Raw genomic sequence first — 42243 nt, forward strand, 5'->3', positions numbered from 1 at the left:
TTCACGGACTGCCCAGCAAAATGCTCAGACACGCTTGCAGCGCCTGAATGCACTGCTACAGTGTTCGCAGCGCCATCTGGGTGACGCCCCGGTGCTCATGCGCTTGCGTTGGCGTCAGGCCAGCGATCTGCATCAGCTCACGCTGCACATGCTCAAGACGGCCTGCATCCTGCCCATGCATGCCCAGCCCACGACGGCTGCTGCATCTGAATCTCTTGTCTGGAGCCATTGACTGCCATGTACACCGCCAAAGGCCAACTCGACCGCGACGCGCTGATTCGTCAGCATGTGCCGCTTGTGCGTCGAATTGCCTTGCACATGATCGCCAAACTGCCACCGAACGTCGAGCTGGATGATCTGATTCAGGTCGGCATGATCGGTCTGGCCGAAGCGCTGTCGCGCTTCGAGAGCGAGCAAGGCGTGCAATTCGACACTTTCGCCAGCCAGCGCATCCGTGGCGCCATGCTGGACGAACTGCGCGAAGGCGACTGGATGAGCCGTAGCTCGCGCAAAAGCCAGAAGGAAATCGAGCAGGCGCTCAACCGCCTGGAACAGCGCCTGGGCCGGCCCCCGCTGGAGTCGGAGATTGCGGCCGAGCTGGGCATGGCCCTGGACGACTATCAGTCCCTGCTGGGCAAGGTGCGCGGAACGCAGCTGGTCTATCTCGAGGACATCGGCGGCGGTGACGGCGACGATGGCGACGACTATCTGGAGCGGCATGTGGCCGACTCCGGTGCCGACCCCTTTGCCTTGCTGCGTGACCAGCGCATGCGCTCCGCATTGGTCGAGGCCATCAAGGCCCTGCCGGAACGTGAGCAGTACGTGATGGGCATGTACTACGAGCACGACATGAACCTCAAGGAAATCGCCGCCGTGCTCGGCGTGACCGAATCGCGGGTTTGCCAGCTGCACAGCCAGGCCATCGCCCGTCTGCGCACCAAGATGCGCTCGCATTGATCACCTGAAACGGTCGGCCAGGAGCGGGCCGTTCACCACAACAAAAGCCGCTGCTTGGGCAGATCCCCTCTGCCAAAGCGGCGGCTTTGTTTTTGCAAACGCATCGACATGGCTGCGTTTTCTGCTTCACTATCGATAGCGTTTGGCGTTCTGTGGCATCGGGTTCATGGATGTCTTGATCGTGCAAGCAAAAAGCCCTGTTGCATCGCTGCAGCAGGGCTTTGCTTGAGTGGCTTTGCAATCAGTGCATCACATGCGGCTGGCCGTCAAACATATGCTCGAAGCTGGCCAGCCAGGGCTCGGCAAGCACGCGAATCTGGGCATCGTTGCGCAAGATGCGTTGCATGATGCGCGCCTTTTCCTTGCGCAGTTCGGGCGCCAGCTTTTCGTCACGTGAACGAAAGCGCAGCTGCTCGATCAGCACGGCACAAGTGCCCTCATAACGCGCAACACCGTCCCAGTCCTTGGCCTGGGCGGCCTGCAGCATCTTGGCGCTGCTTTCCTCAATGGCGCGGTAGAAGTCGATCAATGTGTGCTCCATATATGCATTGTTTTATTGCCCGGCTGCAGCAGCGGGAACGGAACCGATTTCTTGCCAGCCTTGGGCGACAGGCTCCACCAGCGAAACCACCTCTTCCACGGCCTGCACGTCATTGCGCAGATTGGCGTGAGTCAGGCGCTGAATGCAATAGTCGTATAAGGCACCCAGGTTGGCGGCAAGCTCTCCGCCCTGTTCGCGGTTGAGGCTGCCCTTGAGGCCTTCTTCCAGGATGCGCACCGCACGACCCAGTTGAGTGCCCTTGATCTCCACCTCGCCGCGCTCAATCGCGCCGCGTGCAGCATTCAGGTTCTGCAACAGCCCTTCAAACAGCATCTGGATCAGGCGATGTGGCGATGCGCTTTCCACGCCAGACTGAGCACCTACCTGGCGATAGGCGCTCGCAGCGCGGGAAAAAGAGGGGGTATACATGGCAGGCTTCCTTGTCAACGACTTACCTCGGATATCGGCAGTCGCTTTCCAAAATCAAGTTTTTTTTGGCCCCGTGCAGAACTGAGCCGCTTTACGCAAAGCGCGAATCCTCAGCTGCTCTTGTTCCAGGCAGCAATCTGGTTCTGCATGTAGGTGCTGAGCGCCGAGATGGAGGACATCTGCGAGTCCAAAGCCGAGTATTGACGCGTCAGCTTGGCCTCCAGCGTCGTCGCTCCCGCGTTGATCTTGTCCTGGTCCTTCAGATTGCTCTTTTTGCGCAATTCGAGTGAGTCGGTCTTGCTGTTCAGCGTTCCGTCATAGGCCAGCAGTTCATCCGTGAATTTCTTCATGCTCACGGCAATGCCGCCACCGGTTCCATCGTTGGAAGACTTGGCTGCGAAAAGCGACTTGAGGGCGTCGGGTGAGTCCAGTGCCTTGTCCAGCTTTTCGGACTTGGTGATGCTCAAGGTGCCATCCTTGTACTCGATACCGATATCCGACAGACGCTTGAGATCGCCTGTGGCATTGCTGGCCGAGCCGCTAAGCAGGGAGCGCAGGCTGCTTTGCAGACTGATCGTGGCCGAATCGCCCTGGAACAGTCCAGAAGGGTCGTTCTCGTCGGCCAAGGATGTCTGTTTGCCGCTCTCGTCCCGCATGCCCTTGGTGGTCTTGGTCAGCAAGTCGTTCAGGGCATTGAAAGCGTCTATAAAGTCCTGGATGTTTTTCTTGGTGGCGGTCTTGTCGGCCGTCACGGAGACGCGCGCAGGCTTGTCCACATTGGTCGCCTGATCGACCGTCACCTGGTTGACCGTGATCTTCAAGCCCGGCAACACATTGTCGAAATTGTCCGTGCTGGAGGCTTGCGTCACGCCATTGATGGTGATCTTGGCATCCTGCGCCCCTTGGTTGGCAGGGATGGAGAAACTGCCCACAGCGGAGCCGCTATCCGTCACGCTGAATGCAGCATCTGCCCCCGTCGCCTTGGAGCGCAGCATCAATTGCTCGTTGCCCGCGCCATCGCGCATCACCAGGGCCTGCATGCCGGAGGCCTTTTCATTGATTTTCGCGGCCAGCGTGGTCAGTGTGTCGCTGCTGGTGTAGTCGACATTCACCGGCACACCGGTCTTGGTGTTCTGGATGCTCAACGTGCCTGTCGACCCCATCTTCTGATCCACGACACGTGCAGTGCTCACCGATGTCTGTGATCGCGCGAGCTGGGTCACCGACACGTCATACGTCGCGGCGCTGGTGATACCCGATACCGTCATCGACACTGCCGAGTTGCTGGAGTTGATGGTCATCGAATTCCAGCCGCTATCGCGTGTGAGCTTGGCATTCGCATCGGCCAGCGTGCTCGACAGCGACTTGATCTGAGCATAGGTCGAAATCTGAGTCTGGATGGTCTGCTGTTTGACCTGCAGTCCTTCCAAGGGCTGCTTTTGCAGAGACACCATCTTGCTGATGATGTCCGAAACGTTCAGGCCACTGCCAATACCCACAGAGGAAACTGCCATTTTCTACTCCTTGCGGCCGTGGACTCCCGCAGTCCATGCCTATCACTGCCGCCCATTCTGGGGCAAGAAGAAAAAATCAAAAGCATGAAAAGCAGCATGAGGCCTTGTCTATCGCGGCTTTGGACCCGGGACTCACAGCTTTTCCCGCCTCTTTCTCGGCTTTTTCGAGGAGAACTTGAGTGCTTTTTGCAGACTCACGCAAAAAAGGCGGTCCTGCATGCGCAAGACCGCCATCAAAAAGCAAACTTTCACGAAAGCTTGCCTGCGATGCCTTTCATCAAGACGACGCAGGCAACTACCGTCATCAGCGCAGCAGGCTCAGGACCTGCTGGGGCAGCTGGTTGGCCTGGGCCACCATCGCCGTGCCGGCCTGCTGCAGGATCTGCGTGCGGCTCAGGTTGGCGGTTTCCTTGGCGAAGTCGGCATCGGTGATGCGGCCGCGGGCTGCAGTGATGTTCTCGCTCTGGATGTCGATGTTCTCAACCGATTTCTCGAAGCGGGTCTGGATGGCACCCAGGTCACCTCGGGAAGAGTTCACCTTGTCGATGGCCTTGTCGATACGCTGCAGAGCTTCCCAGGCACCGGACTGGGTGCTGATGTCGACCTTGTCGATGCCCTTGCCACCGCCTGTGGTGGCGGCACCGGCCGCAACATCCACTGCAGCAATGCTGCCGCCGGTATCGATCTTGATGTTGGCAATGGCTTCACCATTGGCCTGGTTCTCGGTGGCGCGCAGCTCGATCTTGGTCTTGTCGTCGCTCAGGAAGGCTGTCACGCCGGTGTCGGCGGTCTTGGAGTTGATGGCCGCAACCACCTTGCCCAGGGCCTCATCCCCGGTCACATTGGCATCCTTGGCAATCTTGACCGAAGTCTCGGTGCCATTGGAGCCCGTGATCTTGATTGTCACATCGCCAGCCGAGATCGAGGCCTGAGCCTGTGTCTTGACCGTTGCCGCAGTGACATCCGCTGCCTTGCCATAGGTCGAGTTGCCCAGCTCATCGACCTTGGTGTTGGCCAGAGCGCCCACGGTGATGTTGTCGCCGGAGTTTGCGCCCACCTGGAAAACCGCACCGGTGAAGCCGCCGTCGAGCAGCTTGGCACCGTTGAAGCTGGTGGTCTTGGCCACGCGGTCCACTTCGTCGCGCAGCTGGGACAGTTCGGACTGCAAGGCTTCGCGGTCGGACTTGCTGTTGGTGGCATTGCCCGACTGCACAGCCAGTTCGCGCATACGCTGCAGCATGTCGCCGACCTTGCCCAGTGCGCCTTCAGCTGTCTGGGCCAGGGAAATACCGTCATTGGCATTGCGCGATGCCACGGACAGGCCGCGGACCTGAGTGCTCATGCGCTCGGCAATGGCCAGACCGGCCGCGTCATCTTTGGCACTGTTGACACGCAGGCCCGAAGACAAGCGTTGCATGGAGGTCGCCAGCGAGTTGCCAGACAGCCCCAGATTGCGTTGTGCATTGATGGACACAACATTGGTGTTAATGGTCATTGCCATTTGAGTTTCCCCTTTTTCTAACGCTCACTCGGTGATATGGAATCCGATGGTTGGGAGCACACGAAAAACATGCGCATTTCCATCGACTCCTTTTTTTCAGGCAGTCTGGCTACCCGTTCTTGCCAAAGCCCTGCACTGAAGCTGGGGAGTTGCAGTGCAGGGCTTTGTGTTCATGTCAGGCCTTGCTGTAAGAGCGCATCGTCAAGGCCTGAGTTCTTTACTTCAGCAGGCTCAGCACTTGCTGAGGCAGCTGGTTGGCCTGAGCCACCATGGCCGTGCCTGCTTGCTGCAGAATCTGCGTGCGGCTCAGGTTGGCGGTTTCCTTGGCAAAGTCGGCATCAGTGATGCGGCCACGCGCTGCCGAGAGGTTCTCGCTCTGGATGTCGATGTTCTCGATAGACTTCTCGAAGCGAGTCTGGATGGCGCCCAGATCGGCACGCGCAGAGTTCACCTTGTCGATGGCCTGATCGATACGCTGCAGGGCTTCCCAGGCACCGGATTGGGTGCTGATGTTTACTTTGTCAATTCCCTTGCCGCCAGCTTCGGTGAAGCTGGCCGCGTCCACGGAGGCAATGCTGCTGCTGATCGAAATATTGGAGAGCGCATCGCCATTGGCGGGGTTTTCGGTTGCACGCAGCTCGATCTTCGTCTTGTCGTCGCTCAGGAAAGCTGTCACGCCTGTGTCTGCAGTCCGGGTATTGATGGCTGCGATCACCTTGCCCAGGGCCTCGTCCTCGGTCACGTTGGCATCCTTGGCAATCGTGACATCGGCTGCTGCCTTGCCATTGGCGCCGGTGATCGTGATCGTCACATCGCCAGCCGAAATCGCCGCCTGCGCTTCAGATTTGACCGTTGCTGCGGCCAAACCACCCGTTACTTCGCCATAGGCAGACTTGCCCAACTCATCCACCTTGGTATTAGCCAAAGCGCCCACCGTGATGTTGTCGCCCGAGTTCGCACCCACCTGGAACACACCACCGGTGAAGCTGCCGTCCAGCACCTTCTGGCCGTTGAAGGTGGTGGTCTTGGCCACGCGATCCACTTCGTCGCGCAGTTGCGAGAGTTCCGCCTGCAGGGCTTCGCGGTCAGACTTGCTATTGGTGGCATTGCCCGACTGCACAGCCAGTTCACGCATGCGTTGCAGCATGTCGCCGACCTTGCCCAGTGCACCTTCGGCCGTCTGGGCCAGAGAAATCCCATCGTTGGCATTGCGAGAAGCCACGGACAGGCCACGCACCTGGGTGCTCATGCGCTCGGCAATGGCCAGGCCGGCCGCATCATCCTTGGCGCTGTTGACACGCAGGCCCGAGGACAGGCGTTGCATGGAGGTCGCCAGCGAGCTGCCCGACAGGCCCAGGTTGCGCTGGGCATTGATCGAAACAACGTTGGTGTTGATGGTCATGGCCATGATGGAATTCCTTTATGCAGACGGTATTGATGAATGGTTTGCTTGGTTGCCGGAGCCTTGCATTGCGGGCCTCTTTGGGCTTTGCTTGCCGCTTTTGCGGCTTGCCTGCTCCGTACAATGCAGTTATCGGGCTGTATTTTTTTTTCTTTAGCGTTTTTTCATCTCGCTCGCAGCAAGTCGCCCAAGGGCTTGCTGCACCGCGCAGATTCTTTACAAAAGCTTCCGTATCAACAGCAGCATGCGGAACAGGATTTCTGGCGTGAGTCCGCTCCATGGCTGAGAACCAGCCGGTGATGTCGGGGCTTGCCGCAAAGCCTGGGAAAGCAGCAAGAAGGCGGGGAATTGGCGCTTTATTCGGTCGTATGCAGGTCAGCGGTTCATAGAAAAATCCTCTCATCGCTAGGTTTGCCAATCGCTTAACCAATGTCTTTGGTCACTGCAGCGATGCTCCAAGCCCTAATTCCGGAGGTTTCTAGACATGGCTGCTACCATCAACACCAACATCATCTCGATCAACGCCCAGCGCAATCTAGCCCTCTCAGGCACGTCCCTGGCGACCTCCATGCAACGCCTGTCCTCGGGCCTGCGTGTCAACAGCGCCAAGGATGACGCAGCCGGCCTGGCCATTGCCGAACGCATGAATACCCAGGTGCGCGGCCTGCAGGTCGCATCGCGCAATGCCAACGACGGAATTTCCCTGGCCCAGACGGCAGAAGGTGCGTTGGGCAAGGTCGGCGACATGTTGCAACGCATGCGTGAACTGGCTGTGCAAGCCGGCAATGCGACCAATAGCAAGAGCGACCGCGAAGCGCTTCAGGCCGAAGTCAAGCAGCTGTCCTCGGAAATCGATCGGGTCGCCAAGCAGACCAATTTCAACGGCCAGAAGCTGCTGGAAGGCAGCTTTGCGGGCGCAGTGTTCCAGGTGGGCGCCAACTCGGGCGACAACATCACGCTGGGCGCTTTGGCCGATACACGAGCTTCGCAGCTGTCCTCGGTGTCCTATGGACAGTCGACAGTCTCTTCTGTCGCAACTGCCCAGCCCATTGCTGCAGGCCAGCCCCTTGCCGATTTCAGCGCGGCGGCAGCCGATGTGACCATCACCGTTGGCGGTGGTGCTGCGATCAACCTGGGGCCACTGGCCGCAGCAGGCAGCCCCCAGGAGCGTCTGGGCCAGATCGTGGAAGCCATCAACAACAAGACCGGCGATACCGGCGTGACCGCCTATCTGACCAAGATTGATGGTTCCGAGAACTACCAGGTGGACATTCTGTCCAACAAGCTTGACGGCAGCGGCAACCCCGTATCCGTGACCTTTGGCGGTGCGGACTTCAGTGCGGCAAGCGTGGGCCTCAACCCAGCCGCCAATCCTGCAGGCATCAGCTTGACCGGCGGTGCAGCTCCTGCAGCAGGTTCGATCAGCAAGGCGCAGGGCATCGAAAACATCGATGTATCCACCCAAGCCGGAGCCTGGGTTGCCTTGCAGAAGATCGACAGCGCCGTGGACCAGATCAATAGCGCACGAGCCACGCTGGGCGCCATGCAGAGCCGTTTCGAGAACGCAGTCAACAATATCGACATCCAGTCCGAAAACCTCTCGGCCGCACGAGGACGCATCGTCGATGCCGACTTTGCCAAGGAAACCGCCAACCTGAGCCGCACGCAGATCCTGCAGCAGGCCGGCACAGCCATGGTGGCCCAGGCCAACCAGATTCCCCAGCAAGTGCTGCAACTGCTGCAAAAATAATGTCTCTGGGTGGTGCTTCGACGCCGCCCAAGCTCTCAACTTTAAAAAGTAAGCTGTTATCGCTTGCCAGTCTTGGCTTTCAGATAGAAATCTATTTGAAATCGAGGCATAGCAAGCAGTAGCAGCTATTTTTTTTATCATTTCTTGCTGTTCGGTACTTGCACCACCGCTGATAACATCAGCTATCCGCCACACAGGCTCAAAGACGGAAATCCAGCGGTGGCAAGCGCATGGCCATCGCCCCTTGTCGAAGGGGGAGTCTGGTATTTCATCATCTATCTGCATTAAAAATGAAAAATCTGACTATCATTAAAAATAATGATAATCCTCCCCCGCTGGTTTCCATATTGATGGCAACATATAATCATGCGCCATATATAGAGCAAGCACTAAAAAGTATTCTTGAGCAAAAAACAAGTTTTGATTTTGAGCTGGTTGTTTGCGACGATGCCTCAACCGATAAAACAGCGGACATCGTAAAAGAATTTCAGAAGAAATATAAGAATCTTACATTGCTGGAGCAGCCGAGCAATAGTCGCGGTATCAACAATCATTTTGACGGCTATCAATATATCAGCAGTAAATATATTGCCTTCTGTGAAGGAGATGATTACTGGGTTTCGGATACAAAACTGGAAAAGCAAATAAATTTTCTAGAAGAAAATCCTGATTTCTCTGTGTGTGTCCACAAAGTGGAAATGCAGTTCGAGAAAGCCACATCTAACCAAAAGCAATACGTTTACAAAGATTTAACCTCCAGCGACGAAAGAATTCGAGAAGGGGTTTTCTACGCCGACGAACTGATTTCCAACTACTTCCTGCATACAAGTTCATTTGTTTTCCGATATAGATTCAGTGAAGGCCTCCCAAAGTGGTTTAGAAAGTGGATGACGTTTGATCATGCCATACTGATGCTGCACGCGGTCGAAGGAAAAACAAAATACTTTGATGAGGTGATGAGTGTCTGGCGAAGAAATGAAACCGGGTTCTCATGGCTGCAAAATGTAGACAAAGGCACCTTCTTCCAAAAGGAGGGCCATGGCTGGATAAATATTTATCAGGAGATGGATAGATTTTTTGCAGGTAGATTTCATTATCAGATCCGAGAGAGGATTTTGCTTTCCATACGCAATATGGTGAGCAATCATCTTGAGACGGGGAACCTTCCTGCAGCTCAAAGAATACTGGAAAAGTATGAAGAATGGTGCAGCAAATTCTTTAAGGAGAATGCTCCAATATTCCATGCCATGGAACTGGCCTTTCCAGACAATAAAAATTACGCCCCTCCATGGCAGACAATAAAGAGCTCTCAGCCAAAAAATAAAAAAGTTGGCGGTATGAAGAAGCTGGATGTGGAAATTATTTCCGAGGTCGAAGACAGCATTTGGCAAAGCTGGACAAAGGATAAAGAGTTCTCGACATTTTCGTCATTCAATTCGGCTTTGATAAGTTGGGCATACAATCAGAGAATAAAAACCTTATGGCTGCCAAGCACTATTGCTTCTACATTGATAGAGCAATTGGATACATTGAAAATACCCTATTACATATATTGTGTTAACGGTGATTTTTCTCCAAATATAGATTTCATAGAGCAGGCAAAATCTGGCGACGCGATTCTGATTCAGTCCTGGCTGGGTCAACCATTCCCGGCGAATATAAATAACGCCATTGCAACGCGTAAGAATATTTACTGGATCGAGGATCGCTCGCAAACAAGCACTCCATCTCATAGTAATGAAGCGGATGTCACCATCTACACGCCGGCCCAAGTGCTGGGCGTTCCAGATGGGTGCATATTAGTTGGAGATGGCTTATCCAGTTTGCAGGAAATTGCTCCTGAAGCAATCACCGATGAAAATTCATGGATTGAGCAACGCCAGAAATTGCTGGTGCAGCAATTAGATTGCAATTCTCAGGATTATTCAGAAGTCCTCGGTCAGGCTATTACTATAAAAAATCCCATGCCAGTGGGTGCCATGAGCTCCTTGAGCATGGCCATGCTCAAAAGAATTTCTGCTCCATCTGTTATTTCTCGAACGCAACGCAATTTCAACTTCTTGAATGAAAAGTTGGGAAATTATTCATTCCTCAAAAAAAATAAGAATATAAATTTTGCCCCCAATTTCTTTCCATTTGTATTGCCAGATCACATTCCTGCACCTTTCTTCATAACGGCATTGCATCATCACGGAATTTTGTGTGAGGCTGTTTCCAATCAGCTTAAGGAAGTCGGGGCATTGACTTTGTTGGTGAGCAAGATAGTTCTTCTGCCATGCAATCATCAACTAAATCCAGAAGATGTTGAACTCATTTCCAATGAGGTATTGAAAATACTTGGTGGGAACTCAAGATTTGGAACTCCTGGGACACGACCAGCTTAGTTGATGAAAGAAAATCATGGCATTCCTCACGCAAGACCAGATAAATGATATCGGCTTTAAATATGTAGGGAAAAATGTAAAAATAAGCGAGAAAGCCTCTATTTACAACCCTGATAGGATTCAGATTGGAGACAACTCCCGTATTGATGATTTTTGCATCATTTCCGGGACCTTGATAATTGGGCGCAATGTACACATTGCGACTTTCTGCAATGTGGTTGGCGGGGAACCTGGAATCACACTGGAAGATTTTTCTGGCCTTGCTTTCGGATGTCATGTTTTCACGCAAAGCGATAGTTATGCAGGCGATGCCTTGACCAACCCAACAGTTCCTGAGCGCTACAGAAAAGAAACTAAAAAACCAATCCTGATCAAGAAGCATTCGATTGTTGGAACCAACTCCATTATTTTCCCCGGTGTCATTCTGGCAGAAGGAACATCTGTGGGGGCCAACTCAATGGTTACAAAGTCCACAAAAGAATGGACTATCTATTTCGGCAATCCTGCGAAAATAATAAGATCAAGAAAGCAGGATGCACTAAGACTAGAAAAAGAATATCTTGAATCAGAAGAAAAATAGATAGCTAGAAATGAAATTTAACGTAATTGAGTTTATTGGGCCCAGCGGGATTGGCAAAACCACATTCTTCAATCATTTAAAAGGTGTAGTTGACCCTGCTTGGTTGGGCATGGATGATGTCAGAGAAATCGCAAAGACTCAAAATATCAGTGAGCCTGATGACATTGTCAGAACGATAATTTCTCGTAAAAGAGAGAATGTAGAGAAACTCAATCGATCGGAGTTTCAGAAAAAGTTCATTGGTGACTATTTTGAAGAAATCATCACATTGGATCAGCATGTTTCAAGCTCAAAGAACTTGAAACTAATAAATGATGATGGCATATTTCACAATTTTGCAAAAGAAATATTAAGCGCATCAAAAGAGAAATATAACGAAGTTCAGAAACTTCTTCTTAACAGGAAAATTATTTACTTCAAGGCATCTCCAGAAAAGATATTGGATAACCTGAAGGAGCGTCATCAGAAAACCCCCGGTGCTTCTAATGATTGGTATGGGTATACACAAAAAAACTCAACATCAATCCAGAAGATGATAGAAATTTCTGTGAATGAGAGTGAAGAGATTTACAATTTGGTTAAATCGATGGGTGCTGCAGTAATGTGCATCAATTTTGAAGAGGACAATATGGAAAATATAGAGAAAGCCCGGAATTTTATCGATGAGCATACATGCTCAGTTGACTTCATAACTAAAGAAGATTTTATTCGTACCGCTGAGCTTAATAACAGCAAGCATTGGAAGACTCAGCCGTTGGAGAACCGGTGGGAGTACCATGAAAAATCGATTCAGATACTGAAATCACTGCAGATCAGCAATCCCGATGAAGTGCTGGAAATTGGTACAGTGGGCATGCAGCTGCTACCGGGCAGCGAAACCATGGATATCGAGGGTTATTGGAACTATGAAGGGAAAAATCCAACGTATCTACACGATGCCAGAAAAACGCCATGGCCTCCTGAGAAGAAATACAAAGCGATTGTGGCCTTGCGCGTTTTCCAGTATCTGGCCCCTTTTCAAGATATCGCATTCAATGAAGCCAAAAAACTAGGCGAGAATCTGATAATCGTAACTCCTAGGGGTAGGGAATATATTCCAAAAGGTATGGAGGAAACAAAAGGAATAACATACGAAGAATTCCTGGAATGGAATGATGGAATCCCTCCCGATTTCCACCAGGAAATGAAGCTTGGTGATTTTTATTACTGGAATTTCAAGAAGTAATGACGAAATGCATTGATTGCACCTGTTTCATGTGTGCAATCAATGCATCTTTAATGAAGCATCATTAAAATGAAAATAAGCATAATGCAGCCGTATTTTTTTCCATACATTGGATATTATCAGCTGGCCTATTCAGTGGATGAGTTTATTTTCTTTGATGATGTCAACTTCATAAAGAAGGGTTATATTAACAGGAACGAAATTCTCTTGAATAAAGAGCGTTTTAGGTTCACTCTACCTATTCATGGTATCAGTCAGTTTAAGAAGATAAACGAACACTTTTATATTGATGATTTCAGGAAATTCAAGAATCATCTCACTTTGGCTTATAGGGATGCCCCATTCTTTACGCCAGTGATGAGTATGCTAGAGAAAATTCTTCAGTCGGAGGAATTTAACGTTGCAGAGATAAATTCAAAAACACTGATATATGTTTTTGAATATTTGAAGATCCCGCGCTCATTCTCCTTTTCATCCGATCTGAATATTTCTGACTCCTGCAGCGGAGAAGATAGAATTATCGAGATCTGCAAATTGAAGAAATGTAGCAGCTATCACAATGCTGCGGGAGGCAGAGATTTATACAAAAAAGAAAGTTTCGCCAAAAATAATATAGATATTGGATTTGTGAAGAATGAAGCTCAGGATTACATGCAAGGTAATTCAAGATTTATTTTTGAAAGAAATCTTTCCATGCTTGATGTTCTTATGTGGTGTCCTCCACAGAAAATTGTGGAGTTGCTCAAGCAGCATAAGATTGAAAGCTAGAAAATTTCAGTTCTGGAACAAATCCTCGAATATCTTGATGACTCTATTCTTCTGCGACGAGTTCATTTCCAGAAAAAATGGCAGTCCCAGCAGAGTTTTGTCCAGCAACTGCGCGTGAGGAGCATCCAGGCATAGAGTACGGGGTGGATGCAATGCAGGCATATTCGATAGCAATGGCTGATACCAACGCCTCGTCATAATATTCGCTGACTTGCAGTTTTTTTCTAACTGATTACGCATTCCCTGATCAGGAAGACGGGCACACAACAACGTGGGTGCCATCAAGGAGCCGCCAGTACCACTTTTTTGCCATGTTAAATGGTAGGCGCTTGCTTTATCCAATTCCTGGATCATCTCAGCCTGCAAATCCCGGCGTTGCCTTGCTCGCTGCTCCCATTTTTGTAAAGACACCAGGCAAATGGCCGCATGATACTCGCTCATTTTGGCATTGGTGCCGCATTGACTGAGTGCGCCTATAGGTAAACCAGCAGCCGGATTCAGATTGATTCCAAAATTTGAAAGTTGCCGCACATGCTCAGCCAGACCTGGCCGTGTAGAAACGACCACCCCACCTTCAACGGCAGGCAGGCTTTTGGTTGCATGCAGACTGAATACCAAAGTCCCCTTCTTGCCTTGCAACCATTGACTACCATACGCAGCAGCGGCATCGATGACAACAGGGATTCCGGTCTCTTTCTCAAACAGCTCCCACGCCCCCATGTCATGCGGCATGCCGAATGTTGCAACAGGCATCACGGCATCGATCCGCGTCTGGGCGCAGGCTGTCCGAGCTATTTCCGGGGTCAGCATCCATGTATCTGCATCCACGTCAGCCAGCACCGCCTGATACCCTGCTCGCAATACCGCTGTAGCTGTGGCAACAAAAGTAAAGGCCGGCACCAGAATACGTGCATCCTTGGGTAAATTCAAGGCTTGAAGCACCAGCTCCAGACCCAGAGTTGCATTTGCGACTGTCGTGATGAATTCATTACTCAGGTCAAATTTTTCAGAGAATCTGGTTTCTAGTTCCTTTACCAAGGGGCCAAAATTCGTGTAACTTCTGGATGCATGTATACGCTCCCAGAATGGCAGTATTTCTTGAGGCTCAGGAATATCTGGAACCAACAAAGGCAGTACGTCTATCTTTTTTTTATCGTCCATTGTGCTCTCCAATTAGATAAAATTCTCTATTTTTTCATTCACATGAAGAAATTCTTTTTTATCATTAATGAAGTTGATCCACATTAGACGATATGCTTTCTCCAACCCTTTAACCATTCTAGGGAAATTCATTAAGAAACTATTCCTTAATAACTCCCTCGCTTCATGACGCTGCCGCTGCATTCTCGAAGGATCATCTATTATTTTCAAGACGCAATCTATGTAGTCGTCCTCATTCTCTGCAATTTCACCGCCAAGCTTCAAGCTGCGCAAGGCGCGACTGGTCGTTGCGCCAATATCCTCTTTTACATCCAAGGCAACAATTAGTAGCCCCATCCATAAAGCGTGCAGGGTGGTCGTGCCCCCGGAAACAGGCGAGGTATCCAGTGCTATATCCGCGATGTGACCAAGCTCCATGAACCTGTCCAACGGTTGCTGGTGCAGCACCGAGACGCGATCCAGCGGTAAATTCGCGGCTTCTACTCTGGGCTGCATATGTGCTTGTGCGGCCTCTGGATTTTCCTCTTTTACCATGATGATCAGGCGAATATCTGCTCTTTTATGCAGAATGCGTGCCCACAGGCGAAGCATCTCATCGGTTATCTTTGAGGAGTTATTCAGCGATATTAAGGTAGGGTACCCGTTTCGAAGCATGGGGGGCTCTTCACATAACGGTGCATAAAATGGTGGCGTATAGCAAAATGGGAAATCTAGACGAAACAATGTCTCGAAATAATTTTTCTCAACACTTGCAGGACCTCCCAAGCGGTAGTCCATAGCTTTCATGCCCAGCGTCTGCATATAGCCCAGCCAGGTCACCTGCACAGGGGCGGCACGGCGCGCGAAAACGCCCAGGCGGTGGCCCTGTGTAAATCCGGACAAGTCCACCAGCACGTCAATTTCGTCCTGACGGATTCTTTCGCACAGCGCTTCATCGTCCATCTCCATCACATCCAGCCAATGCGGCACCAGGGAGCGCATGTGTTCAGTGGTGCTGTCGCTGGGGCCATTGGAGTAGACATGCACCTCGACGTTGTCCGAATTGTGGTGGGCCAGCACGGGCTGCATGAAAAAGGCCACCGAGTGCTGGCGGAAGTCCGCCGTCACGTAACCCACCCTGAGCTTCCTGCGCGGGCTGCGGTCTGCCACCTTCAAGGGTTTGGCCTTGCGCGTCAGCGGATCGGCAAAGCGCCTGCCCCAGTCGCGTGCCGCTTGCAGTGCCAGCATGGGATCGCGACTGGTGTGTGCGTGGATGTAAGCGCGCATCATCCATTGCGGGCCAAGATTGCCTTTCTTGACAACCTTGTCTATCAGGTCACAGGCTTCCTGTTTGCGCCCCGTGCTGAACAGGGCCATGGCCATCAGATGCTCGGCCTGGACTTCCCTGGGATCAAGCTCCAGCACCGTCTGCAGCGCCTCGATTGCAGGCTTCCAGTCCGACATGCGCGTATAGGCCAGGCCGATCAGCAGCCACAGTTTCGGATTGCGAACGTCCTGCGCCACCTGCTGCATCAAGGCGGTGAGCGCAGGCACAAACTGATTGGTCTTGATCAGCTGATGGATCTCTTCAAGCTCCGATGGCGTGGCTTGCTGCGGTATTGAGTTCGCGGTGGTGGAGGGGGAAGACATTGGTACTCAGAGAAATGCAAAAAGTGCACTGGCATGCTGTGCGTAGAGAGCCCGATATGGTGCCACCTCAATATACCTGTCGCACTCTTGGTCATCGGCGAGTTAAGACCCCCAATGGCAGCCCATGAACAGGTACGTCTTTACCTTTCAATTCGGCTGCCGCCCTACAAAAGAGCCTGAAGCTGCCGATCTAGAGAGCAATCACCCGGCTTTTTCCGTTAACAATCACGGCCCGCCCCCTCACAATCACTTCCCATGCTTGTTCTCATCGGTTATATCGTCGCCTTCGGCTGCATCTTCGGCATGTATGTGCTGCACGGCGGCAGCGTGGGCGTTCTTGTCAAGGCGCTGCCGTTCGAGATGGTGACCATTGGCGGTGGCGCCCTGGGCGCTTTTATTGTCAGCAACCAGCCCAAGGTGCTCAAGGCCACGGCCAAGGCGATCCCTTCGGCGCTCAAGCCCTCGCGCTATAACAAGGCGCGCTATATGGAAGTGATGGCGCTTCTGTATGAGCTGCTTCAGAAGGCGCGCAAGGAAGGCCTGATGTCGATCGAGTCCGATGTGGAAGATCCGCAGTCCTCGACGGTGTTTCAGAACTATCCACAGCTGATGGCCGACCACCATGTCGTCGAGTTTCTGACCGACTATCTGCGCATGATGGTGTCGGGCAATCTCAACTCGCATGAGATCGAGGCGCTGATGGACAGCGAAATCGAAGCCCATCATGCCGAGGCCCATGCGCCGGTGATGGCACTGAATCGTCTGGCGGGCGCGTTGCCGGCCTTCGGCATTATTGCTGCCGTGCTGGGTGTGGTGAACACCATGGCTTTCGTGGGGCAGCCCCCGGCGGTGCTGGGCGGCATGATTGCCTCGGCGCTGGTGGGTACCTTCCTCGGGATCTTGCTGGCCTATGCGCTGGTGGAGCCCATGGCTGCGCTGCTCGAGCAGCGTGCGCAGGATGCGGCCAAGGAGTTCGAGTGCATCAAGGCGACGCTGCTGGCCAGCATGCAGGGCTACAACCCGGGCACGGCCATCGAGTTCGGCCGCAAGGTGCTGTTCTCCACCGAGCGCCCAGGCTTTCTGGAGCTGGAGTCGCACGTCAAGGGCAAGAAGTGATGAGTGCGCCCTCTCGTCAGGATGTTGTGATGGAGCGTTGTTATGGCTGACAAGAAGCTGCAGCCCATCATCATCAAGCGCGTCAAGAAGACCGCCCATGCCCACCATGGTGGTGCCTGGAAGATCGCCTATGCCGACTTCGTGACGGCGATGATGGCCTTCTTCTTGCTGATGTGGCTGCTGGGCTCGACCGCTCAGGGCGAGCTGCAGGGGATTGCCGCGTATTTCAATTCGCCGCTGAAGGTGGCGATGTCGGGCGGCAGCGGTGCGGGCAACAGCTCCAGCATCGTGCCGGGCGGCGGCAACGACCTCTCGAAGGTGCACGGCCAGGTGCGTCGTTCCGAGTCTGAGGACAATGCCAACCGCCGCTCCAGCCAGACCATGGGGCGGGCCGATGAGTCTGCGCGCGACGCCCAGCGTCTGCATGCGCTCAAGGCCAAGGTGGACACCATGATTGCCAACAATGCGCGCCTGAACGAATTTCGCTCGCAGATTCGCACGGAGATCACGCATGACGGCCTGATGATCCAGATCGTCGATGACCAGAATCGCCCCATGTTCGACAGCGGCAGTGCCGTGGTCAAGCCCTATATGCGCGATATCCTGCGCGAGATCGGTGCGGCCATGGGCAATGCCGAAAATCGCATCAGTCTCTCGGGTCACACTGATGCCGCACCCTACGGCAATGCCGATCGCGGCTACAGCAACTGGGAGCTGTCGGCCGATCGCGCCAACGCATCGCGCCGGGAACTGGTGACGGCCGGCATGCCGCTGGACAAGCTGGCGCGCGTGGTGGGCATGTCCAGCAGTGACCTGCTGCTGCCCGAGGAGCCGCGTGCCGCACAGAACCGCCGCATTACGATTACCGTGCTGACCAAGGAAGCCGAACGCCGCGTGCTGGGCAACGACAAGGAGCGCAGCATGGAGCGCGTGGCCAGTGCCGAAGAGGCTGCCAGCACGATCAACCAACCCAAGGCCCGTCGCGCAGCCCCCAGCGCTGTCGACAGGCAGTCTCTGGATGCCAAGGAAGAGTTTGTTGTAACAAACCCTGAAGTTGCTACCGAGGCTGTCGAAAAGCCTGACAATGCACGTCCAGCGCCATGAGGTTGACAAATTGTTACCATCACGGCGTGAAAACTTGTTCCCACGCACCTATTCCGACCGAAAGGGCCTCTCGTGGCTAATGCCCTGCGATTTTTGATTGTTGACGACTTCTCCACCATGCGCCGCATCGTGCGCAATCTGCTCAAGGAGAGTGGCTTTGCCGATGCCGATGAGGCCGAAGATGGTGTGGTGGCCATTACCAAGCTGCGTGCTAGCAAGTTCGACTTTGTGGTGACCGACATCAATATGCCGAACATGAACGGCTTTCAGCTGCTGACCGAAATCAAGCAGGATGAAAAGCTCAAGCATTTGCCGGTGCTGATGGTGACCGCCGAAGCCCGCAAGGAAGATATCGTGGCCGCCGCCCAGGGTGGCGCGGCCGGCTATATCGTCAAGCCCTTCACCAAGGCCACGCTGGAAGAGAAGGTCAATCTCATCATCAAGAAACTCGACCTCTGAGCCATGAGTAGCGACCAGGCTTCCGCCAACGTCCACTACAAGATTGGCGTGCTCACGCGCCAGTTGCATAACTCGCTCAACGAGTTGGGCTATGCGGATCGTTTGCGCGGCAGTGCAGGGGAGCTGCCCGATGCGCAAAGCCGTCTGTCCTATATCGCCCGCCTGACGGGCGAAGCTGCCAACAAGGTGCTGGGCCAGGTCGAGGTGACGCAGAACCGTCAGGATGCGCTGGCCGAGCGCACCCGCGCCATGCGTGCAGAACTCATCAAGGATCCCGTGGCCGCAGTGGCCAAGGGTCGCGTGATGAATTACCTGCAGGAGGTGGAAGAGGGGACGGAGCAGACCAATAGCCATCTGACCGAGATCATGATGGCGCAGGACTTTCATGACCTCACCGGCCAGGTGATCGCGCGCGTGGTGGCACTGGCGGCCGATCTGGAATCGCAGCTGCTGGAGCTGCTGATCCAGACCTCGCCGGATGTTGCGCAGGCACCGGTCCTGGCGCCTGTGGAAGCCTTGCAGCCCAAGCTGGCAGGCCCGGTGGTGGATCCGGAGAAGACGGCAGACGTGGTGACCTCGCAGTCCCAGGTGGATGACCTGCTGGCCAGTCTTGGCTTTTAAATATATAGCTGCCTGCGCTTTGCAGATAAGCGCTTGAGCCCGAAAAGCCTGATCTTTTGAATGGATCGGGCTTTTTTATTGGGCGCTGCCAGGCGGGCAGGGTGGGTAGGGCGCAAAAAGCCCGCATGTCATCACAACATGCGGGCAAGCCTTGGAGGGCAATCTGCCTTTTGAGCGATGTGCGGCGTTGCGCCGATCACACCTGCATATTCATCACGTCTGAGTAGGCCTGCACCAGGCGGTTGCGCACATGCAGCGTGGCCTGAAAGCCGATCTGCGACTTTTGCATGGCCACCATGGTCTGCTCCAGGCTGACCGCGGGGTTTTCCAGCTGTACTTCGCGCTGCAGCTGGCTGGAATGGTTCTGAGCCGAGCTCACCGATTGCAGTGCATTTTGCAAAGCCTGGCCAAAGCCGCCGGCCACGGGCGCGGTGCCGGCGCTGCCGACCTTGGTGAGCTGGTTGCCCAGTTGGGCGGGATTGATTGCTGGGATCTTCAGGTCCATATCTTTATCCAACAGGCTTGGTGAGTTGGAGGTGATCGTAGGTTTTTCGCTAGATCGCAGACGGGCAATAAGTGGGTGAATCGGCTCGCTTATCGGAGGAACGCCACCGGCCCGAGTCCGAATAATCCACTGGACGCTAGACCTCGTGTGGGGTCTGACACCATGGAATCAAGATGTCTGCTGTAGCTGAAGTACCTGTCCCCAATGCCGCGCCCGGTGCCACGTATGCGCCCCGCCCTGCGCTTGCGCAGCGCTGGAATGCGCTCGACCGAGGCCAACGTCTTCGCTGGGGCGCGCTGGCGGCCCTGGTCGCCGTCGGTCTGGTGGCGGCGGCGGTGTTCTATCGCCAGCCCGACTACAAGATGCTGTTCTCAAACGTCAGCGACAAGGATGGCGGCGCCATCGTGGCGCAGCTGACGCAGATGAACGTGCCCTATAAGTACAGCGAGGGCGGCGGCGCCATCCTCATCCCCGCAGACCGTGTGCACGATGTGCGCCTGAAGCTGGCCACGCAAGGTCTGCCCAAGGGCTCGGTGACGGGCTTCGAGCTGATGGAGAACAGCAAGTTCGGCATCACCCAGTTTCAGGAACGCCTCAACTTCCAGCGTGGCCTGGAAGGTGAGCTGACCCGCTCCATCCTGGCGCTCAATGCCGTGCAAAGTGCCCGCGTGCACCTGGCCCTGCCCAATCAGAACGGATTCTTTCGCGAGCAGCAGAAGCCTTCGGCTTCCGTGCTGCTGAGCTTGCACCCCGGCCGCATGCTGGACCGTGCGCAGATCGCGGGCATCGTGCATCTGGTCGCATCCAGCGTGCCCGAGATGGAGCCTTCGGCCGTGAGCGTGGTGGACGACACCGGCAAGCTGCTGTCGCAGTCGCCTGACGGCAATGCCGGCGGCGTGGACATGCAGCAGTTTCTCTACACCCAGCAGGTGGAGCAGCAATATGTGCGCCGCATTCTGGACATTCTGGAGCCCGTGGTCGGCAAGAACAATGTGAAGGCCCAGGTTTCGGCCGAACTGGACTTCAGCCAGACCGAATCGACGTCCGAGCAACATCGTCCCAATCAGTCCTCCGACGGCGGGGCTGTGCGCAGCCAGCAGGTGATGGAAACCAATGGCGAGAAGACGGCCACTCCACCTACCGGCGTGCCTGGCGCGACCAGCAACCAGCCACCTCAGAACTCTACGGCGCCCATCAACGGCGCCAATCCTGCGCCGCAGGCCGCTGGTGCAGGCCAGGGCAACGCCCAGGGCAACAAGCGCGAGTCCATCACCAATTACGAAGTCGACAAGACCGTCAAGGTCACACGTGGCAGCACCGGCACCGTCAAGCGCCTGACAGCTGCGGTGGTGGTCAATGCACCGCTGGCCGCTGCGGCTGGCACCGATGCGGCGACCGCGGCAACGGCAGCTGCAGTCAGCTCCGGCCTGCGTCCCCTGACGGCCCAGCAGCAGGAGCAACTGCTCACGCTGGTGCGTGAGACCGTGGGCTATAGCGCCGATCGCGGCGACTCGGTGAATCTGGTCAGCGCGCCTTTCATGGACAGCGGTGCCGCACCTGCCGAGCTGCCGATGTGGAAGGACCCCGAAATTCAGGCCATGGCCAAGAGCCTGGGTGTACCGATTGCGCTGGCGCTGTTTGGTGCCCTGGTGCTGCTGGGCCTGGTGCGCCCCTTGCTCAAGGGACGCAATACCAGCCCCGGCGGCCAGCTCAATGCCATTGAAGCCGAGGCGCTGGATCGCCCCGCTCTGCCAGCCCCTGCGAAGGAGCTGTCTCCGACCAAGGAGCAGGAGCGACTGGATCAGGCCCGTCATCTGGCCAAGCAGAACCCGATCGCGGTGGCGAACATCGTGAAGACATGGATTAACGGAGAGAGCGCGTAAGCGCTCCCCCTGAGGCGCGATGCGCCTTCCCCCTCTCTCGCTTCGCGGGAGGGGGACGATGCCCTCGCTGCGGGGGCGGCCCTTGCTCGGCATCTCTGGCACGGGGTGGTTGCATAACTAGTAGAGAGTTTGAATATGGACGATAGAGGTCTGAACGACGCTGCCATCTTGCTGGTCTCCCTCGGTGAGGAAGAGGCGGCCGAGGTGTTCAAGCACCTCACGCCCAAGGAAGTGCAGAAGCTGGGCGAGACGATTGCCCGCATGCGTGGCGTGACGCGTGAAAAGGTGGATTTCGTGATCGACCGCTTCACCAGCGATGCTGCGTCGCAGAGTCTGCTGGTGGACGATGCCAGCGACTATGTGCGCTCGGTGCTCAAGCGTGCCCTGGGCGATGACAAGGCGGCGCTGCTGATCGACCGCATCATGCAGGGCGGCGATATTTCGGGCATTGAAAGCCTGAAGTGGATGGACCCGCTGTCGGTGGCCGAGCTGCTGCGCGGCGAGCATCCGCAGATCGTGGCTGCGATTCTGGTGCACCTGGAGTATGAGCAGGCTGCTGCCGTGCTTATGCAGTTCCCCGACCGGGCACGCAGCGAGGTCATGCTGCGCGTGGCCACGCTGGAAGGCATTCAGCCCACGGCACTCAAGGACTTGAACGAAGTGCTGTTCAAGGTGCTGGCGGGTGGCGACAAGGTGCGCAAGACCTCGCTGGGCGGCGTCAAGACCGCAGCCGAAATGCTCAATCAGATGGGCGGCAATGCCGATGTGGCGGTGCTCGATACCATTCGCAACTACGACCCCGAGCTGGCGCAGAAGATCATGGACAAGATGTTCGTTTTCGACGACCTGGTCAAGCTCGACGACCGCTCGGTGCAGCTGGTGCTGCGCGAGGTGGTATCCGAGACGCTGATCGTGGCGCTCAAGGGCGGTTCCATGGAGGTGCGCGACAAGATTCTGGCCAACATGTCCATGCGTGCGGCCGAATCGCTGCGCGAGGACCTGGAAGGCCGCGGGCCCATGCGTCTGTCCGAAGTGGAAGCACAGCAGAAGGAAATCCTCAAGGTCGTGCGTCGTCTGGTCGAGGAAGGCCAGGTAACCATCGGCAGCGGCCCGGAGGACAGCTATGTCTAAGGGCCAGCCTCCGCGCTCGCACTCGCGCTTTATCCCGCAGGAAGAGATCGACGACAGCACCGTGGTGCAATGGCGCTTCGGTGCGGTGGACGCGCAAAGCGGTGGTGTCTTTGCGCCCGCCCAGCCGGCGGCCTTCATCCCGGCGGGGACAGAGCACTTCAACGGCTTTTCCCCTTCTATCTCTCATCAGCCGCAGCCACAGCCAGAAGCGCAGGCTGTGGAGCCGGTGGAGCCAGTCGCCCCGGCTTTCGACGAGGAGCAGCTGCAGCAGATGCTGGAGCAGGCACGCGCCGAGGGCCATGCACAGGGCCTGGCCGAAGGCCGAACCCAGACCCAGCAGCAATGGCAGCAGCACCTGGACGACCATATCAATGGAGCGGGCCGCGAGAGCGTGCAACGTGTCGACGGCGTGTTGCAAGGTCTGGACGACAGCTTCAAGCAGCTGCAGTCGGGCATGGCCCAGGAGCTGCTGAACCTGGCTTGCGACATCGCACGTCAGGTGGTGCGCCAGGAGCTGCGCAGCCAGCCCCAGGCCTTGCTGCCCGTGATTCGCGAAGCACTGGACATGCTGGTCGAGGAGAGCCGCCCGGTGACCGTGCGTCTGAACCCTGCCGATTTCGAGCTGCTCGACGAAGCCCTGCGTGCCGAGCATGGTGCGCATAGCCGCATCCAGTGGCTGGGCGATGCCTCGATTGCCCAGGGCGATGTCAAGGTGGAATCGGGCGGTGCCGAGATCGACGCCGGCCTGGACAAGCGCTGGCGCCGTGCCGTGGCGGCTCTGGGCCTGGTCTCCACCTGGTATGACGGAGACAAGGCATGAACCCCTGGCAGCAGTTCATGAGCCAGGCACGTGCACGCTATGCCGAGCCGGTGCCGCTGGAATGCCAGGGCCATCTCACACGCCTGACCGGCATGGTGCTGGAGGCCTCGGGCCTGCGCGTGCCCGTGGGGGCGCAGTGCCATATTCATCAGCATGGGCAGGAGCCCGTGCTGGCCGAGGTGGTCGGCTTTGCCGGCGAGCGCGCCTTTCTGATGCCTGCGGGTGATATTCAGGGGCTGTCCAGCGGTGCCATGGTGACGCCGGCAGCTCCCTTTGTTTCCGTACCCCAGCTGGGCGTGGTGGAGACCGAGAAGGTCAGCCAGACCGTGGGCGTGCTGCGCCTGCCCATGGGGGATGGCTTGCTGGGGCGGGTGGTGGATTCGCAAGGCATTCCGCTGGACCATGGGGGCGAGCTGGGTAGCGTGGTGCCCGAGGTGCTGGATCGAAACCCCATCAACGCCATGGACCGGGACCCCGTACGCGAGTCGCTGGATACCGGTGTCAAGGCGCTGAATTCGCTGCTGACCGTGGGGCGCGGCCAGCGTCTGGGCCTGTTTGCGGGCTCGGGTGTGGGCAAGTCCGTGCTGCTGGGCATGATGGCGCGCTACACCCAGGCCGATGTGATCGTGGTGGGCCTGATCGGCGAGCGTGGCCGCGAGGTCAAGGAGTTCGTCGAAGACATCCTGGGCGCCCAGGACCGCAGTCGTGCCGTGGTCGTGGCCGCCCCCGCCGATGCGCCGCCGCTGCTGCGCATGCAGGGCGCCAGCTACGCCACGGCGATTGCCGAGCACTTCCGCGACAAGGGCAAGCATGTGCTGCTGCTCATGGATTCGCTGACCCGCTATGCCATGGCCCAGCGCGAAATTGCCCTGGCTATCGGCGAGCCGCCGGCCACCAAGGGCTACCCGCCATCCTGTTTTGCCAAGCTGCCTGCGCTAGTGGAGCGCAGCGGCAACGGCCTGCACGGCGTGGGCTCGATCACGGCCTTCTACACCGTGCTGTCCGAAGGTGACGATCAGCAGGATCCGATTGCCGATGCGGCCCGCGCCATTCTCGATGGCCACGTCGTGCTCTCGCGGGCGCTGGCCGAGACCGGACATTACCCGGCCATCGACATCGAACAGTCGGCTTCGCGCGTCATGCACAACGTGGTCTCGCGCGAGCATTTCGAGCTGGCACGTCGCTTTCGCGCCGTCTATTCGCGCTATCAGAAGGGGCGCGATCTGGTGCAGGTCGGCGCCTATGTCCCAGGCTCCGATCCGCAGTTGGACGAGGCGATTGCGCTGCAGCCCGCCATGACCGGGTTTCTGCAGCAAAGCATGTTTGAAAGCTCCAGCATGGAGCAAAGCCTGGCCGGCATGGCGCAAGCCATGCAGCGGGGCTGAGACTAAACGGGTTAGCCAGAGGGAGAGTCGCAGATGTCGTCCTTGAATGCCTTGAACGTCGCCATTGAAGCCGCAGAACGCAAGCGCGATGCGGCCCGCACCGCCCTGCAGGAGCGCCAGCGCGCTCAGCAGGCGGCGCAGGCCCAGATGGATCAGCTGCAGGGCTATGTCCTGGAGATGCAGGCGCGCTGGGGGGCCCAGGAAGGGCTGGCCGTGCAGCCAGAATTCATGCATCACCAGTACCAGTTCATGGAGCGCCTGCAGCACGCCATCGGCTTGCAGACCCGTGTGGTGGCCGATCAGGACATTCGGCTGGAGACCGCTCGTCAGGCCCTGCTGGCCGCCGAGCTGCGCGTGACCAGTCTGCAGAAAGTGGTGCAGGCCCGCCGCCGTGATGTGGCACTGGCCCAGATGCGCCGCGAGCAAAAAGATACCGACGAACGCGCCACCATGGCCTTTTTTCGACGCAGCTTCGGCCTGCAACTTCAGGAGGCCTGAGCATGGCGGAAACCAGAATTGATGGCCCGCGCGGCGGCGAAGCGCGCACCGGCAAGGCCATGGCACAGTCCATGAGCTCGGCCAAAAGCGCTACGGCCGCGGCAGGTGAGCCTGGCCAGGGCTTTTCATCGCTGCTGGCATCGCTGGACGGATTCGTGGCTGCCGGTCTGCCGCAGACAGCGCTGCAGCCTGCCGAAGTGCCCGACGTGAAGCTGGCACCAGGCGAGCAGGATGCGCTGCTGATCACTCAAGGCCATGCACCGTGGATGAGCCTGGTAGGGCAGACCGCCCAGCTGGATGGGCAGGGAGACGCCGATCTGCGCCAGGGCGTGGCCACCGACTTTCTTTCAGGCAGAGGCCATGCCGCGCAACTGGCCCATCGTCAGGCTTTGCAGCCCGGGTCCGAGCAGGCACATGCCGCATTCATGGGCAAGGATTTACATTCGAATCAGGCTCAAACGTATACGGTGCAAGCGCAAGCAGCTATGAATTCTGATGAGGCTGCCTTGCAGCCGCAGCAGGATTCAGCCGCGCAGGGGCAGGACGGCGAGCACAGCGCACTGGCTTCGGTGACTGAAGAGGCGCCTGCTGCGCGCATCGAGCCTGCCGTGCACAAGGCGCAGGCAGTGCCGCAGCAAGGCATCAGCCTGCAGGGCATGACGGCCGTGCAGCCGCAGGCCCTGGAAGGTCTGAAGGATTTGCTGCGTGCGGCCCGCTCGCCCCAGCAGGATGAAGCTGCGCCACAGGGCAAGACTGCAGCAGTGCAGGGCGGGGCCGACTTGCAGGCCGCAGCCGCTGCCGTCGGGGCAGCCATGGGAGCGGCGAGCGCCGGCACGCAGGGCGGCGGCCAGAACAGCTCTGATTTCGGCCAGAGCCTGGCAGGGCAGGATGCCGCACCTACAGAGCGCGAGCAGGAGGTGTCCGAGCAGGTTGCCTTCTGGGTGCATCAGAAAACGCAGAATGCCGCGCTGTCTATCCAGCATGAGGACAAGACTATCCAGGTCCAGGTGCAACTGAACGGCCAGGAGGCGCATGTGCGCTTTGCCGCAGGCGATGAGCAGGCACGTCAGCTGCTGGCTGACGGCCAGGCTCAGTTGCGCGAGCTTTTGCAGGCACAGGGGCTGAATCTGAGTGGCGTCAGCGTGGATGCGGGCGGTGCCGGCGCCCGGCCCGGGGGCGACAGCCAGGGCGAGGACGCCCAGCGCGGCCAGGCCAGGGTGTCCCGGGTCTCGGTCAATGCTGCCGAGCTGCCCATGGGCGCGGCCAGCGCACGCAACGGCGCGCGGCCGCTGCAGTCCGGTGTGGACCTTTTCGTGTAAATGATCAGAGTCGGTTCACGGAAACAGTGAGCCGGACATGGTGCGAAACCCGGAATGAAGCCGGGTTTCGCGCTTTTATTCGGACAATGGTCGACAGGGCGGGCGGCGAATAATTCAGGCGTGGATCTTCCGTGTCGCGGCAATGGCTGCGGGGTGGATGCAGTCCCCCACTCTTGAGGAATACCCGCCGTGTCAGCCAATCCCAATGCCGCCCCTGTCGCACCTGCTCCTGCCAAAAGCAAGAAGCTGATCGTCATCGTGGCCATCGTTGCCGTGCTGGCCATTGTGGCTGCCGCGGCCTATGTGCTGATGATGCAGCGCCAGCACAGCAGCGCCGATGGCGAAGAAGAAGTCAGCGCCAAAGCCACAGTGCCCACTTTCCTGCCGCTGGACAATATGGTGGCCAATCTGGCCGATCCCGGCGGCGACCGCTTTGTGCAACTGGGCATCACGCTGGAGCTGTCCGATGAAAAGACGGCTTCCACCGTCAAGCAATACCTGCCCAGCATCCGCAACGGCATTCTGATGCTGGTGTCCCAGCGCACGGCCGACGAGCTGCTGGCGCGCGAGGGCAAGGAAAAGCTGGCCGCCGACATCCTGACCGAGGTCTCGGCGCCGCTGGGCTTCGGCCCGAGCGCCAAGAAGCGCTCGCGTGACGACGAGGACGCCGACGAAGACAGCCCGCGTGCCAATCGCAAGGGGCCCGTGCGTCGCGTGCTGTTCTCCAGCTTCATCATTCAGTAAGCAGGGAGGGAGTGCATGAGCGATTCTTTTCTCTCCCAGGAAGAGGTTGATGCTCTTCTTGAAGGCGTTACGGGCGAAAGCCAGCGTTCCGAAGTGGTGGAGGTCGATCTCGGCCAGGTCCGCAGCTACGACATCTCCAGCCAGGAACGCATCGTGCGTGGGCGCATGCCCACCATGGAAATTGTCAACGAGCGCTTTGCCCGCAACTTCCGCATCGGCCTGTTCAACTTCATCCGCCGCAGCCCCGAGGTTTCCGTCGGCACGGTGACGGTGCAGCGCTACAGCGCCTTCCTGCGCGAGTTGGCCGTTCCCACCAATTTCAACATCATGGCCATTCGCCCGCTGCGCGGCAATGGTCTGATCGTCTGCGATCCCTCGCTGGTGTTCGGCGTGATCGACACGCTGTACGGCGGCACGGGCCGCCTGCAGACCCGCATCGAGGGGCGCGATTTCTCGACCACCGAGCAGCGCGTGATCAACCGCATGGTCAATGTGATCTGCGAGGAATACAAAAAAGCCTGGCATGGCATCTATCCGCTGGAGCTGGCCTATCAGCGCTCGGAAATGCAGCCGCAGTTCGCCAACATCGCCACACCCAGCGAAATCGTGGTCTCCACGGCCTTTCAGCTGGAGATCGGCGATATCTCGGGCTCCATCCACATCTGCATGCCTTATGCGACGCTGGAGCCGATTCGCGACGTGCTGTATTCGTCGACTCAGGGCGATGCCATCGAAGTGGATCGCCGCTGGGTCAAGGTGCTGACGCGCGAGATTCAGGCCGCCGAGGTCACGCTGGTGGCCGAGCTGGCCCGTGCCGATGCCACGGTGGAGCAGTTGCTGGCCATGCGCCCGGGTGACTTTATCGAGCTCGACCGCGAGCCGCTGATTCGCGCCTCCATTGGTGGGGTGCCGGTTTTCGAGTGCCAGTACGGCACGCACAATGACAAATATGCAATCCGCGTGGAACGCAGCCTGCGCGGCGGCGAGACCAGCTGGATGGGAGAGAAGCATGGCAATTGACGACAACAACAAGCCCGCGGGTGACGATCCGTTCTCCGGCTGGGCCGAGGCGCTGGAAGAACAGCGTCAGCATGACCAGGCCGTCGAAGGCCCCGATCTGTCCGATCAGGGCGGGCCGCTGGCTGGCGACGCCGCTCGCAGCTATGGCGATGTGCCGGTGCACGATATCAACATGGTGCTGGACATTCCGGTTCAGCTGTCCGTGGAGCTGGGCCGCACCAAGGTGCCCATCAAATACATTCTGCAACTGGCTCAGGGCTCGGTGGTGGAGCTCGATGCTCTGGCCGGCGAACCCATGGATGTGCTGGTCAACGGCTACCTGATCGCCCAGGGCGAGGTGGTGGTGGTCAACGACAAGTTCGGTATCCGTCTGACGGACGTGGTGACACCGTCCGAGCGTCTGCGCCGGGTCAGCCGTGGTTGAGAACACGGCCAACTCTGCGGCTGCGGCCCCCTCCATGTGGCCCACGCTGCTGCTGGTCGTCCTGTTCGTGGCGGTCATGGCGGCATTGCCCTGGCTGGTGCGCCGTCTGCAGCAGAAAAACCTCCTGCCGCGCGGCATGGGCATGGCCCGTGGAGCCTCTGCCGTGCCGGCGCAGGTGCTGGGAACGCTGGCCATTGGCCCGCAGCAGCGGGTGCTGACCGTGCAGCTGGGTGAAGGGGAGCAGGCCGTGCGCCTGGTGCTGGGCGTGACGGCGCAGCAGATTCAATGCCTGCATGTGCTGCAAGCCCCGTCCGCGACTTTGCAATCGGCCTCTGCAGCCCATTCACCTGCCGTCTCATCGTTCACCGACTCGCTGATGCGCGCGCAGGCCGATGAAGCGGCCCGGAATTCTGGAAATGTCTAAATTCGTCTCTCGTGCTGCTGCAGCTGTTCTGCTGGCGACGCCGCTGATGGCGGTCGCCCAGGGTGCACCCGCCAGTCTGCCGCTGCTGGTAGGCCAGGGCGCGGGTGGCACCAGCTATTCGGTGCCCATCCAGACATTGCTGTTCTTCACGGCGCTGTCCTTTCTGCCCGCCATCCTGCTGCTGATGACGGGTTTCACCCGCATCGTCATCGTGCTGAGCCTGCTGCGCCAGGCGCTGGGCACGCAGTCTGCGCCGCCCAATCAGGTGGTGATCGGCCTGTCGCTGTTTCTCACCATGTTCGTGATGGGACCCACGCTGGACAAGGTCTATCAGGACGCCTATCTGCCCTATACGCAGAACAGCATCAGTTTCGAGCAGGCCATGGAAAAGGCCGAAGCCCCGATGCGCGGCTTCATGCTCAAGCAGACGCGCCAGTCGGACTTTGCGCTGTTCAAGCGCCTGGCCAAGCTGGATGCGAATGTCACGGCAGAAACCGCTCCTCTGCGGGTGCTGGTGCCGGCCTTTGTGACCAGCGAGCTGAAGACGGCCTTCCAGATTGGCTTCATGATCTTCATTCCGTTTCTGATCATCGACATGGTGGTGTCTTCCATTCTCATGTCGCTGGGCATGATGATGCTCTCGCCCGTGCTGGTGGCCCTGCCGTTCAAGCTCATGCTGTTTGTGCTGGCCGATGGTTGGAACCTGATCATCGGCTCCCTGGCGGCAAGCTTTGCTACATGAGACACCCCCTGAGGCGCTTGCCTAGGCAGCCCTTCCTCGGTGTCTCGCACATTGAGCCGAGGCGCTTGCAAGCGTATTGGATTCGTTGAATTTTTAAGAGAACGTCATGACCTCTCAGTTTGTTCTGACCTTTGGCCGCGAGGCGCTGACCCTGCTGCTCATGATCTCCATGCCGGTGCTGGGCGTGGTCATGGGCGTGGGCCTGCTGGTGAGCGTCTTTCAGGCCGTGACCCAGGTGCATGAGGCGACCTTGGCCTTTGTGCCCAAGCTCATTGCCGCTGTGCTGGTGTTTGCCGTGGCCGGGCCGTGGATGCTGTCCACGCTGGTGGATTTCATTCGTCGCACCATAGAGAGCATTCCAGGTTCGGTGGGATGATTTCCTTTAGCGAAGCCCAGATCGCCGCCTGGCTCTCGCCGCTGATCTGGCCGTTTGTGCGCGTGCTGGCGCTGTTCACCGCGGCACCTGTGTTTTCCCAGAAAGCCATTCCCATGCGACTCAAGGTCGGGCTGGCTTTCCTCGTTGCGCTTTGCGCGCAGCCCGTGCTGGGCGAGCAGACGGTGGTCAGCATTGCCTCGGCCCAGGCGCTGGGCACGCTGGTGCAGCAGGTGGTGGTTGGGCTGTCCGTGGGCTTTGCCGTGCGTCTGGTGATGGCTGCCATCGAAGTCGCCGGTGAAGTGGTGGGTCTGCAGATGGGCTTGAACTTCGCGTCCTTCTTCGACCCGACCAGCAATGCCCAGCTCAGCGCTGTGGCGCGTTTCCTGGTGCAGATTGCCACCTTGCTGTTCATCGTCATCAACGGCCATCTGCTGGTGCTGATGGCGGTTCTCAAGAGCTTCGAGGCTTTTCCCGTCGATGGCAATTTCCTGCAGGCCATCTCCCAGATGCGGATTCACGAGATGGGTAGCGCCATTTTCTCCAGCGCTTTCTGGATTGCCCTGCCCATGATTGCCATGCTGCTCTTCGTCAACCTGGTGCTGGGCATCATCTCCCGGGTCGCGCCGCAGATGAATATCTATGCCGTGGGCTTCCCGGTCACGTTGACCGTGGGCCTGCTGGGCCTGACTGCGACCCTGCCTTTGCTGGAGCAGCCCCTGGTGGCCCTGCTGCAAAAGGGCATGGCAGTCTTCGGGGTCTAGGGCGAGCGACTATTCTTTTTATAGCTCAATACGCTTTGTGGTAAAGCGTTGAAGCCGGTTTTGGCTTTCGGCCAGCAGCTCAGGGCGTATCGATCAGACCATTCTTGATGGCATAGGCAGTCAGTTCCGCATTGCTGCCCATGCCCAGCTTCTCCAGCACCCGTGCCCGGTATACGCTCACCGTCTTGGGGCTGAGCATCAACTCCTGCGCAATCTCGGTCTGGCGCTGACCGCTGGCAATCTTCAGCAGCGTCTGCATCTCGCGCTCGGACAGGGTTTCATGCGGCACTGGAGCCGCAGGCTGGGCCAGACTGTCGGCCAGCATCTGGGCCACCTCGGCAGTCAGGTATTTGCGTCCGCTGTGGACGGTGCGCACGGCGTCGATCAGCAGCACCGGATCTCCCGCCTTGTTGGCATAGCCAGCCGCGCCGGCCTTGATGCTGCGCAAGGCATACTGGTCTTCGGGATACATGGAGACCATGATGACGCGGATCTGCGGGTGCGTTTCGCGCACGCTGGCCAGTACTTCCAGGCCGCTGCGGCCCGGCATATTGATGTCCAGCAGCAGCACATCGCAACTGGCATCGCGCAGTTGCTCACGCAGCTCGGCATAGCTGCCGGCTTCTGCAGTGACGCTGATGTCCGTCGCCTCTGCCAGGGTGTCGCGTATGCCCCGGCGCAAAATGGCATGGTCGTCGCACAGCACCACGTGAATCAAGGTCGCTCTCCCAGGAAGTCAGATGGCAGACCGGGCAAGCGCGTGATTGGGCGGCTCATGCCTGGGTCTCTGCCAGAGGAATGGTGAGAATGATAGAGGTTCCTCGGCCGGGGTGGCTGCTTACATCCAGCCAGCCCTGAATAGTTCGCGCGCGCTCACTTAGTCCGCGAAGGCCGAAGGAATGCGGTTTATTGCGCTCATCCTGGCTCAGGCCTATGCCGTTGTCTGTTACTTCCAGTGTCAAAAAACCCTCGTGGTCGGACAAATCCAGGGTCACCTGGCTGGCTTGTGCGTATTTGCTGATATTGGTCAAGGATTCCTGTGCCGTACGGTAGACCACCACCTGCTGTGCAGCCGCTATTTCCATATGCTCGCGGCTGGTGTGCAGCTGGGCGGGTATGCCGGTGCGGCGCTCGAAGTCCTGGGCCAGCCACTGCACGGCTGCCACCAGTCCCTGGTCCAGCACGGGCGGGCGCAGGTTCTGCATGATGCGCTGGCTGGCGCCCAGTGCGTGCTCCAGCATCTCCAGCGCCGATCTGGCATGCTCGCGCTGCTTGCCTTCGGGGCTGTTGCGGATCAGCCAGGCCAGATCGAACTTGACGGCAGTGAGCGAGCCGCCGATGTCGTCGTGAATCTCGCGCGAGATATTGGCGCGCTCCTGCTCGATGCTGGTGTGCAGGTGTTCGGTCAGCTCGGCCAGGCGCTTTTCGGACTCGGCCAGTTGCAGCGCGGCACGGCGGCGGGCCAGTCGCGCCTCATGGACTTCCATGGCGCGCTTGATGACATGGGGCAGGCTGTTGATCTGGTCCTTTAGCAGATAGTCGCTGATCCCCAGGCGCATGATGTCCACTGCGGCGGACTCGCCGATGGCCCCCGACAGCAGCACGAAAGGGGGGGCGTCGGGACGGTTTCGCACCAGGTCCCAGACATCGAGCGCCGTGAAGCCGGGCAGATGGTAGTCCGCCAGTATCAGGTCGAATTCCTGCGTCTCCAGGGCGTCGCGGACCTCCTGCAGACTGTCCACGGCCGTGAGCGTGCAGGGCAGCTGACCGCGCTTGAGGCTCAGGCGTGCCAGCGCCTGATCTGCGACAGAGTCTTCAATATGGAGGATTTTCAAGGTCTGATTCCGGAATTGAATATCGCCAAGGAGGCTATCATTGGATACATTTTGGAACATCGAGGGCTGTTGTCGTCAGGTCGTGGCAGTGTGGTCACGGGAGACGGACTGCTGATCGGTTCATTTCGTGGAGCATGGCGGCAGGGCCGTCATGATGGTTTTACGCAGTTGGAGTAACAATGCAGACGATGCAAAACCCTTCGGGTGTGCCTGCAGTTGCCGTGCCGGTGATGGTGGCTGCGGAGCTGCAGGATGCCTTGCTGGTCACGCTGCGTGATCTGCAGCGTCTTGAAGGGCTGCTGGACCATGCCACGCACAATCTGCTGGAGCGCTTCGAGCAAGTCAATGGGCAATTGTCGCAGCCGGCCTTGCCTGATTCCACTGCGCTGGCAACAGCACGTGAGTCGTTGCGCCTGGCTGTGACCGAGCTTCAGTTTCACGACATGTCGTCTCAGCTGATTGCCCATATGGCACACACCTTGCAAGCCTGTGCTTTCAGGCTCGGGGCTGCCGCCATGGGTAGGGACGAGGACGAGGCGGAGTCCGCCATCAGTCTGCCAAACCTGCCCGAAAAGCCCAATCCCGTCACGCAAAGCGAGATGGATGCCGGCTCCGTGGAGCTGTTTTGAACTTCTACCCTGTTTTCCGTTGCCCGTCTGTTGGAGCTGTACATGCGATCGATTCTGGCTGTTGATGATTCCCCCTCGATGCGAAAGATGGTGTCTTTCACATTGAGCAGTGCTGGTTTTAAGGTGGTGGAAGCCGTCGACGGTGTGGATGCGCTGGAAAAAGCGCAGGCGCAGAACATCGATCTGGTGCTGGCCGACCAGAACATGCCGCGTCTGGACGGCATCGGCCTCACGCGCAAACTGCGTGAAAACCCGAAGTTCAAGGGCACGCCCATCCTCATTCTGACCACGGAATCCAGCGATCTGATGAAGCAGGCGGGCCGCGCTGCAGGTGCCACAGGCTGGCTGGTCAAGCCCTTCGATCCCAATCGATTGATCGAAGTTATTCAAAAAGTGCTGCGTTAAGCCGATAACAACGAATCACAGCAGGAAACACCATGGCGGATACACACCAGGACGGCGCAGGTTCGGGCGCAGACTTCGACCTTAGCCAGTTCTATCAAATCTTTTTCGAGGAAGCCAGCGAGAACCTCGACCAGATGGAGCAGATGCTGCTCAGCCTGGACCTTTCGGCCGCCAATGATGAAGAGCTCAACGGTATCTTCCGCTGCGCCCACTCCATCAAGGGCGGTGCGGCGACCTTTGGCTTCTCGGATGTGACCGAGCTCACGCACCGCATGGAATCCCTGCTGGATCGCCTGCGCCGCCACGAAATCACGCCCATCCCCGAGATGGTCGATGTGCTGCTGGAGTCGGCGGACGCCAGTCGCAGCCTGCTGGCGCGTCACCAGTCGGGCGACGAGGGCGAGCCGGTTTCCACGGCGGAACTCGTGGTGCGCATCGAGGCCCTGGCCCAGGGCCTGACCGAAATTCCCCAGGTCAACCGCAGTGCAGCGGCTGCCGAGCCGGTGCAGCAGGCGGCCGCTGCCGTTGCGCAGCCACCCGCTCAGGCGCCGGCCCCGGTCGCTGCCCAGGCGGCGGAGCCGGGCCCTGCGATCGGTACCGAGCCGCCCGAGGGTGCGCGCGAGCTGACGATCGAGATCGGCCCTCTGTCCCGGCTGGAGCTGGGCGACGCGATCAAGGAGCTGTTTCGCGACATTCCGGGTCTGGGCACGATCCAGGACCAGGCCAGTGCCAAGGCCGATCACCGTCTGTTCAAGGTCAGAACGGTGTCCACCGATGACGAGCTGCGCGATCTGTTTGTCTTCCACGTCTCCAAGGAGCAGGTGCAGATCAGCGAGGCGACTCTGCCGCAGTCCGTGGCCGAGCCCGTGGTCGAGCCGGAAGCCGTGGTGGATGAAGAGGCCGCCATGCCGCCCCACAATCTGCCGGCCGAAGAAGCCTACGGCTTTTTTGCGGGTGCTCCGGGCAGCCCCGAGGCTCAGCAGAATCAGGATCATGGCGCGCTTGCCGGCGCTGGAGGTGCAGCGCAAAAGGCCGCCCCCAAGGCCGCCGCAGCGCACATGGAGTCCACCAGCATCCGCGTGGATGTGAAGAAGGTGGACCAGCTCATCAATCTGGTGGGCGAGCTGGTCATTACCCAGGCCATGCTGGCACAGAACAGCCAGGGGCTGGACCCGACGACCTATCAGCAGCTGCTGGCCGGTCTGGCCGACCTGGATCGCAACACGCGTGACCTGCAAGAGTCCGTGATGTCGATCCGCATGATTCCCATGTCCACCGTGTTCAGCCGCTTCCCGCGCATGCTGCGCGATCTGGCGGGCAAGCTGGGCAAGAAGATCGATCTGGTCACGCTGGGTGAGGCCACCGAGCTGGACAAGGGACTGGTCGAAAAGATTACCGATCCGCTGACCCATCTGGTGCGCAACAGCGTCGACCACGGCATCGAGATGCCGGAGGACCGTATCGCCGCAGGCAAGTCCGAGCATGGCACGCTGACGCTGGCGGCATCCCATCAGGGCGGCTCCATCGTCATCGAGGTGCGCGACGACGGCAAGGGCATGAGTCGCGAGAGGATTCTGAACAAGGCCCGCGAGCGCGGCATGGATGTCTCCGACAGCATGCCCGACAGCGAGGTCTGGCAGCTGATCTTTGCGCCGGGCTTCTCGACGGCCGATGTGGTCACCGATGTCTCGGGCCGCGGCGTGGGCATGGACGTGGTCAAGCGAAACATCACCTCGCTGGGCGGCACGGTGGAGATCGAGTCCGTCGCCGGCGTGGGCATGAAGGTGGCGGTGCGTCTGCCGTTGACGCTGGCCATCATGGACGGCATGTCCGTCGGTGTGGGCGAAGAGGTCTATATCCTGCCGCTGTCCTCGGTGGTCGAGTCCTTCCAGGTCAAGGCCGACGATGTCAATACCGTGGCCAATGGCACTCAGCTGGTCAAGGTGCGCGACGAATACATGCCGGTGATCGCGCTGGAGCGAACTTTCAAGGTGCCGCGCGCCGATGAAAGCCAGACCAGCAACATCATGGTTGTGGTCGAGGCTGAAGGCAGTCGCGTGGCGCTGCTGGTCGACGAGTTGCTGGGCCAGCACCAGGTGGTGGTGAAGAACCTGGAAAGCAATTACCGCAAGGTGCCCAATGTATCGGGTGCCACCATTTTGGGCGACGGATCCGTGGCGCTGATTCTGGATACGGGCGCGCTGGTGCGCCGTACCCGCCACTGAGGCAGCCAACCCGAACAACGCAGAGAGAGCCGACATGAACATCATCAACAAGACTGCCGAAGGCATGGCCACCGGGGCCCGCGAATACCTGACCTTCCGCCTGGGCGAGGAGGAATACGGCATCGACATCCTCAAGGTGCAGGAAATCCGTGGCTACGAGCAGCCCACGCGCATTGCCAACGCACCCGAGTTCATCAAGGGCGTGGTCAATCTGCGCGGCACCATCGTGCCCATCGTGGACATGCGCCTGCGCTTCAACTGCTCCGAGGTGGAGTACAACGCCTTCACCGTGGTCATCATCCTGAACCTGCGCAACCGTGTGGTCGGTATCGTGGTGGACTCGGTCAGCGATGTGATGGAGCTGGCTGCCGATGCCGTGCGTCCTGCGCCCGATATCGAAAGCGCCATCGACAGCGGCTGCATCCTGGGCCTGGGCTCGGTGGGCGAGCGCATGCTGATCCTGCTGGACATCGAGAAGCTCATGGGCAATGTCGACATGGGCCTGGTGGCCTCCGAAGCCTGAGCGCGCCAGAGGTCTGTGTGCTGAACCTGGGACGTAACGCTTCATTCGCAGCCTCTCCTGCCAGGCCTGAGCAGGATGATGAGGCGCTGCCGGGCGGCATGTCCGGTCCGCTGGCGCAGGGGCGCGAGTTCGTCTGGTCCAACCGCGACTTTGCCCGCGTCCAGGCCCTGATCTACAAGCGTGCTGGCATCAGCCTGCATGATGGCAAGCACGCCATGGTCTACAGCCGTCTGTCGCGCCGCCTGCGCGAGACCGGGCATGAGAGCTTCGTCAGCTATCTGGACTGGCTGGAGAGCATCAACGACGGGCCTGAATGGCAGGAATTCGTCAACGCGCTGACCACGAATCTGACCTCGTTCTTCCGCGAACAGCATCACTTCGACATCCTGGCCCAGCATCTGCGCAGCCATAAACCCGGCGGCAATGGCTGGAAGGTATGGTGCAGCGCGGCCTCCACGGGGGAAGAGCCTTATTCCATCCTGATGACGGCGGTGGAGAGTCTCGGTGCCTCGGCCAGCTTTCAGCTCATGGCCAGCGACATCGACTCGCGCGTGCTGGAGACCGCCTCGCGCGGCGTGTACCGGGCAGAGAACCTCAAGGGCGTGAGCACCGAGCGGCTGCACCGCTTTTTCCTGCGCGGGCGCTCGGCCAACTCGGGCATGGTGCGGGTCAAGCCGGAGCTGCGCCGCATGGTGGACTTTCTCAACGTCAACCTGATCGCCGGCGATTGGCCGTTCCGGGAGACCTTCGACATCGTCTTCTGCCGCAACGTGATGATTTATTTCGATGCACCGACCCAGCGTCGCGTGCTGGAGCGCATTCATCATGTGATGCGTCCGGGCGGGCTGCTGTTTGTCGGTCATGCCGAGAATTTCAGCGATTCGCGCGATCTGTTCGCACTCAAGGGCAAGACCGTCTATGAGCGCCAATGAAGCTGAAGGGCAGGGCTGCAAGTCATGAGGAATCTGAGCTCTCCGCTGGATCTGCCAGGTGCTGGCGCTGCCAGACCCCTGCGCGGCAACAGCTTCGTGCCCCAGGGCTATCCTGATCCGGCCATGCCGGCGCCGGTCTCATCGCTGGAGCAGCTCAAGCGCCAGCCGCGCCAGCCGGGCGAGGCCTCGTTCTTCTACTACGATCCGCACTTCCAGCTCAATTCGGCCAAGGTGTTGCCGGGCGAGTACTTTGTCTCGCGCGACGAGATGGCCATCGTCACCGTGCTGGGGTCCTGCATCGCGGCCTGCCTGTGGGATCGTTTCATGCGCATTGGCGGCATGAACCACTTCATGCTGCCCGATGGCGACAGCAGCGATGTCTCGGGGCGCTATGGTTCGTACGCCATGGAGCTGCTGATCAACGAGATGCTCAAGCTGGGCGCACGGCGCGAATCCATGCAGGCCAAGATTTTTGGCGGCGCCCAGGTCATGGCCAATTTCACGACCATGAATGTGGGTGAGCGCAACACCAGTTTTGTGACAGAGTATCTGCAAACCGAGCGCATTCCCATCGTCTCCGAGGACGTGCTGGATATCTATCCGCGCAAGGTGGTGTTTTTCCCATCCACGGGCAAGGCCATGGTCAAGCGCCTGGCACACGCCCATCCCGAGGCATTGGTGCAGCAGGAAATCACTCGCGGCAACGCGGCTGCAGTGGCACGCAATACGGCGGGCGGCTCGGTGGATCTGTTTTGAGGAAGGTTGAGCGTTGTTAAAGCCAAAAATCCGGGTGATCGTGGTGGACGACTCTGCGCTGGTGCGCAGTCTTCTGGCCGAGATCATCAATCGCCAGCATGACATGGAGTGCATCGGCTCGGCCAATGACCCGTTGATCGCACGCGAAATGATCCGCGATCTGAACCCCGACGTCATCACGCTGGATGTGGAAATGCCCCGCATGGACGGCATTGATTTCCTCGGGCGGCTCATGCGCCTGCGTCCCATGCCCGTGGTGATGATCTCCACGCTGACCGAGCGCGGTGCCGAAGTCACCATGCGCGCCCTGGAGCTGGGTGCCATCGATTTTGTGGCCAAGCCCCGCGTCGGCGTGGCCAACGGCCTGCAGGAGCTGGCCAGCCAGATCGTGGACAAGATTCGCGTGGCTGCCGTGGCCCAGGTGCATCGCCTGCCGGTGGTGCCGCACGGCGTCGCAGCGGCAGCGAGTACGGGCGCCAGGCCCGCAGCGCCCCGTGCGCCGGCCGCGCCCAGCCTGCTGGGTCGCATCTCGACCGAAAAAATCATCGCCATCGGCGCTTCCACGGGTGGCACGGAGGCGATCCGTGAGGTGCTCACCCATCTGCCGGCCGACTGTCCGGCCATTGTCATCACCCAGCACATGCCGCCGGGCTTTACCACCAGCTTTGCGGCTCGGCTCAACAGCCTGTGCCAGATGACGGTCAAGGAGGCCACGCACGGCGAGCGTTTGCTGCCCGGCCATGCCTATATCGCTCCTGGCGGCAAGCATTTCTCCATCACGCGCAGCGGTGCCAACTATGTGGCCGTGGTCGATGATGCGCCGCCCGTCAACCGTCACAAGCCCTCGGTGGAAGTGCTGTTCAAGTCGGTTGCCGCCAGCGCCGGGCGCAATGCCTACGGCATCATGCTCACCGGCATGGGGGCCGATGGCGCCACCGCCATGCGCGAGATGCGCGATGCCGGCAGCTACAACCTGGTGCAGGACGAGAGCACCTGCATCGTCTTCGGCATGCCCCGCGAAGCCATTGCCCATGGTGCGGCCGACGAGGTGCTGCCTCTGCCGCAGATCGCTCACGCCCTGCTGACCAAGCTGCGCGGCGGCTCGGACCAGGTACATCACCGTATCTAGGATTGCATAAAAAGAGAGCGCCTTGCGCTTGTCAGGTAAAGATTTCAGGCTTCTAGAGCTTTGAAATCAAGACCTGACAAGCGCAAGGCGCTCTCTTATTTGATGGTCTGATTATTCAGACAGCAAGGTCCAGCGCTCCAGCGCCTCCATCAGTGCTTCATCGATCTCCGCGTCGCGCTGGTGCATGGCGACGGCCTTGGCGTTGTCGCTGGCAAACAGGCTGCCGTCGGCCAGCGCTTGCTGAATCTGCTTTTGCTCGGTCTCCAGTGCGGCAATCGTGGCCGGCAGGGCTTCCAGCTCGCGCTGATCCTTGTAGCTGAGCTTCTTCTTGGGGCTGGCCGCAGCGTCGGTGCGGCTTGCGACGGGCTTGGGCTCCTCCTTGGGGGCGGACTTGGCCTGTGCGGCTTCGGCCATGGCCTTGCTGCGGCGCGATTGCTCCATCCAGTCCGTCACGCCACCTTCGTATTCACGCCAGTGGCCGGGGCCTTCCCAGGCAATCGTGCTAGTGACCACGTTGTCGAGGAAAGTGCGGTCGTGGCTGACCAGAAAGACCGTGCCGTCATAGCTTTGCAGCAGGTCTTCCAGCATGTCCAGCGTCTCGATGTCCAGATCGTTGGTCGGTTCGTCCAGCACCAGAACATTGGCCGGTCGCGCAAATAAGCGGGCCAGCAGCAAGCGGTTGCGTTCGCCGCCTGACAGCGATCGGACCGGGGAATGCGCACGCGCCGGAGAGAACAGAAAGTCCGCCAGATAGCTCTTGACGTGCTTTTTCTGGTTGCCGATCTCGATCCACTCGCTGCCGGGGCTGATGAAGTCTTCCAGCGTGGCATCGAGATTCACCTGATGGCGCATCTGGTCAAAGTAGGCCACTTGCAGATTGCCGCCCAGGCGCACCTGGCCGCTGTCCGGAGCCAGCTCGCCCAGAATCATCTTCAGCAGCGTTGTCTTGCCTGCGCCGTTGGGACCCAGCAAGCCGACCTTGTCGCCACGCAAAATGGTGCCGCTGAACTTCTCAACGATCTTCTTTTCGCCAAAGGACTTGCTGACATCGGTCAGCTCGGCCACGATCTTGCCCTGATAGCCGTCGCCCTTGCCGGATGCGATATCCATGTTCACGCTGCCCAGCACATCACGGCGCTGGGCACGGCTGGCACGCAATTCCTGCAGACGGCTGATACGGCTCTGGCTGCGGGTGCGGCGGGCTTCCACGCCCTTGCGGATCCAGACCTCTTCCTGGGCCAGCAGCTTGTCCGCCTTGGCGTTGATGACGGCCTCCTGGTTGAGCTGCTCTTCCTTTTGCAGTACGTACTGGGAGAAATTGCCGGGGTAGGTGCGCAGAACGCCCCGATCCAGCTCCACGATGCGGGTGGCGATGCGGTCCAGAAAGCTGCGGTCGTGGGTGATCGTGATCACGCTGCCCTTGAAGGCAATCAGCAGCTCTTCCAGCCACTCGATGGAGTCCAGATCCAGGTGGTTGGTCGGTTCGTCGAGCAGCAGGACATCGGGGCGGGCCACCAGAGCCTGGGCCAGTGCCACGCGCTTGCGGGTGCCGCCAGACAGACTGCCCACCACAGCGTTCGGGTCCAGATGCAGGCGCTGCAATGTTTCCTCTACGCGCTGCTCCCAGTTCCAGGCGTCATAGGCCTCGATCTGCGTCTGCAGTTCGTCCAGATCCTCGCCCTCGCCGCCAGCCAGGTAGCGCTCGCGAATCGCAATCACGGCCGCAATGCCGTCCGACGCCGACTCGAAAATGGTGTGCTCCGGGTTCAGGTCGGGCTCCTGTGCCACATAGGTGATGCGGACCCCGTTCTGCACCTGGAGCTGCCCGTCATCGGCCTTTGCCAGGCCGCCCAGAATCTTGAGCAGTGAAGACTTGCCGGCGCCGTTGCGGCCGATCAGGCCGACGCGTTCGCCGGTCTCCAGGGAAAAATTTGCGTGGTCCAGCAGGGCCACGTGCCCGAACGCCAATTGAGCGTCTAACAAAGTAATCAGTGCCATCGTGCCTGCATTATCGTTGGCCTCCATAGAGACAGCGGCCGTAAGGCCGCTGTCTCTATCTATATCTATGGACGCAGCCCAGGCAAAGACCACGCTGGCAGATGAATCTTTTGTGTCAGAAGCGGCATGGCTAGGGTTTCACCTATGCTATAGTTCGATCCATCGCAGCAAACGACTGCCTCGCAAAACTCAAAAGTTCTTGCGCAGGAGTGCAAAAGTTGTGATACACTACAAGGCTTCGCTGATCGCAGCAAGCAACGAGATTCAAAGTCAAGCTTCTTGGTTTTGCACTCGGTTCCTTAAAAAAATACAGCCGATAAGCGTGGGCGTTTGAGGGCGAGCAGCCAGTTCTTCGGAACAAACTCTTCGGAGTTATCAAGCGCTCACAAAAACAGTAATGAGGAAGAATTTATTCTTCTTGATTCCGTCAAGTGAGTGAGCAGTCGAAAGACTTTAAATTCAAGATCGAACTATAGAGTTTGATCCTGGCTCAGATTGAACGCTGGCGGCATGCTTTACACATGCAAGTCGAACGGTAACAGGTCTTCGGATGCTGACGAGTGGCGAACGGGTGAGTAATACATCGGAACGTGCCTAGTAGTGGGGGATAACTACTCGAAAGAGTAGCTAATACCGCA

General features: G+C 58.5%; 44 protein-coding genes and 1 rRNA gene (1 of these 45 running past the window's edge). 34 read left to right on the forward strand and 11 right to left on the reverse strand.

Translation table 11 applies throughout. From position 1 onward, the window contains the following. A protein-coding gene (locus DJFAAGMI_RS24470; protein ID WP_211459880.1) for a hypothetical protein crosses the window boundary here: on the forward strand, positions 1-232 show its end. 626 nt of this gene lie to the left of the window's left edge; 232 of the gene's 858 nt are visible here — the last part of the coding sequence; the start codon falls outside the window, past its left edge; its stop codon occupies positions 230-232. A gap of 5 nt (positions 233-237) precedes the next feature. Next, the gene (locus DJFAAGMI_RS24475) at positions 238-957 is read left to right on the forward strand and encodes an RNA polymerase sigma factor FliA (protein WP_003059180.1); all 720 of its coding nucleotides are present in this window, start codon (positions 238-240) and stop codon (positions 955-957) included. A 241-nt stretch (positions 958-1198) separates the two neighbouring features. Here DJFAAGMI_RS24475 and DJFAAGMI_RS24480 read toward each other — a convergent pair whose 3' ends face one another. The 5 genes from DJFAAGMI_RS24480 to DJFAAGMI_RS24500 form a co-directional block, all read right to left on the reverse strand. Next, complete coding sequence (locus DJFAAGMI_RS24480; protein ID WP_003059178.1) at positions 1199-1498, reverse strand: flagellar protein FliT; 300 nt, start codon at positions 1496-1498, stop codon at positions 1199-1201. Positions 1499-1510: 12 nt separating this feature from the next. Beyond that, the gene (fliS, locus tag DJFAAGMI_RS24485) at positions 1511-1927 is read right to left on the reverse strand and encodes a flagellar export chaperone FliS (protein WP_211459883.1); all 417 of its coding nucleotides are present in this window, start codon (positions 1925-1927) and stop codon (positions 1511-1513) included. Positions 1928-2037: 110 nt separating this feature from the next. Then, positions 2038-3441, reverse strand: a complete 1404-nt coding sequence (gene fliD / locus DJFAAGMI_RS24490) for a flagellar filament capping protein FliD (RefSeq protein ID WP_211459885.1) — start codon at positions 3439-3441, stop codon at positions 2038-2040. Between the two features lie 304 nt (positions 3442-3745). Continuing rightward, complete coding sequence (locus DJFAAGMI_RS24495; RefSeq protein ID WP_211459887.1) at positions 3746-4942, reverse strand: flagellin; 1197 nt, start codon at positions 4940-4942, stop codon at positions 3746-3748. Between the two features lie 217 nt (positions 4943-5159). Further along, the gene (locus DJFAAGMI_RS24500; protein ID WP_211459889.1) at positions 5160-6350 is read right to left on the reverse strand and encodes a flagellin; all 1191 of its coding nucleotides are present in this window, start codon (positions 6348-6350) and stop codon (positions 5160-5162) included. Positions 6351-6364: 14 nt separating this feature from the next. Here DJFAAGMI_RS24500 and DJFAAGMI_RS24505 point away from each other — a divergent pair, with 14 nt between their 5' ends. The 6 genes from DJFAAGMI_RS24505 (at position 6365) to DJFAAGMI_RS24530 (ending at position 13051) form a co-directional block, all read left to right on the forward strand. Then, a complete protein-coding gene (locus DJFAAGMI_RS24505) occupies positions 6365-6613 on the forward strand; it encodes a hypothetical protein (protein WP_211459891.1) in 249 nt (82 codons plus the stop codon). A gap of 215 nt (positions 6614-6828) precedes the next feature. Beyond that, positions 6829-8094, forward strand: coding sequence for a flagellin (locus DJFAAGMI_RS24510; RefSeq protein WP_167011101.1), 1266 nt, complete (start codon positions 6829-6831; stop codon positions 8092-8094). 230 nt (positions 8095-8324) lie between these two features. Next, complete coding sequence (locus tag DJFAAGMI_RS24515) at positions 8325-10478, forward strand: glycosyltransferase (protein WP_211459893.1); 2154 nt, start codon at positions 8325-8327, stop codon at positions 10476-10478. A gap of 16 nt (positions 10479-10494) precedes the next feature. Then, entirely contained in the window at positions 10495-11058 is a 564-nt protein-coding gene (locus DJFAAGMI_RS24520) for an acyltransferase (RefSeq protein ID WP_211459895.1), read from the forward strand. Positions 11059-11068: 10 nt separating this feature from the next. Continuing rightward, positions 11069-12283, forward strand: a complete 1215-nt coding sequence (locus DJFAAGMI_RS24525; protein WP_211459899.1) for a deoxynucleoside kinase — start codon at positions 11069-11071, stop codon at positions 12281-12283. Between the two features lie 69 nt (positions 12284-12352). Continuing rightward, a complete protein-coding gene (locus tag DJFAAGMI_RS24530; RefSeq protein WP_211459900.1) occupies positions 12353-13051 on the forward strand; it encodes a WbqC family protein in 699 nt (232 codons plus the stop codon). 6 nt (positions 13052-13057) lie between these two features. Here DJFAAGMI_RS24530 and DJFAAGMI_RS24535 read toward each other — a convergent pair whose 3' ends face one another. Continuing rightward, positions 13058-14212, reverse strand: coding sequence for a DegT/DnrJ/EryC1/StrS family aminotransferase (locus DJFAAGMI_RS24535; protein WP_211459901.1), 1155 nt, complete (start codon positions 14210-14212; stop codon positions 13058-13060). Positions 14213-14224: 12 nt separating this feature from the next. Further along, the gene (locus DJFAAGMI_RS24540; RefSeq protein ID WP_211459902.1) at positions 14225-15841 is read right to left on the reverse strand and encodes an O-linked N-acetylglucosamine transferase, SPINDLY family protein; all 1617 of its coding nucleotides are present in this window, start codon (positions 15839-15841) and stop codon (positions 14225-14227) included. Between the two features lie 255 nt (positions 15842-16096). Between DJFAAGMI_RS24540 and motA the strand changes: the two genes are divergently transcribed. The 4 genes from motA to DJFAAGMI_RS24560 all read left to right on the forward strand — a co-directional run bounded on the left by motA (position 16097) and on the right by DJFAAGMI_RS24560 (position 19141). After that, positions 16097-16957, forward strand: a complete 861-nt coding sequence (gene motA, locus DJFAAGMI_RS24545) for a flagellar motor stator protein MotA (protein WP_003059167.1) — start codon at positions 16097-16099, stop codon at positions 16955-16957. A gap of 42 nt (positions 16958-16999) precedes the next feature. After that, positions 17000-18061: a flagellar motor protein MotB gene (gene motB / locus DJFAAGMI_RS24550; protein WP_211459903.1), complete on the forward strand. Its 1062-nt coding sequence runs from the start codon at positions 17000-17002 to the stop codon at positions 18059-18061. A 72-nt stretch (positions 18062-18133) separates the two neighbouring features. Next, positions 18134-18520, forward strand: coding sequence for a chemotaxis response regulator CheY (cheY, locus tag DJFAAGMI_RS24555; protein ID WP_003059161.1), 387 nt, complete (start codon positions 18134-18136; stop codon positions 18518-18520). A 3-nt stretch (positions 18521-18523) separates the two neighbouring features. Then, entirely contained in the window at positions 18524-19141 is a 618-nt protein-coding gene (locus tag DJFAAGMI_RS24560; RefSeq protein WP_003059158.1) for a protein phosphatase CheZ, read from the forward strand. 196 nt (positions 19142-19337) lie between these two features. On the opposite strand, the gene fliE is transcribed toward DJFAAGMI_RS24560, so the two are convergent. After that, complete coding sequence (gene fliE / locus DJFAAGMI_RS24565) at positions 19338-19646, reverse strand: flagellar hook-basal body complex protein FliE (protein WP_003059156.1); 309 nt, start codon at positions 19644-19646, stop codon at positions 19338-19340. Positions 19647-19819: 173 nt separating this feature from the next. Here fliE and fliF point away from each other — a divergent pair, with 173 nt between their 5' ends. The 13 genes from fliF to fliR all read left to right on the forward strand — a co-directional run bounded on the left by fliF (position 19820) and on the right by fliR (position 31173). Then, positions 19820-21529 (forward strand): flagellar basal-body MS-ring/collar protein FliF, encoded by a 1710-nt coding sequence (fliF, locus tag DJFAAGMI_RS24570; RefSeq protein ID WP_211459904.1) that lies wholly within the window; start codon positions 19820-19822, stop codon positions 21527-21529. A gap of 135 nt (positions 21530-21664) precedes the next feature. Continuing rightward, the gene (gene fliG / locus DJFAAGMI_RS24575) at positions 21665-22660 is read left to right on the forward strand and encodes a flagellar motor switch protein FliG (protein ID WP_003059149.1); all 996 of its coding nucleotides are present in this window, start codon (positions 21665-21667) and stop codon (positions 22658-22660) included. Continuing rightward, on the forward strand, positions 22653-23480 hold the full coding sequence (locus DJFAAGMI_RS24580; protein WP_211459905.1) for a FliH/SctL family protein: 828 nt from the start codon (positions 22653-22655) through the stop codon (positions 23478-23480). Before fliG ends, DJFAAGMI_RS24580 begins: the two co-directional genes overlap by 8 nt. Beyond that, on the forward strand, positions 23477-24865 hold the full coding sequence (gene fliI, locus DJFAAGMI_RS24585) for a flagellar protein export ATPase FliI (protein ID WP_211459906.1): 1389 nt from the start codon (positions 23477-23479) through the stop codon (positions 24863-24865). The genes DJFAAGMI_RS24580 and fliI overlap by 4 nt, the downstream gene beginning before the upstream one ends. 33 nt (positions 24866-24898) lie before the next feature. Further along, entirely contained in the window at positions 24899-25363 is a 465-nt protein-coding gene (gene fliJ, locus DJFAAGMI_RS24590; protein WP_211459907.1) for a flagellar export protein FliJ, read from the forward strand. Positions 25364-25365: 2 nt separating this feature from the next. Further along, complete coding sequence (locus DJFAAGMI_RS24595) at positions 25366-26682, forward strand: flagellar hook-length control protein FliK (protein ID WP_211459909.1); 1317 nt, start codon at positions 25366-25368, stop codon at positions 26680-26682. Between the two features lie 189 nt (positions 26683-26871). Beyond that, positions 26872-27426 carry a flagellar basal body-associated FliL family protein gene (locus DJFAAGMI_RS24600; protein WP_003059136.1) on the forward strand — a complete coding sequence of 185 codons (555 nt, stop codon included), beginning with the start codon at positions 26872-26874 and terminating at the stop codon, positions 27424-27426. A 15-nt stretch (positions 27427-27441) separates the two neighbouring features. After that, positions 27442-28446, forward strand: a complete 1005-nt coding sequence (gene fliM, locus DJFAAGMI_RS24605) for a flagellar motor switch protein FliM (protein WP_003065459.1) — start codon at positions 27442-27444, stop codon at positions 28444-28446. After that, positions 28436-28870, forward strand: a complete 435-nt coding sequence (gene fliN / locus DJFAAGMI_RS24610; protein ID WP_003059131.1) for a flagellar motor switch protein FliN — start codon at positions 28436-28438, stop codon at positions 28868-28870. Before fliM ends, fliN begins: the two co-directional genes overlap by 11 nt. 34 nt (positions 28871-28904) lie before the next feature. Then, positions 28905-29294, forward strand: coding sequence for a flagellar biosynthetic protein FliO (locus tag DJFAAGMI_RS24615; RefSeq protein ID WP_211459928.1), 390 nt, complete (start codon positions 28905-28907; stop codon positions 29292-29294). Continuing rightward, complete coding sequence (fliP, locus tag DJFAAGMI_RS24620) at positions 29287-30036, forward strand: flagellar type III secretion system pore protein FliP (protein WP_052224003.1); 750 nt, start codon at positions 29287-29289, stop codon at positions 30034-30036. The genes DJFAAGMI_RS24615 and fliP overlap by 8 nt, the downstream gene beginning before the upstream one ends. Positions 30037-30142: 106 nt before the next feature. After that, positions 30143-30412: a flagellar biosynthesis protein FliQ gene (gene fliQ / locus DJFAAGMI_RS24625; RefSeq protein WP_003059126.1), complete on the forward strand. Its 270-nt coding sequence runs from the start codon at positions 30143-30145 to the stop codon at positions 30410-30412. After that, positions 30409-31173, forward strand: a complete 765-nt coding sequence (gene fliR, locus DJFAAGMI_RS24630) for a flagellar biosynthetic protein FliR (protein WP_043006449.1) — start codon at positions 30409-30411, stop codon at positions 31171-31173. The genes fliQ and fliR overlap by 4 nt, the downstream gene beginning before the upstream one ends. A 79-nt stretch (positions 31174-31252) precedes the next feature. Here fliR and DJFAAGMI_RS24635 read toward each other — a convergent pair whose 3' ends face one another. Next, positions 31253-31891, reverse strand: coding sequence for a response regulator (locus DJFAAGMI_RS24635; RefSeq protein ID WP_211459911.1), 639 nt, complete (start codon positions 31889-31891; stop codon positions 31253-31255). A 55-nt stretch (positions 31892-31946) separates the two neighbouring features. Next, positions 31947-33068: a hybrid sensor histidine kinase/response regulator gene (locus DJFAAGMI_RS24640; protein WP_211459913.1), complete on the reverse strand. Its 1122-nt coding sequence runs from the start codon at positions 33066-33068 to the stop codon at positions 31947-31949. Here DJFAAGMI_RS24640 and DJFAAGMI_RS24645 point away from each other — a divergent pair. The 8 genes from DJFAAGMI_RS24645 to DJFAAGMI_RS24680 are packed head-to-tail and all read left to right on the forward strand — an operon-like array spanning position 32994 to position 39607. Then, positions 32994-33185 carry a hypothetical protein gene (locus DJFAAGMI_RS24645; protein WP_167010837.1) on the forward strand — a complete coding sequence of 64 codons (192 nt, stop codon included), beginning with the start codon at positions 32994-32996 and terminating at the stop codon, positions 33183-33185. The genes DJFAAGMI_RS24640 and DJFAAGMI_RS24645 overlap by 75 nt on opposite strands. A gap of 2 nt (positions 33186-33187) precedes the next feature. Next, complete coding sequence (locus tag DJFAAGMI_RS24650; RefSeq protein ID WP_003059122.1) at positions 33188-33637, forward strand: hypothetical protein; 450 nt, start codon at positions 33188-33190, stop codon at positions 33635-33637. Positions 33638-33679: 42 nt separating this feature from the next. Continuing rightward, positions 33680-34042 (forward strand): response regulator, encoded by a 363-nt coding sequence (locus DJFAAGMI_RS24655; protein WP_003059121.1) that lies wholly within the window; start codon positions 33680-33682, stop codon positions 34040-34042. 32 nt (positions 34043-34074) lie between these two features. Next, on the forward strand, positions 34075-36267 hold the full coding sequence (locus DJFAAGMI_RS24660; RefSeq protein ID WP_211459915.1) for a chemotaxis protein CheW: 2193 nt from the start codon (positions 34075-34077) through the stop codon (positions 36265-36267). A gap of 34 nt (positions 36268-36301) precedes the next feature. Then, positions 36302-36790, forward strand: coding sequence for a chemotaxis protein CheW (locus DJFAAGMI_RS24665; protein WP_211459917.1), 489 nt, complete (start codon positions 36302-36304; stop codon positions 36788-36790). Between the two features lie 17 nt (positions 36791-36807). Continuing rightward, positions 36808-37722, forward strand: coding sequence for a CheR family methyltransferase (locus tag DJFAAGMI_RS24670; RefSeq protein ID WP_043006446.1), 915 nt, complete (start codon positions 36808-36810; stop codon positions 37720-37722). Between the two features lie 24 nt (positions 37723-37746). Beyond that, entirely contained in the window at positions 37747-38478 is a 732-nt protein-coding gene (gene cheD / locus DJFAAGMI_RS24675) for a chemoreceptor glutamine deamidase CheD (RefSeq protein ID WP_012836880.1), read from the forward strand. A 13-nt stretch (positions 38479-38491) separates the two neighbouring features. After that, positions 38492-39607: a protein-glutamate methylesterase/protein-glutamine glutaminase gene (locus tag DJFAAGMI_RS24680; RefSeq protein ID WP_211459919.1), complete on the forward strand. Its 1116-nt coding sequence runs from the start codon at positions 38492-38494 to the stop codon at positions 39605-39607. Between the two features lie 111 nt (positions 39608-39718). Here DJFAAGMI_RS24680 and DJFAAGMI_RS24685 read toward each other — a convergent pair whose 3' ends face one another. Continuing rightward, positions 39719-41605, reverse strand: a complete 1887-nt coding sequence (locus DJFAAGMI_RS24685) for an ATP-binding cassette domain-containing protein (RefSeq protein WP_211459921.1) — start codon at positions 41603-41605, stop codon at positions 39719-39721. Positions 41606-42072: 467 nt separating this feature from the next. Between DJFAAGMI_RS24685 and DJFAAGMI_RS24690 the strand changes: the two genes are divergently transcribed. Next, positions 42073-42243 (forward strand): 16S ribosomal RNA (locus DJFAAGMI_RS24690); the annotation flags it as partial.

The sequence above is a fragment of the Comamonas brasiliensis genome, from assembly GCF_018292285.1.
Lineage (GTDB): Bacteria > Pseudomonadota > Gammaproteobacteria > Burkholderiales > Burkholderiaceae_C > Comamonas > Comamonas brasiliensis.

Coding starts and splice junctions, on each gene's coding strand:
- DJFAAGMI_RS24475 (WP_003059180.1), top strand. CDS start 238: ATGTACACCGCCAAAGGCCAACTCGACCGCGACGCGCTGATTCGTCAG.
- DJFAAGMI_RS24480 (WP_003059178.1), bottom strand. CDS start 1,498: ATGGAGCACACATTGATCGACTTCTACCGCGCCATTGAGGAAAGCAGC.
- fliS (WP_211459883.1), bottom strand. CDS start 1,927: ATGTATACCCCCTCTTTTTCCCGCGCTGCGAGCGCCTATCGCCAGGTA.
- fliD (WP_211459885.1), bottom strand. CDS start 3,441: ATGGCAGTTTCCTCTGTGGGTATTGGCAGTGGCCTGAACGTTTCGGAC.
- DJFAAGMI_RS24495 (WP_211459887.1), bottom strand. CDS start 4,942: ATGGCAATGACCATTAACACCAATGTTGTGTCCATCAATGCACAACGC.
- DJFAAGMI_RS24500 (WP_211459889.1), bottom strand. CDS start 6,350: ATGGCCATGACCATCAACACCAACGTTGTTTCGATCAATGCCCAGCGC.
- DJFAAGMI_RS24505 (WP_211459891.1), top strand. CDS start 6,365: ATGCAGACGGTATTGATGAATGGTTTGCTTGGTTGCCGGAGCCTTGCA.
- DJFAAGMI_RS24510 (WP_167011101.1), top strand. CDS start 6,829: ATGGCTGCTACCATCAACACCAACATCATCTCGATCAACGCCCAGCGC.
- DJFAAGMI_RS24515 (WP_211459893.1), top strand. CDS start 8,325: ATGGCCATCGCCCCTTGTCGAAGGGGGAGTCTGGTATTTCATCATCTA.
- DJFAAGMI_RS24520 (WP_211459895.1), top strand. CDS start 10,495: ATGGCATTCCTCACGCAAGACCAGATAAATGATATCGGCTTTAAATAT.
- DJFAAGMI_RS24525 (WP_211459899.1), top strand. CDS start 11,069: ATGAAATTTAACGTAATTGAGTTTATTGGGCCCAGCGGGATTGGCAAA.
- DJFAAGMI_RS24530 (WP_211459900.1), top strand. CDS start 12,353: ATGAAAATAAGCATAATGCAGCCGTATTTTTTTCCATACATTGGATAT.
- DJFAAGMI_RS24535 (WP_211459901.1), bottom strand. CDS start 14,212: ATGGACGATAAAAAAAAGATAGACGTACTGCCTTTGTTGGTTCCAGAT.
- DJFAAGMI_RS24540 (WP_211459902.1), bottom strand. CDS start 15,841: ATGTCTTCCCCCTCCACCACCGCGAACTCAATACCGCAGCAAGCCACG.
- motA (WP_003059167.1), top strand. CDS start 16,097: ATGCTTGTTCTCATCGGTTATATCGTCGCCTTCGGCTGCATCTTCGGC.
- motB (WP_211459903.1), top strand. CDS start 17,000: ATGGCTGACAAGAAGCTGCAGCCCATCATCATCAAGCGCGTCAAGAAG.
- DJFAAGMI_RS24560 (WP_003059158.1), top strand. CDS start 18,524: ATGAGTAGCGACCAGGCTTCCGCCAACGTCCACTACAAGATTGGCGTG.
- fliE (WP_003059156.1), bottom strand. CDS start 19,646: ATGGACCTGAAGATCCCAGCAATCAATCCCGCCCAACTGGGCAACCAG.
- fliF (WP_211459904.1), top strand. CDS start 19,820: ATGTCTGCTGTAGCTGAAGTACCTGTCCCCAATGCCGCGCCCGGTGCC.
- fliG (WP_003059149.1), top strand. CDS start 21,665: ATGGACGATAGAGGTCTGAACGACGCTGCCATCTTGCTGGTCTCCCTC.
- DJFAAGMI_RS24580 (WP_211459905.1), top strand. CDS start 22,653: ATGTCTAAGGGCCAGCCTCCGCGCTCGCACTCGCGCTTTATCCCGCAG.
- fliI (WP_211459906.1), top strand. CDS start 23,477: ATGAACCCCTGGCAGCAGTTCATGAGCCAGGCACGTGCACGCTATGCC.
- fliJ (WP_211459907.1), top strand. CDS start 24,899: ATGTCGTCCTTGAATGCCTTGAACGTCGCCATTGAAGCCGCAGAACGC.
- DJFAAGMI_RS24595 (WP_211459909.1), top strand. CDS start 25,366: ATGGCGGAAACCAGAATTGATGGCCCGCGCGGCGGCGAAGCGCGCACC.
- fliM (WP_003065459.1), top strand. CDS start 27,442: ATGAGCGATTCTTTTCTCTCCCAGGAAGAGGTTGATGCTCTTCTTGAA.
- fliN (WP_003059131.1), top strand. CDS start 28,436: ATGGCAATTGACGACAACAACAAGCCCGCGGGTGACGATCCGTTCTCC.
- DJFAAGMI_RS24615 (WP_211459928.1), top strand. CDS start 28,905: ATGTGGCCCACGCTGCTGCTGGTCGTCCTGTTCGTGGCGGTCATGGCG.
- fliP (WP_052224003.1), top strand. CDS start 29,287: ATGTCTAAATTCGTCTCTCGTGCTGCTGCAGCTGTTCTGCTGGCGACG.
- fliQ (WP_003059126.1), top strand. CDS start 30,143: ATGACCTCTCAGTTTGTTCTGACCTTTGGCCGCGAGGCGCTGACCCTG.
- fliR (WP_043006449.1), top strand. CDS start 30,409: ATGATTTCCTTTAGCGAAGCCCAGATCGCCGCCTGGCTCTCGCCGCTG.
- DJFAAGMI_RS24645 (WP_167010837.1), top strand. CDS start 32,994: ATGGAGGATTTTCAAGGTCTGATTCCGGAATTGAATATCGCCAAGGAG.
- DJFAAGMI_RS24640 (WP_211459913.1), bottom strand. CDS start 33,068: ATGTTCCAAAATGTATCCAATGATAGCCTCCTTGGCGATATTCAATTC.
- DJFAAGMI_RS24650 (WP_003059122.1), top strand. CDS start 33,188: ATGCAGACGATGCAAAACCCTTCGGGTGTGCCTGCAGTTGCCGTGCCG.
- DJFAAGMI_RS24655 (WP_003059121.1), top strand. CDS start 33,680: ATGCGATCGATTCTGGCTGTTGATGATTCCCCCTCGATGCGAAAGATG.
- DJFAAGMI_RS24660 (WP_211459915.1), top strand. CDS start 34,075: ATGGCGGATACACACCAGGACGGCGCAGGTTCGGGCGCAGACTTCGAC.
- DJFAAGMI_RS24665 (WP_211459917.1), top strand. CDS start 36,302: ATGAACATCATCAACAAGACTGCCGAAGGCATGGCCACCGGGGCCCGC.
- cheD (WP_012836880.1), top strand. CDS start 37,747: ATGAGGAATCTGAGCTCTCCGCTGGATCTGCCAGGTGCTGGCGCTGCC.
- DJFAAGMI_RS24685 (WP_211459921.1), bottom strand. CDS start 41,605: ATGGCACTGATTACTTTGTTAGACGCTCAATTGGCGTTCGGGCACGTG.